At 63.2% G+C, this 56831-nt stretch carries 52 protein-coding genes (1 of these 52 only partly in view); 22 read left to right on the top strand and 30 right to left on the bottom strand.

All coding sequences use genetic code 11. The features are described from left to right. Nucleotides 1-148 precede the first annotated feature (148 nt). On the top strand, nt 149-970 hold the full coding sequence (locus H928_RS29265) for a heparan-alpha-glucosaminide N-acetyltransferase (RefSeq protein WP_021028387.1): 822 nt from the start codon (nt 149-151) through the stop codon (nt 968-970). 17 nt (nt 971-987) lie between these two features. Here H928_RS29265 and H928_RS0121805 read toward each other — a convergent pair whose 3' ends face one another. Further along, nucleotides 988-2109 carry a site-specific integrase gene (locus H928_RS0121805; RefSeq protein WP_084635918.1) on the bottom strand — a complete coding sequence of 374 codons (1122 nt, stop codon included), beginning with the start codon at nt 2107-2109 and terminating at the stop codon, nt 988-990. A 103-nt stretch (nt 2110-2212) separates the two neighbouring features. Here H928_RS0121805 and H928_RS29270 point away from each other — a divergent pair, with 103 nt between their 5' ends. Beyond that, nucleotides 2213-3298, top strand: coding sequence for a DNA-binding protein (locus H928_RS29270; RefSeq protein ID WP_021028389.1), 1086 nt, complete (start codon nt 2213-2215; stop codon nt 3296-3298). A gap of 84 nt (nt 3299-3382) precedes the next feature. Here the strand turns inward: H928_RS29270 and H928_RS29275 are convergent, their stop codons facing one another. Beyond that, entirely contained in the window at nt 3383-3829 is a 447-nt protein-coding gene (locus tag H928_RS29275; RefSeq protein WP_021028390.1) for a ribonuclease HI family protein, read from the bottom strand. Nucleotides 3830-4050: 221 nt separating this feature from the next. On the opposite strand from H928_RS29275, the gene H928_RS0121820 reads away from it, so the two are divergent. From H928_RS0121820 to phnX, 5 genes are all read left to right on the top strand, one after another. Beyond that, entirely contained in the window at nt 4051-5085 is a 1035-nt protein-coding gene (locus tag H928_RS0121820; protein ID WP_021028391.1) for a putative 2-aminoethylphosphonate ABC transporter substrate-binding protein, read from the top strand. A 101-nt stretch (nt 5086-5186) separates the two neighbouring features. Further along, a complete protein-coding gene (locus H928_RS0121825) occupies nt 5187-6317 on the top strand; it encodes a putative 2-aminoethylphosphonate ABC transporter ATP-binding protein (protein ID WP_027011243.1) in 1131 nt (376 codons plus the stop codon). Nucleotides 6318-6398: 81 nt separating this feature from the next. Beyond that, entirely contained in the window at nt 6399-8120 is a 1722-nt protein-coding gene (locus H928_RS0121830; RefSeq protein ID WP_021028393.1) for a putative 2-aminoethylphosphonate ABC transporter permease subunit, read from the top strand. A gap of 44 nt (nt 8121-8164) precedes the next feature. Then, nucleotides 8165-9298: a TIGR03364 family FAD-dependent oxidoreductase gene (locus tag H928_RS0121835; protein ID WP_021028394.1), complete on the top strand. Its 1134-nt coding sequence runs from the start codon at nt 8165-8167 to the stop codon at nt 9296-9298. A gap of 92 nt (nt 9299-9390) precedes the next feature. Further along, nucleotides 9391-10227, top strand: coding sequence for a phosphonoacetaldehyde hydrolase (gene phnX / locus H928_RS0121840; protein ID WP_021028395.1), 837 nt, complete (start codon nt 9391-9393; stop codon nt 10225-10227). Nucleotides 10228-10326: 99 nt separating this feature from the next. On the opposite strand, the gene ggt is transcribed toward phnX, so the two are convergent. The 7 genes from ggt to H928_RS0121870 all read right to left on the bottom strand — a co-directional run bounded on the left by ggt (nt 10327) and on the right by H928_RS0121870 (nt 17301). Then, the gene (gene ggt / locus H928_RS0121845) at nt 10327-12327 is read right to left on the bottom strand and encodes a gamma-glutamyltransferase (protein ID WP_021028396.1); all 2001 of its coding nucleotides are present in this window, start codon (nt 12325-12327) and stop codon (nt 10327-10329) included. A gap of 275 nt (nt 12328-12602) precedes the next feature. Next, nucleotides 12603-12863, bottom strand: a complete 261-nt coding sequence (locus tag H928_RS0121850; RefSeq protein ID WP_043341505.1) for a hypothetical protein — start codon at nt 12861-12863, stop codon at nt 12603-12605. Nucleotides 12864-12942: 79 nt separating this feature from the next. Next, on the bottom strand, nt 12943-13467 hold the full coding sequence (locus tag H928_RS30360; protein WP_052330181.1) for a hypothetical protein: 525 nt from the start codon (nt 13465-13467) through the stop codon (nt 12943-12945). 133 nt (nt 13468-13600) lie between these two features. Further along, nucleotides 13601-14077, bottom strand: a complete 477-nt coding sequence (locus H928_RS31820) for a hypothetical protein (protein WP_148293264.1) — start codon at nt 14075-14077, stop codon at nt 13601-13603. Nucleotides 14078-14088: 11 nt separating this feature from the next. After that, a complete protein-coding gene (locus tag H928_RS31155) occupies nt 14089-14901 on the bottom strand; it encodes a M35 family metallo-endopeptidase (RefSeq protein WP_084635920.1) in 813 nt (270 codons plus the stop codon). Between the two features lie 146 nt (nt 14902-15047). Continuing rightward, nucleotides 15048-15851, bottom strand: coding sequence for a 2,5-didehydrogluconate reductase DkgB (gene dkgB / locus H928_RS0121865; RefSeq protein ID WP_027011244.1), 804 nt, complete (start codon nt 15849-15851; stop codon nt 15048-15050). 268 nt (nt 15852-16119) lie between these two features. Beyond that, nucleotides 16120-17301, bottom strand: coding sequence for an MFS transporter (locus H928_RS0121870; RefSeq protein ID WP_021028401.1), 1182 nt, complete (start codon nt 17299-17301; stop codon nt 16120-16122). Nucleotides 17302-17376: 75 nt separating this feature from the next. On the opposite strand from H928_RS0121870, the gene H928_RS0121875 reads away from it, so the two are divergent. Then, entirely contained in the window at nt 17377-18279 is a 903-nt protein-coding gene (locus H928_RS0121875; protein ID WP_021028402.1) for a LysR family transcriptional regulator, read from the top strand. A 57-nt stretch (nt 18280-18336) separates the two neighbouring features. Here the strand turns inward: H928_RS0121875 and H928_RS29285 are convergent, their stop codons facing one another. After that, entirely contained in the window at nt 18337-20292 is a 1956-nt protein-coding gene (locus H928_RS29285) for an AI-2E family transporter (RefSeq protein WP_021028403.1), read from the bottom strand. 163 nt (nt 20293-20455) lie between these two features. Continuing rightward, nucleotides 20456-22846: a Tex family protein gene (locus tag H928_RS0121885; protein ID WP_021028404.1), complete on the bottom strand. Its 2391-nt coding sequence runs from the start codon at nt 22844-22846 to the stop codon at nt 20456-20458. Nucleotides 22847-23062: 216 nt separating this feature from the next. Here H928_RS0121885 and H928_RS0121890 point away from each other — a divergent pair, with 216 nt between their 5' ends. Further along, the gene (locus H928_RS0121890) at nt 23063-24229 is read left to right on the top strand and encodes a DUF72 domain-containing protein (protein WP_027011245.1); all 1167 of its coding nucleotides are present in this window, start codon (nt 23063-23065) and stop codon (nt 24227-24229) included. A gap of 151 nt (nt 24230-24380) precedes the next feature. Next, nucleotides 24381-24872, top strand: a complete 492-nt coding sequence (locus tag H928_RS0121895) for a hypothetical protein (RefSeq protein WP_021028406.1) — start codon at nt 24381-24383, stop codon at nt 24870-24872. Nucleotides 24873-24925: 53 nt separating this feature from the next. Here the strand turns inward: H928_RS0121895 and H928_RS0121900 are convergent, their stop codons facing one another. Then, nucleotides 24926-25936, bottom strand: coding sequence for a bile acid:sodium symporter family protein (locus tag H928_RS0121900; protein WP_021028407.1), 1011 nt, complete (start codon nt 25934-25936; stop codon nt 24926-24928). Nucleotides 25937-26024: 88 nt separating this feature from the next. On the opposite strand from H928_RS0121900, the gene H928_RS0121905 reads away from it, so the two are divergent. From H928_RS0121905 to H928_RS0121920, 4 genes are all read left to right on the top strand, one after another. Continuing rightward, a complete protein-coding gene (locus H928_RS0121905) occupies nt 26025-26945 on the top strand; it encodes a LysR family transcriptional regulator (RefSeq protein ID WP_021028408.1) in 921 nt (306 codons plus the stop codon). A 380-nt stretch (nt 26946-27325) separates the two neighbouring features. Further along, a complete protein-coding gene (locus tag H928_RS0121910; protein WP_021028409.1) occupies nt 27326-27862 on the top strand; it encodes a superoxide dismutase family protein in 537 nt (178 codons plus the stop codon). Between the two features lie 77 nt (nt 27863-27939). Further along, nucleotides 27940-28611, top strand: a complete 672-nt coding sequence (gene pdxH, locus H928_RS0121915; RefSeq protein WP_192817000.1) for a pyridoxamine 5'-phosphate oxidase — start codon at nt 27940-27942, stop codon at nt 28609-28611. Between the two features lie 5 nt (nt 28612-28616). After that, complete coding sequence (locus H928_RS0121920; RefSeq protein WP_021028411.1) at nt 28617-29156, top strand: GNAT family N-acetyltransferase; 540 nt, start codon at nt 28617-28619, stop codon at nt 29154-29156. Here the strand turns inward: H928_RS0121920 and H928_RS0121925 are convergent. From H928_RS0121925 to H928_RS0121950, 6 genes are all read right to left on the bottom strand, one after another. Then, nucleotides 29153-30103, bottom strand: coding sequence for an AEC family transporter (locus tag H928_RS0121925; protein ID WP_373604935.1), 951 nt, complete (start codon nt 30101-30103; stop codon nt 29153-29155). The genes H928_RS0121920 and H928_RS0121925 overlap by 4 nt on opposite strands. A 149-nt stretch (nt 30104-30252) precedes the next feature. Continuing rightward, nucleotides 30253-30723: a GNAT family N-acetyltransferase gene (locus H928_RS0121930; RefSeq protein WP_027011250.1), complete on the bottom strand. Its 471-nt coding sequence runs from the start codon at nt 30721-30723 to the stop codon at nt 30253-30255. Between the two features lie 30 nt (nt 30724-30753). Next, nucleotides 30754-31890 (bottom strand): NAD(P)/FAD-dependent oxidoreductase, encoded by a 1137-nt coding sequence (locus tag H928_RS0121935; RefSeq protein WP_052330192.1) that lies wholly within the window; start codon nt 31888-31890, stop codon nt 30754-30756. An 87-nt stretch (nt 31891-31977) separates the two neighbouring features. Further along, entirely contained in the window at nt 31978-33519 is a 1542-nt protein-coding gene (locus tag H928_RS0121940) for an efflux transporter outer membrane subunit (RefSeq protein WP_373604936.1), read from the bottom strand. Further along, a complete protein-coding gene (locus tag H928_RS0121945) occupies nt 33516-36686 on the bottom strand; it encodes an efflux RND transporter permease subunit (protein WP_021028416.1) in 3171 nt (1056 codons plus the stop codon). Before H928_RS0121945 ends, H928_RS0121940 begins: the two co-directional genes overlap by 4 nt. A 26-nt stretch (nt 36687-36712) precedes the next feature. After that, nucleotides 36713-38008, bottom strand: coding sequence for an efflux RND transporter periplasmic adaptor subunit (locus H928_RS0121950; RefSeq protein ID WP_084635924.1), 1296 nt, complete (start codon nt 38006-38008; stop codon nt 36713-36715). Nucleotides 38009-38247: 239 nt separating this feature from the next. Here H928_RS0121950 and H928_RS0121955 point away from each other — a divergent pair, with 239 nt between their 5' ends. The 3 genes from H928_RS0121955 (at nt 38248) to H928_RS0121965 (ending at nt 41021) form a co-directional block, all read left to right on the top strand. Beyond that, nucleotides 38248-38652 (top strand): sirohydrochlorin chelatase, encoded by a 405-nt coding sequence (locus H928_RS0121955; RefSeq protein WP_027011252.1) that lies wholly within the window; start codon nt 38248-38250, stop codon nt 38650-38652. A gap of 170 nt (nt 38653-38822) precedes the next feature. Next, on the top strand, nt 38823-39764 hold the full coding sequence (locus tag H928_RS0121960) for a CysB family HTH-type transcriptional regulator (RefSeq protein ID WP_021028419.1): 942 nt from the start codon (nt 38823-38825) through the stop codon (nt 39762-39764). Between the two features lie 93 nt (nt 39765-39857). Continuing rightward, the gene (locus tag H928_RS0121965) at nt 39858-41021 is read left to right on the top strand and encodes a pyridoxal phosphate-dependent aminotransferase (protein WP_021028420.1); all 1164 of its coding nucleotides are present in this window, start codon (nt 39858-39860) and stop codon (nt 41019-41021) included. Nucleotides 41022-41178: 157 nt separating this feature from the next. On the opposite strand, the gene H928_RS0121970 is transcribed toward H928_RS0121965, so the two are convergent. The 9 genes from H928_RS0121970 to H928_RS0122010 form a co-directional block, all read right to left on the bottom strand. Continuing rightward, nucleotides 41179-42453, bottom strand: coding sequence for a type II toxin-antitoxin system HipA family toxin (locus H928_RS0121970; protein ID WP_021028421.1), 1275 nt, complete (start codon nt 42451-42453; stop codon nt 41179-41181). Beyond that, nucleotides 42450-42935: a helix-turn-helix domain-containing protein gene (locus H928_RS0121975; protein ID WP_021028422.1), complete on the bottom strand. Its 486-nt coding sequence runs from the start codon at nt 42933-42935 to the stop codon at nt 42450-42452. The genes H928_RS0121970 and H928_RS0121975 overlap by 4 nt, the downstream gene beginning before the upstream one ends. 190 nt (nt 42936-43125) lie before the next feature. Beyond that, nucleotides 43126-44613, bottom strand: coding sequence for a ribonuclease G (gene rng / locus H928_RS0121980; protein WP_021028423.1), 1488 nt, complete (start codon nt 44611-44613; stop codon nt 43126-43128). A gap of 21 nt (nt 44614-44634) precedes the next feature. Next, nucleotides 44635-45249: a nucleoside triphosphate pyrophosphatase gene (locus H928_RS0121985; protein WP_021028424.1), complete on the bottom strand. Its 615-nt coding sequence runs from the start codon at nt 45247-45249 to the stop codon at nt 44635-44637. A 153-nt stretch (nt 45250-45402) separates the two neighbouring features. Beyond that, nucleotides 45403-45870 carry a 23S rRNA (pseudouridine(1915)-N(3))-methyltransferase RlmH gene (rlmH, locus tag H928_RS0121990; RefSeq protein WP_021028425.1) on the bottom strand — a complete coding sequence of 156 codons (468 nt, stop codon included), beginning with the start codon at nt 45868-45870 and terminating at the stop codon, nt 45403-45405. A gap of 74 nt (nt 45871-45944) precedes the next feature. After that, on the bottom strand, nt 45945-46661 hold the full coding sequence (gene rsfS, locus H928_RS0121995; RefSeq protein ID WP_021028426.1) for a ribosome silencing factor: 717 nt from the start codon (nt 46659-46661) through the stop codon (nt 45945-45947). A gap of 258 nt (nt 46662-46919) precedes the next feature. After that, nucleotides 46920-47879: an oxygen-dependent coproporphyrinogen oxidase gene (gene hemF / locus H928_RS0122000; RefSeq protein WP_021028427.1), complete on the bottom strand. Its 960-nt coding sequence runs from the start codon at nt 47877-47879 to the stop codon at nt 46920-46922. A gap of 30 nt (nt 47880-47909) precedes the next feature. Then, on the bottom strand, nt 47910-49187 hold the full coding sequence (gene purD, locus H928_RS0122005) for a phosphoribosylamine--glycine ligase (protein ID WP_027011255.1): 1278 nt from the start codon (nt 49185-49187) through the stop codon (nt 47910-47912). Then, entirely contained in the window at nt 49184-49903 is a 720-nt protein-coding gene (locus H928_RS0122010; protein WP_021028429.1) for a YebC/PmpR family DNA-binding transcriptional regulator, read from the bottom strand. Before H928_RS0122010 ends, purD begins: the two co-directional genes overlap by 4 nt. A gap of 78 nt (nt 49904-49981) precedes the next feature. Here H928_RS0122010 and H928_RS0122015 point away from each other — a divergent pair, with 78 nt between their 5' ends. After that, on the top strand, nt 49982-51502 hold the full coding sequence (locus tag H928_RS0122015; protein ID WP_021028430.1) for a helicase HerA-like C-terminal domain-containing protein: 1521 nt from the start codon (nt 49982-49984) through the stop codon (nt 51500-51502). Nucleotides 51503-51570: 68 nt separating this feature from the next. On the opposite strand, the gene H928_RS0122020 is transcribed toward H928_RS0122015, so the two are convergent. Then, entirely contained in the window at nt 51571-52347 is a 777-nt protein-coding gene (locus H928_RS0122020; protein ID WP_021028431.1) for an amino acid ABC transporter permease, read from the bottom strand. A 65-nt stretch (nt 52348-52412) separates the two neighbouring features. Next, on the bottom strand, nt 52413-53177 hold the full coding sequence (locus H928_RS0122025) for a basic amino acid ABC transporter substrate-binding protein (RefSeq protein ID WP_021028432.1): 765 nt from the start codon (nt 53175-53177) through the stop codon (nt 52413-52415). A gap of 272 nt (nt 53178-53449) precedes the next feature. On the opposite strand from H928_RS0122025, the gene H928_RS0122030 reads away from it, so the two are divergent. The 3 genes from H928_RS0122030 (at nt 53450) to H928_RS29290 (ending at nt 55768) form a co-directional block, all read left to right on the top strand. Continuing rightward, nucleotides 53450-54427 (top strand): threo-3-hydroxy-L-aspartate ammonia-lyase, encoded by a 978-nt coding sequence (locus H928_RS0122030; RefSeq protein WP_021028433.1) that lies wholly within the window; start codon nt 53450-53452, stop codon nt 54425-54427. A gap of 122 nt (nt 54428-54549) precedes the next feature. Further along, nucleotides 54550-55182, top strand: coding sequence for a uracil phosphoribosyltransferase (gene upp, locus H928_RS0122035; protein WP_021028434.1), 633 nt, complete (start codon nt 54550-54552; stop codon nt 55180-55182). 154 nt (nt 55183-55336) lie between these two features. Beyond that, entirely contained in the window at nt 55337-55768 is a 432-nt protein-coding gene (locus tag H928_RS29290) for a hypothetical protein (RefSeq protein ID WP_021028435.1), read from the top strand. Between the two features lie 14 nt (nt 55769-55782). Here the strand turns inward: H928_RS29290 and H928_RS0122045 are convergent, their stop codons facing one another. Next, on the bottom strand, nt 55783-56295 hold the full coding sequence (locus H928_RS0122045) for a TIGR02281 family clan AA aspartic protease (protein WP_239645045.1): 513 nt from the start codon (nt 56293-56295) through the stop codon (nt 55783-55785). 332 nt (nt 56296-56627) lie between these two features. Between H928_RS0122045 and H928_RS0122050 the strand changes: the two genes are divergently transcribed. Then, nucleotides 56628-56831, top strand: partial view of a tripartite tricarboxylate transporter substrate binding protein gene (locus tag H928_RS0122050; protein ID WP_052330184.1) — the beginning only. Its footprint extends 789 nt past the window's final position; the window shows 204 of its 993 coding nt (coding positions 1-204); it begins with the start codon at nt 56628-56630; the stop codon falls past the right edge of the window.

A 56831-nucleotide genomic window follows, 5' to 3' on the forward strand; every position in this document is an offset into this window, starting at 1 on the left:
TATTTAAAAGCCTGTTGCATGCAAATGCGACAGGCTTTTTCATATTGGAATCTTTGAAAACGGTGGCTGGGTTTGCTGCTTGCCAACAACGCCAGGCAGCAGCTGCGGTGCAGATGTGGCACGATAGCGCAGCCTCCGTGTTTGATCTATGCCCACCCAGTTCCACCCTGTCACCTACGCCGATTCAAAGCCCCGCGCGCCGCGCGATCGCTGGGACCACCTGGATGTGCTGCGAGGCCTGGCAATGGTCTGGATGACGGTCTTCCACCTCTGCTTTGATCTGAGCCATCTGCAGCTGTGGCGCCAGGATTTCTACCACAACCCCGTCTGGACCTGGCAGCGCAGCGCCATTGTCAGCCTGTTCCTGCTGTGCGCAGGCCTGGCCCAAGCCGCAGCCCAGAGCAAGCAGACCAGCGCCACCCGGTTTTACCGGCGCTGGGCGCAGGTGGCAGGTTGTGCACTGCTGGTCAGCGCCGGCTCCTACCTGGTGTTTCCCAACAGCTTTATCTACTTTGGCGTGCTCCATGGCATGGCGGTGATGCTGTTGCTGCTGCGCCTGCTGCAGGGCTGCAGCAACCGCCTGCTGTTGTGCCTGGCGATAGTTTGCATGCTCGCGCCAGGCCTCTACCACTATGCGGCCAGCAGCTTGCCTACCGCGCTCGTCGAGTGGCTCAACACCAAGCCGCTTAGCCCCTTGGGCTTGGTGACGCGCAAACCCGCCACCGAGGATTTTGTTCCGATCCTGCCCTGGCTGGGTGTGATGCTGTTGGGCTTGGGTATTGGCCGCCAGCAGATGGCCAAGCCCGGTGCCTGGCTGCCGGGCTACCTGGCGCGGCCTGCCCAAAGCTGGGCCAGCCGCAGCCTCGCCTGGCTGGGGCGCCACAGCCTGCCTTACTACATGCTGCACCAGCTGGTGCTGCTGGGCGGTTTGATGCTGCTGGTGCTGTTGCTGCCTACCGCACTGGATTGAGCCAAAGCGCTACAGGTTCAGTCTGCCTGCGGGTCATCAAGCAGACGCGCTGCCTTATTCGCCAGCGGTGCCTCGGCGCGAAAATAACCCAGCACCGTCGCCGCACTTTGGTGGCCAGTCATCGCCATCGTGTCGGCCAGCGCCATGTTCTGGCGGCCGGCCTCGGTCACAAAGCCCGAGCGCAGCGAGTGCGCAGAAAAATCCCCCTCAACGCCCGCGAGCGCGCAGCGCTCCTTGACGATGTTGTTGACCGACAGCGCGCTCAGTGCCGCGTCGCCCACCTGGCCGTTTTTGAACACGCGTCTAAATATCGCGCCCTCGCGGATGCCCGAGGCCTCCAGCCACTGGGCCAGTGCTGCGCCGGCCACGCCAACGACAGGCTTGAAGTTCTCTGGCCGGGCGGAACCGCTCTGGTTGGTTTTGGACAGGCGCAGGTCATAGAGATACTGGCCCGGGCCCATGGCCTGCAGCCATTCCATGCGCGCGTCCGCCACCTCTGATCTCCGGCGCCCACCACTGGCCCAGGCAAACAGCAGCAAGGCGCGGTCACGCCGGCCCCTCAAGCTGTCATCGCAGGTGGCCAGCAGCTGCTCCAGCAAGGGGCGGGTGAGGGCGGCCTTTTTCTGCTCCAGCATGCCCCGGCGCGCATAGGCCTTGCGCAGGTGCTGCAGTGCCTCGCGTACCTCGGCGCTGTGGCAGGGGTTGGGCAGCGCCTGGTGGCTGTGCGCCTTGGAGAGCACCGCGATCCGGTGCACCAGGGTGGAATGCGCCAACGCCCCCCGTTTTCCCTTGAAGCCTTGTTGCACCAGCTGCGCGTCCAGCGCCGGCGGCAGGCCGGACTGCGAGCCTTGCGCGCCCAGGTGCTCACTGTGGTCAGCCACAAACTGCAGCACCACATTGGCCGGCAAGGGCAGGGTAATGGCCTGGCCATAACGCAACCAGTACCAGGCTGCCCAGTAGCGCAACGCGCTTTGGTAGCTGTTGGTGGTGTTTTCGGATGCAGCTTCCAGCCGCAAGGCATGTAAAGCGTCTTGCGCCGATGCGGACAGCAGCTCCGGCTGCAGTGGCGCGGCGCCATGCGGTGCAGCGGGCAGCAAATCCGTATCTACCGGCATAGGAAGTGGAATGTAAGACTTCATATTGATTAAATATTACATGTTATGTATGATATATTACATGAAACAAGCATATTACTTGCGATAACAATCTCTTATCGATAGTAATCGGAAAAGGGTTCAAAAAATGGAAATTTCGCGTGCCACGCGCAGCGTGCAAAAAGAAGATGTCTGGCAGGCGGCCGATGCGCTGCTGCTGGAGGGCAAACGGCCAACGATTGAGCGGGTGCGCCAGAAGATTGGCCGGGGCTCGCCCAATACGGTAAGCCCCATGCTGGAGGCCTGGTTTGCCACCTTAGGGCCGCGCCTGGGAGCGGGAGGAGGGGGCAGCGCCCTCAATGGCGAGCCTGATAGCGCTGCTGGCAACGGCTTGCCGCCCGTGCTGGTGCAGACGCTGCAGCAAGTCTGGGAGCAGGTGAAAGCGCAGGCCGCGCAAGCGGCAGATGCGCTGTTGCAGCCCGTGCGCGAGGATTTGCAGGCGCAGCAGCAAGCGCTGGATGAGGCCCAGCAAGCCCTGGCGCAAGAGCGCAGCCTGATGGCCCAGCAACGCGCCGCCACCGAGCAGGCGCTCGCCGTGGCCCATGCCCAGATCAAGATGCAAAGCGGGCGCCTGGCTGACTTGGAGCAGGCCGGCCGGCAAAAGGACCAGTTTGCGGCCACCCAGCAGCAGCGCCTGCAGGCGCTGGAGCAGGAGTTGTTTGCCAACCGCAAAGCCCGCGATGAGGCCGACCTGGCCCATGCCGAGCAGCTGCGCGAGCTGCAGCACAGCGCCCAGCTGCAGCAGCACAGGGCATTGCAGGACCTGGACCGCGCACGCCAGGACACCAAGCAGGCGATGGCAGCCCAGCGCGCCGAGCAAGAAAAGCTGGCCAAGCTCGAAGCCCAATGGCAGCAGGACCGCCAGACCCTGCAGGGCCAGCGTGAGCAGCAAGCCGCTCAGCTGCAGCAGGCGCAGGCCGAGGCGCAGCAGCTCCAGCATCAGCTGCAGAGCGCGCAGGCAGCCCATGCGCAGGCGATGGCGCTCCAAAGCCACCAGCAGGAGACTGCGCTGGCCCAGTTGCGGCTGGAGCTGGCCCAAGCGGGCAGGGCTGGGGATGCCGTCGCCGCAGCAGACGGCTTGGCAGGCAACGGCCGCCGCCCCATGCGCAGCGTGGCGCCAGCGGCCCGGCCTCTGCGCAGGCTGCCGGGCTCGCGCCTGCGCGGCAAAAACTAGGCCGTCTGCACTGCGGGTCTCGCCTCAGGCGAGCGTCAACCAGATAAATCCAGCCAAGGCCAGATAAAACACCACCAGGCCCGATCAGGCCATGCTGCTCATCGCTGCCGCATCTACCGCATCGTCTGCCAGCGCCACTTCACCGCGCGCCAAGGCATCGGCCACGGTGTTCTTGTGGCGCGGCACCCAGCGCACCTCCAGCTGTGCAAAGCCGGCACGCAGAGAACGGGCCTGTTCATACAGTGCAGCCAGGCGGGCAATCGGCTTGGCGGCGGGCTCTGCCATTTGCGCGGCCAGAATGCTGCTGTCGGTGTGCAGCAGCACCTCGCGTGCGCCCATGCCTTGCAGCCATTGAAGGGCATGGATGGCGGCCAGTGCTTCGGCCTCGTTGTTGCAGCCGGTATGGCCCAGTGCCTGGCTAAAGCGGTGGCTCGCCCCATCGGGCGCATAGGCAATGCCGCCAATGCGCATGCGCCCCGGGTTGGGCAGGGCGCTGCCGTCGATATAGGCGATCCAGGTGGCTGATGTCATGCGAGCAGCATAAAGTGGCGCCCAATCCAGCGCAGGGCCACTGGGAATGGCGGCCTTCAGGCGCAGGATGGCAGGCCACTGTAGCGCCTGCGATACAGCCCAAATGCCTCGTCAATATGACGAGCTTCTGTGTCATCCAAGATTCGCCAATCCGCCATGCCATTGTCACAAAGGCTTCCGATACTCCATCGATCCTATTAACCCAGGCGAGAGAGTACGCAATGAAGAACTGGAAAAAGCTGGTGGCTGCAGCTGCCGCCATGGCAGCAACGGGCCTGGTGTATGCCCAAAAGACGGAACTGACGGTCTACACGGCGCTCGAGATGGACCAGCTCAAGGCTTATGAGACAGCCTTCAACAAGAACCACCCCAACATCGCGCTGAAGTGGGTGCGTGACTCCACCGGCGTCATCACCGCCAAGCTGCTGGCCGAAAAAGCCAACCCCAAGGCCGATGTGATCATGGGCGTGGCGGCATCGAGCCTGGCGATTTTCGACAAGAACGACATGCTCCAGGGCTATGCGCCCAAGGGCCTCGACGCCATCACGGCCAAGTACCGCGACAGCAAGAACCCACCCAGCTGGGTCGGTATGGATGTGTTTGGCGCCACCATCTGCTTCAACACCGTCGAAGCCAAGAAGCGGAACATCCCCATGCCCACCAGCTGGCAAGACCTGACCAAGCCCGAGTTCAAGGGCCAGGTGGTGATGCCCAATCCCGCATCCAGCGGCACCGGCTACTTTGACGTAGCCGCCTGGCTGCAGCTGTTTGGCGACGACAACGGCAACGGCGGCGGCTGGAAGTACATGGATGCACTGCACGAGAACATTGCGCAGTACACCCACTCGGGCTCCAAGCCCTGCAACATGGCCGCCCAGGGCGAGTATGTCGCCGGTATCTCGTTTGAATACCGTGCGCACGCCAACAAGGCCAAGGGTGCACCGATCGAGTTGGTGTTCCCCAAGGAAGGCCTGGGCTGGGATCTGGAAGGCATCAGCATCTACAAGGGCACCAAGCACGCCGATGCCGCCCAAAAGCTGGTGGACTGGGCCGTGAGCAAGGAGGCGATGGAGCTGTACGGCAAGAACTTTGCCGTTACCGCCATGCCGGGCGTGGCGCCCAAGCTGGCCAATATTCCTGCCGACTATGAGTCGCGCCTGATTCCGCTGGACTTCTCCAAGATGGCCGACAGCCGCGATCGCGTGCTGGCCGAATGGACCAAGCGTTACGACGCCAAGAGCGAGGCCAAGAAGTGAGTGACAGGGAGACAGCGCGTTTGCCAGTAGCGCAGGGCCAGGCGGCGCAGACCACGCCCGTGCGCGATACCTCGTATGCATTCGAGTCCGCCGAGCAGGGCTTGCGCCGTGGCAACGAAGAGGGTGGCCCGCCCTTTTTGGAGATTCGCCATCTGCACAAGTCCTACGGCAGCTTTACCGCCTTGCAGTCGATCAACCTGCAGATTCGCCGTGGCGAGCTGGTATGTTTTCTGGGCCCCTCGGGCTGCGGCAAGACCACCTTGTTGCGTGCGATTGCCGGGCTCGAAGCCCAGACCAGCGGCGAGATCTGGCAGGACGGCAAGAACATCTCCCAACTGCCCGCTTCCCAGCGGGACTACGGGATCGTCTTCCAGTCCTATGCGCTGTTTCCCAATCTGACGGTCGCTGACAACGTGGCCTATGGCCTCGTCAGCCAGCGCCAACCCAAGGCGCTGGTGGCCCAGAAGGTGCAAAGCCTGCTGGACACCGTGGGCCTGTCGGTGAGCGGGGGCAAGTACCCGGCCCAGCTGTCGGGTGGCCAACAGCAGCGCGTGGCCCTGGCCCGTGCGCTGGCCATGTCGCCCGGCCTGCTGCTGCTCGATGAGCCGCTGTCCGCCCTGGATGCCACCGTGCGCGTGCACCTGCGCAACGAGATCCGGGCGCTGCAGCAGCGCCTGTATGTCACCACCATCATGGTCACGCATGACCAGGAAGAAGCGATGGCCATGGCCGATCGCGTCGTGGTGATGAACCATGGCGTGGTCGAGCAGGTGGGCACGCCCCGCGACATCTACCAACGCCCGGCCACCCCGTTTGTGGCGGAGTTCATCGGCAAGGCCAACAAGCTGCAGGCCCTGGCCGCCGGCAATGGCGGCATCACCTTGGCAGGCCACAAGCTGTACTGCCCGCAGGCGCCGCGCATGAGCCCCGGCGAAAGCCTGCATGTCTACCTTCGGCCAGAAGACTGCAGCGTGCATGACTGCACGGCCATGCCGCCCATCGGCAGCGCGCCTGCACCCAATGGCGCGCCGGTGCTCACCGGTGTCGTCGAGCAGCTGGAGTTTCTCGGAGCGTTGTGCATCGTCCATGTCGATGTGCAGCGCCTGCCCGAGCGCCATGTGCAGCTGCAGCTGAGCCCGGCGCAGTGCCTGCAGCTCGATGTCCAGGTGGGGCGCTGGTTGCAGTTTTCCATCCATGCGCAGCAGTTGAAGATTTTTGCCCAGGCCGCCTGAGCCCGGCCGTTGCCCTGGCAAGCGCCGGGGCAGGGGCCGCTCGCGGCCATGTCCCCGGTCACGGGGCCTTACCGACACACTATGACCTCATCCGTTTCAGCGCCCGCAGCGCTCCCCCGCCATACCGGCCTGCATGCAGCGCCCAGTGACCGCATCGCGCAACTGGCGCTGGTCGCCATCACCGCGCTGCTGCTGCTTGGCCTGTTGGCACCGCTGGCCGCCTTGCTGGGCCAGGCCTTTGCGCCCACCTCGGGCGACGAGGGCTCAGCCTTCATGCGCTTTGTGCGCTATTTCCAGTCGCCCGCGCTGCTGGGTAGCCTCTGGAACAGCCTCTGGGTATCGCTGGTCGTCACCGCCCTGGTCATCCCACTGGCCTTTGGCTTTGCCTATGCCATCACGCGTTCGGGCATCCGCGCCAAGGGCCTGCTGCGCAGCATCAGCCTGCTGCCCTTGCTGGCCCCCTCGCTGCTGTCCGCCATCTCGCTGATCTACTGGTTTGGCAACCAGGGCGTGCTCAAGTCCGTGCTCAATGCGCTGGGGTTTGACACCATCTACGGCGCGCCCGGCATTGTGCTGGCCCAGTGCTTTGCCACCTTCCCGCATGCGCTGATGATCCTGATCACCGCACTGGCCCTGGGCGACCAGCGCCTCTACGAGGCCGCCACCGCGCTGGGGGCCAGCCGCACGCGCCAGTTCCTGACTGTGACCTTGCCGGCGGCGCGCTACGGCGTGGTCTCGGCCGCACTGGTGGTGTTTACCTTGGTGATCACCGATTTCGGTATCCCCAAGGTGATCGGCGGCAATTTCAACATGCTCGCCACCGATGTGTTCAAGCTGGTGATCGGCCAGCAGGATTTCCAGCGTGGCGCCGTCGTCGCTTTGCTGCTGCTGCTGCCCGCCGTCATCACCTATGCGATTGACCGCCAGGTGCAGAAAAAGCAGACCGCGGTGCTGACCGCGCGCGCCGTGGTGCTGCAGCCCAGCCGCCATGCCGCCACCGACCGCTTTTGCAGCCTGCTGTGCTGGACGCTGGCCGCGCTGATGCTGGCCATGTTCGGCATGGCCATCTTTGCATCGCTGGTGCAGTTCTGGCCCTACCAACTGGACCTGACCCTGAGCCACTACACCAGCGGCCTGGTCGATGCCGGTGTCGATACCGCCGTCTTCAACAGCCTGACCATGGCCGCGAGCGCTGCGGTGGCCGGGCCCATCGTGGTCTTCATGGGCGCCTATCTGCTGGAAAAAACCAAGGGCATGCCCGCGCTGCGCCCGGTGCTGCGCATGCTGGCCATGCTGCCCATGGCCGTGCCCGGCCTGGTGCTGGGCCTGGGCTATATCTTCTTTTTCAACGCCCCTGGCAACCCGCTGAACTTTTTGTACCAGACCATGCCCTTGATGGTGCTGTGCACGGTGATGCACTACTACACCACCGGCCACATGACCCTGGTGACGGCGCTCAAGTCAATTGATGGCGAGTTTGAATCGGTCAGCGCCTCGCTCAAGGTGCCGTTCTACCGCACCTTGTGCAAGGTGACCCTGCCGATGTGCCTGCCGGCCTTGCTGGAGGTCTCGCGCTACTTCTTTGTGGCCGCGATGACCACGATCTCGGCCGTGGTCTTCCTCTACTCGCCAGAAACCCGCCTGGGCGCGGTTGCGATCCTGAACCTGGATGAGGCCGGCGACATGGCCGCTGCCGCTGCGATGGCGGTGATGATTGCCGCGATCAGCTGCGTGGTGACCGTGCTCTACCAGGCGCTGGGCTGGTGGTTGAACAAGCGCACGCAGGCTTGGCGCAAGCGCTGATCGTGTTGATGGACAAGATGATTTGAGAACCAGGAAAGACAGGAATGACGGTGGGAAGCACAAGTTTTGATGTGATTGTGGTGGGTGCAGGCATTGTGGGCCTCGCCCATGCCTATGAGGCGGCACGCCGGGGCCTTACGGTCTGCGTGGTCGACCGGGATGCCGCCTGCGTGAGCGCGTCGATCCGCAATTTTGGCTTTGTGACGGTGACCGGCCAGGGGGCAGGGGACACCTGGCGCCGCGCCCGCCATGCGCGCGACGTCTGGGCCGAGCTTGCGCCCAAGGCCGGTATAACGGTGCAGCACCAGGGCCTGAACCTGGTGGCGACACGCGACAAGGCGCTGGATGTGTTGCAGGCCTTTATGCGCACCGAGATGGCCCAGAGTGTGAATTGCGCACTATGGAGCCCCGAAGAGGCCGCCCGCCACGCGCCCGAGCTGCGGCTGGACCAGGCCAAGGCCGTGTTGCACAGCCCCATTGACCTGCGGGTGGAATCGCGCGACGCGATCGCCCAGCTGACGCGCTGGCTGGCCGAGCAGATGCAAGTCACCTTCCGCTTTGGCGAAGCGGTGTTGGAGGTGGCCACGCCCAAGGTCGTGACGGCCAAGGGGCAACTGCATGCCGAGCGTGTGGTGGTCTGCACCAATGCTGATATCCATGGCCTTTACAGCGCGCTGTTTGCCAAACACCAGGTGCAGCTGTGCCAGTTGCAGATGCTGCGCGTACAGCCCGCTGGCAATCTGCGCCTGAACGCATCGGTGATGGGCGACCTGAGCCTGGTGCGCTACCACGGATATAGCAAGCTGCCCGAGGCGCGCGCCTTGCTCGAGCAACTGCAGCAGGAAGAGGGCGAAAGCCTTGCCCATGGCATCCACCTGATCGCCGTGCAAAGCGCTGACGGCAGCCTGGTGGTCGGCGATTCGCACCACTATGGCGCCTCCGTCCAGCCCTTTGCGCAGGACGAGCTTGATGCGCTGATGCTGCGCCATATGCGCGAAGCATTGAACATTGGCGACTACCGCGTCACCGAGCGCTGGGTAGGCATCTACCCCTCGGCCCCACACACGGACTGCTTTATCGAGGCGCCGGACGCCGCCACCCGCGTGGCCATCGTCACCAGCGGCACGGGCGCGAGCACCGGCTTTGGCGTGGCGCACGACACCTTTGCCCATTGGTAAGGGTTGCCGGGCACGCGGAACGACACATCTCTTATATAGACAGCCCCAACACGGACCCTGGCCAGTGGCCGGGCCAAGGGGCAGAGGACACCATGACGAATTTTCACAACCCCCAACGCGTACAAGCCGTTGTTTTTGACTGGGCCGGCACGATTGTCGACTTTGGCTCACGCGCGCCAATGGGCGCCTTTGTGCAGCTGTTCAAGGATTTCGGCATCGAGATCAGCATCGCCCAGGCCCGGGGCCCAATGGGTTCGGCCAAATGGGACCATATTGCGGCGCTGTGCCAACTGCCCGAGGTGGCAGCGCAGTGGGAGCGCCGCTATGGCAAGCCGGTGGCCAACAGCGATATCGACCATCTCTACGAAGTGTTCACGCCGATGAACGCCCGCGTGGTCGGTGATTTTGCCGACTTTATCCCTGGCGCGCTCGAAGTCGTCAACCGCCTGCGGCTCGATGGCATCAAGATCGGCAGCACCACCGGCTACAACCGCCCAATCATGGATGTGCTCGAGCCCATCGCCGCCCGCGCCGGCTACGCGCCAGACAACATCGTCTGCGCCGGTGACCTGGCTGCTGGCCGCCCCAGCCCCTTGATGATGTACCGCTGCTTTGCCGATCTAGGGATCTGGCCAGCCTCGACCGTGGTCAAGGTGGATGACACCGGCGTCGGCATTGCCGAAGGGCTGAATGCCGGTTGCTGGACGGTTGGTGTGGCAGTCAGCGGCAATGCCAATGGCCTGTCCTTGCCCGAATGGCAGGCGCTCGGCTCGGACGCGCAAGCAGAGATACGCAGCACCGCCAGCGAACAGCTGCGCAGCGCCGGCGCCCATTTTGTGATCGACAGCGTGGCCGACCTGCTGCCGGTGATCGAGCAGATCAACCAGCACCTGCAGCGCCAGGAGCTGCCCGCCCAAGCTACTGCTTGAATCGATTGCGCAAAAAGCGCGAGCAGGGCGCCGAGCAATAAAAAAGCCGCTGCAGGCATCAACCCGCAGCGGCTCTTTGACGTTGCTGAAACCCGAGGCTTACTTGGCCTTGTAGGTATCGCCCAGCACCACACCTTCACGGCGTGGATCGGCTCCACCGCTCAGGCGGGCTTCGCCTGCTGCATTGGCGGTACGGATAACCGTGCCCACACCGCTGGATTGCGCATTGACCGACACGGTGTGGCCCATGGCGCGCAGTGCCAGCACCAACGGATCGTTGTCACCACTGTTGGTGGCATTGATGTTGGGGTGCTCACCGCCCAGGTTGGTGGTGCGGCTGTTGGAGGCGCCAAAGTTCACCAGGTTGGTGGCTTGCTGCGCATCCAGGCCCCAGTCCAGCGCGCCGACCAGGGTCTTGGTCACGAACTGGATGATGGTGGCGCCGCCAGGCGAGCCGGTGGCCATCTTGAAAGCGCCAGGTTGCCCGTCCGCCGTGGCGTCAAACACCAGCGTGGGCGCCATCGAGCTGCGTGGGCGCTTGCCGGCTTCCACCTTGTTGGCGATTGGCAAGCCATCGGCCGAGACCGGTGCTGCCGAGAAGTCGGTCAGCTGGTTGTTCAGCACAAAGCCCTGGGTCATGTGGTAGGAGCCCATGCCCGCTTCCACCGTCGTGGTCATGCTGACCACGTTGCCCTTGCCATCGACGATGGTCATGTGCGTGGTGCCCGCTTCAGCCACCTTGCCCACACCCAGACGGGTGTTGCCAAACTGGCCGGCGGTCGCGGTGCCCATGCTTTGGGTGGTAGAGATCAGCGCGGCGCGCGACTTCAGGTAGCTCTTGTCCAGCAAGGTGCTGTAGAGCGGGCCGGGCAGGGGGGTGAAATCGGTGTCGGCCACATACATGTCGCGGTCGGCGTAGGCCATGCGCTCGGCTTCGCTCACCAGGTGCACGCCCATGGCAGTCGGCTTGCCGCCTTCCAGATCCAGCGCGGTGGGCTTGTGGGGGGCCAGGTCAAAATTCTCCAGCACACCCATGGCCTGCGCCACGGCAATACCGCCGGACGAGGGTGGTGGCATGCCGCAGATCACGTACTTGGCGCGGTAGGTGGTGCAGACGGCATCGCGCTTCTTGGCCTGGTAGCCAGCCAGGTCAGCCATCGTGGTCACGCCAGGGGTGATAGGCGCGCCTGTGGTCACGTTCTGGGTCACGGCGATCTTGTCGACAATGCCTTGTGCGACCGATCCGGTATAGAACGCATCCGCACCGCCGGTCGCCATCTTGGTCAACGTAGCTGCGTAAGCGGGGTTCTTGAAGGTCTCACCCAGGCCCTTGGTCGAGCCGTCGGCGTTGAAATACAGGGCCAGCGCATCGGCATCGGCCTGCAGCGCGGTCTTGGCACCGGCCAGCGCATCGGACATGCGGCCGCTGATCTTGAAGCCATTGGTGGCCAGGTCGATACCCGGCTGGATCAGGTCCTTCCAGGGCTTGGCGCCGTGGTCCTTGTGGGCCAGGTCCAGCATGCGCACGGCGCCAGGCGTGCCGATGGAGCGGCCGCTGGCACGGGCGCTGGGCAGCGGCGTGGTCTGCGTGCCGCTGTCGATGTAGCGCAGGTAATCTGGGGTCGCGGCCGCAGGGGCGGTTTCGCGGCCGTCATAGGCCGTCACTTTTTTGGTCGCAGCATCGTAGTACAGCATGAAGGCGCCGCCGCCAATACCGCTGGACTGGGGCTCCACCAGACCCAGCACCATCTGCACGGCCACCGCTGCATCCACCGCCGAGCCACCAGACTTCAGCACCTCACAGCCGGCCTTGGAGGCCAGAGGATTGGCCGTCACCACCATGTACTTATGGCCCTCGACCACTTTCTTGCCAGTGCGGTAGCCCGAAGCCAGCTCAGGGAACGAAGGATCGCCCGGCAGACCGGAGCCCACCACTACCGATCCGCCCGACGTACCAGCTTCGCAAGCCGTGCTCACCAGATCGTCTTGGTCGTTATGGCTGGAGCCGCCGCAGGCGGTCATCGCCAGCGCGACGATCGCCGCCAATGCCGCCATGCTGTAGCGCGCAGGTACGGCGCCCAGCGATTTTTCGTTTTTCATATAACTTTTCCTTGGATCAATTGACAGGAAATTGTCTTAGCAAAACGAATCATCGAGACGCTGTATAAGCCGTGGTTAACCCTCGGTTTGGCAACAAATTGACCGCCTTGCCCAGGCGGGGCGGGTGAGAGGTTCCTGGTTCGGTGCTGGTCTGTTGGCTAGGCAGAAATGTGACTTAACATAATATACATCGTATCAATTATCTAGGTATTGATGAGAAGGCATCGTGGCAGCAACACCAGCACCATTGCCTGGACACGCGCAAACTCTGTGTCTCAGCGCTCTGGCCGTATGTCAGCCCCCGACTTGTCATCCTTCACCAGCACCCAGCGGTAGCCAGCCGGCGCCACCGGCGGCTGCGCTGTTTGCATCAACCTGCGGCGGTCGCCCAGGTTTGAGGCATTGATGCCGTTCTTGATCGCTGCCTTCAACAGCTCATAACCGACCCATAACGAGATAACGGTAGCGATCAACGACCAGAAAAGCATCCAAGCGAGCTGTCGGTCTATCTCCATCTGCAGTCTTGCCCAATCCATGGCCGTTCCTCCTGCCGCGCAGTGTAGCTGCGTGCGGGTCTGAAACCCTTCAGCGCATGCAAGCGCTGTAACAGGAACCTCAGCACCCCGCCCGAAACTGCTGGTCCCGCGCACTTTGCCGTTCCTCTCGGATCCATTCCATCTTGCGCGCGGTACCGCCAACTCTGGCGGCGGAATCCAGATATTCCACCCTTTGCTTGAATTCCTCGCAACGCGCTTCGTTGGATCGTCCGCTACCAGGCGAAGCCGAACGGTAGTGATGACGGGCCTGGCTGGCTCGCCGAGCATCGTCCGCCCATTTTCGTTGGGCGATGGTCATTTGGGTCTTCCAGTCCACATTGCTCGGCACTCTGACGCTCTCGACCAAGTCCCATCGCTCTTGCGAACATGGCCGGTCGATCCACCACAGCTCGGTTTTGTCGGGTCGTTTACAGAGGTAGATCAGCCGGGTCAGCGGTCCATCCGGGTTGCTAACTGCGGGCGTGACATCAATGGTTTTGGCATTTTTGCAGGGCTCGGAGCTATAGCTATTGCCGCAGCGGTAGACCTCTTGGGCACCGGCTAAGCCTGCGAGCAGCAGGCCCAGCACGATCAAAAATCGCATACATCTCCTTACGCATTCTTGACGCGCATCCTAGCGAGTCGCCCTGCTCCCCGCATGGAAAAAGGCCTGCGACTGATCAGGCCTTCGAGCCATCGTGCTGTCCACTGACCAATAGCCCCGCTTCGCATCTGATTCATGGGCGCCCTGCTTCGACTTGCCCAGACTCTTTTTCCACCGACTGCTCGGCCCGATAGTCGTGACAGCATGTGCCGGTCTTAATACAAGCCGGCTGTACGCTGAGATCGACCGAATTCAGGTATTTTTCGTCCGAAAATCCGTCTTCTCTCGGTTCCACTTCGAAAGTGATTTGAGCGTTTCCTGTATTTAGGAGAGTAAGTACTAGTTCGATGTTGTGTAGACGTGCTAATGCTAGCTCCCGATGGGCCTTCATTGCTGGCGCAACCACGATCATCGATTCAATACCCAAACCGTCACGCCACGTGATAAACCACTCGGCCAAAGCACGGGCATTTTTAGCTCCTATACCGGAGCTAGATTCGTCTAACTGCAGAGTGACCATCCGGTCGCCGAGACTGCATGCGCTTGCATAGGTCGATACCCAAAGCAATAGACCTATGGCTAATTTGGATATCTTGGAACAATTATTCATTTAAATGTCTGTTATTTAATTTTGATTCCAAGAATATAAGCTGCGAGCGAGTCAGCATTAATCTTAGCCTGGTTCGTCTTATCTGAAATAGATTTCGCATTTCGAATCCCATAATAACTATCATTTGATGCAGCCACGTCACGAAAATGGGTTATTTCGTGCAGCAAAATTGATAGCTGAGAATCTCTCGGGAGAAACTCTTGAGTACCATAGATCCTATTGAAAGGATCTTTCTTAAAGAACTCAGATGCTAAGAGAATTCTGTGGCCCATGGTATCTATCGGGCAGACAGCAGCATCGGCGCTTGGATCTATATGACCAGAACATCCTACTAGTCTAGTATGGGCCGTGTCGTAGGGAAGGAAATCCTCTACCCTCAAGCCACGAAGCACTCGGAGGACAGAGCTTACAATCGGAAGCAGATAGTCTCGGATGTCGCCTTCAGCGCTACCAAACCAGTACTGGGTCAATGCTTTTGCCTCAGAATCCCAGCGACTCAAACTTGAGTGGCGTATTTCTGTGAAAGCGATGGCCTCTTTTATCAGACCCATGATGTGCTCCGCAAAGCGCTCGTCTTCAAGACTATCACTTCCAAGCGCTGTAAATCGAGGTGCTGCATCTTGAGGGAGTTCGTGGGTACCCGGCTTCTTATATGCAATATTTGCTACACTATAGTTTTCATGAATAAGCAAATGATCATGCCAACCCAGCTGAGGTGCTTGGTGCCAAACTGGTGACTGATCCAAATTTATACTTCCCCCTCTTGAAAATTTTCGCATTGGTGCGATGCCGTTGAGAGGCCCCGGAATTTTAAAAAATGGCATGACATACCCCTTTAGATCATTCAGTCCAAAGAATATACACTATGAGAATTAAATCAATCATAGTTTTAAGGAATTGACCATGGAGGATTTAGATGAAAAAAGGCCTGCGTTTAGGCAGGCCTTTGAGTAGTAGCGCTATTACGGCCTCAATCCCAGATCGGAGCCAGTCCCTCAGGATTGACTTCGCGGCCATTGCGCTCGAGCTGGGCGATGCGGGCCATGTCTTCGGCATCGAGCACCAGTTGCTGGGCCAGCAGGTTGCTGGCCAGGTTCCCGCGCTTGGTCGAAGACGGGATGACGGCGTAACCCAGTTGCAGCGCCCAGGCCAGGGCGACCTGGGCGACGGTGGCCTGGTGCTTGTTGGCGATCTCGGCCAGCAGCTGGTCCTTCAGCACCTTGCCGTAGGCCAGGGTCATGTACGAGGTCACGGCAATGCCTTGCTCCTGGAGGAAAGCGGTCAACTTGTGGCTTTGCAGGTAGGGGCTGAGCTCGATCTGGTTGGTGGCGATCTCCCCTGCTCCCACGGCGGCAATGGCCTGGCGGGTCAGGTCGATATTGAAGTTGGAAATACCGATCTGGCGGGTGAGGCCCAGGGCCTTGGCTTCGGCCAGCGCGGTCATGAACTCTTGCAATTCCACACCATTGCCGGGGGCGGGCCAGTGGATCAGGGTCAGGTCCACATAGTCGCTGCGCAGCTTTTTAAGGCTGTCCTTGAGGCTAGGGATCAGCTTGGCCTGGCTGTAGTTGTCGGTCCAGATCTTGGTGGTGACAAACAGCGCTTCGCGCGCAATTCCGCTGTCGGCCATAGCCTGGCCCACTTCGGCTTCGTTGCCGTAGATCTGCGCGGTATCGACCGCCCGGTAACCCAGCTCCAGCGCATTGCGCACGGAATCGACGACTACCTGCCCTTGCAGACGGAAAGTACCAACGCCAAATCGAGGAATAGACATAAAAAAACTCCTTGGGAAAAATACAGACAGAGAGGTACGGCAGACCTGCAGCGCTTGGATCAGCAACCAGGTCTTGATCGCATTGGCAGCCAGTTTGCGCTTTTCATCCTTGCAGATAAAGCCCTGGATCAACAATATTCTTTTGAAGAAATATCAACTATCAAGCCCTCCCCCTGCTCCTTGCGCGGCTTCACCAGGCCATGAATGCAAAAAGCTCCTCGCGCAGCCTGTGGTCTGCACGAGGAGCCGTAGGCCCACATAGCAATGTTTAGATATGGCCCGCCGCCGCTGCAGCACCAGTCTGCCCACGGCGCATGCGGCCCTGGATCAACACCAGGCCCAGCCCGCCGGCAGCCAGCGCCGCGCCTGCCCAGGCCACCGCTGCATAACCCAGACCCTGGCCGATCACAGCACCACCCAAGGCGGCGCCCACGGCATTGCCCAGGTTGAAGGCGCCGACATTGACGGACGAGGCCAGGCCCGGCGCCTCGGCGGCGGCCTGCATCACCCGCATCTGCACCGGAGGCACCATGCCAAAGGCGGCTGCACCCCACACCACCAGGCCAATGCCTGCGCCCAGATGGCTGCCGAGCGCCCAGGGCAGCACCAGCATGATGAGGGCCAGGGCGAGCAGAATCAGGCGCGTGGCGCCATCGAGCGACCAGTCGGCCAGGCGCCCGCCCAGGCTGTTGCCGATGGTGAAACCCACACCAATCAGCACCAGCGCAAAGGCGATGAAGCCGGGGCTGGCATGGGTGATCTCGGTCAGCACCGGGGCCACATAGGTGTAGAGCGTGAACATCGAGCCGGCACCCAGCACCGTGGTGCCCATGGCCAGCAGCACCTCGGGGCGGGTCAGCACCTTGAGCTCGCGGCGCACATCAGGGCGTGTGCCGGCCTCGCCCTTGGGCAGCACCATCCACAGTGCGGCAATGGTGATCAGGCCCAGCGCAGCGGTGCCGGCAAAGGCCAGCCGCCAGCCCACTTGCTGGCCGATCCAGGTGGCAGCGGGCACACCGCCAATATTGGCCACCGTCAGGCCCATGAACATGGCCGCAATGGCGCTGGCCTGCTTGTCCTTGGGCACCACGCTGGCCGCCACTACGGCACCAATGCCAAAGAAAGCACCATGGTTGAGGCTGGTCACCAGGCGCGACAGCAGCAAGGTCGTGTAGCCGGGGGCCAATGCCGAGAGCAGATTACCCACGGTGAAAATCAGCATCAGGGTGACCAGCGCAGCGCGCCGGCCAAAGCGGCTGAACAGCAAGGTCATCACCGGCGCGCCCAGCATCACGCCCACGGCATAGGCCGACACCAGCATGCCCGCAGTCGGGATACTGACATCAACGCCCTGGGCGATGACGGGCAAAAGCCCCATCGGGGCAAACTCGGTCGTGCCAATGGCGAACGCACCAATGGCCAAGGCGAACAAAACAGCGGAAGACTTCATAGCCTCTAGTGTGCCCTGCTAATATTTGCAGATTAAGTACGATCGCCACCAAAATCTTTTGACGCCAGGGCAACAATGAAGACCACGCTCGATGAATTGCAGGCCTTTGTGGCCGTGGTCGATACCGGCTCGATCACCGCAGCGTCCGAGTTGCTGGACCAAACGGTGTCCGCCACCAGCCGCACCCTGGGCCGGTTGGAAGAAAAGCTGCAAACCACCCTGCTGCGCCGCACGACACGCCGCTTGGAGCTGACCGAAGAAGGCAGCGCCTTCTTGCAGCGGGCACGCGCGATTCTGGTGTCGGTGGATGAGGCCGAAAGGCTGATGGCCGCCCGGCGTGTACGGCCCGCCGGGCGCCTGCGCGTGGATGCGGCCACGCCCTTTATGCTGCATGTGCTGGTGCCCCTGGTCGACAGCTTTCGCGCCACGTACCCCGAGGTAGAGCTGGAGCTGCATTCGCACGAAGGGATTGTGGATTTGATCGAAAAGCGCAGCGATGTGGCCTTTCGCATTGGGGCGCTCAAGGATTCGAGCATGCATGCGCGGCCCGTCGGCATCAGCCGCATCCGGGTGCTGGCCAGCCCCGGCTACCTGGCGCGCCATGGCACCCCGAGCAGCCCCCAGCAGTTGGCCCAGCATGTATTGCTGGGCTTCACCCAGCCCGATTCGCTCAATGAATGGCCGCTGCGTGATGCCAGCGGCGAGCTGCTGCGCATCCAGCCCGCTATCGCATCTTCGAGCGGCGAGACGCTGCGCCATATGGCCCTGGCGGGTTCTGGCATCGTCTGCCTGTCCGACTTCATGACCCGGGCGGACCGCGACAGCGGCCAGCTGGTCCCCTTGTTCGGCGACCAGCTGCTCGATGTGCGCCAGTCCATCCATGCGGTGTACTACCGCAACACGGCGCTGGCCTCGCGCATCACCTGCTTTGTCGACCATGTGATTGGCGCGCTGGGCACGCAGCCCTTTAGCGACTGAGCTGCGCGACCCCAGTTTTGCAGCGCTGCCCTGCTCTCCCCGGCTGGGGCGCGCCCATCAGTGAGCCTCCTCATTCGATGGGCCTTGGCCCACCCACAGCGCCGTCAGCCCGCTGATCTGGTAGACGGCGTTATCGGCCTGCATGCTGTCCAGCGTTGCAGGCCGCAAAGGGCCGCGGCCCGGGGCACCCAACAGCATCACGGTGATGTGCAACTGCGGGCAGCGCAAGCGTAGGCTCTCGCACATCTGGCTGAGCTTGCCCAGCGGATTGGAGTGAAAGCTGCAGATGCACAGGTGGCGCACCCCGTCATAGAGGGACAGATCGCCCTGGCGCAGAACCGTCTCGATCGACACTGCGCGCGTGCTGCTGTCCACGCCGTGCAGACGCAGCGCATGGGCGGCCATGGTGGCGGCATGCCGGTCAATATCCCACTGCATGCCTACGCAGACCACGGTCTGTGCCGGTGGCTGGCCCTCGGTTACCGGCGCAAGCGCGGTGGGCCGGTAGTGGCGCTGCAGGCCACTGAGCAGCATGGCCACCGCCTCAGAGAGGCGCTGGCGTTGCGGCGGGCTGGCGGCATGGCGGTACTGCTGCGCGGCAATCAGCAGCGCGGGCACGGCCACCTGGTCATAGAACTGGGTGACGGCCAAGGCCTGTTCATGCTGGCTGGGCTTGGGAGACAGCGCCTGGTCGATGTTTTCCGAAGCCACATCAATGGCCTGGTCCACATCGCCGCGCCACAGGCGCTGCAGCAGTTTCTCGGGCGGGTCAAACACGGCCTGGCTACCCAGCAAGATCTCCAAAAAGCCCATCCCCGGGATATAGCGGCCCAGCACCAGCAGGCAGACCGTCAGCGGCGTCGACAAGATCAGGCCGACAGGCCCCCACAGCGCGGTCCAGAAGGTCGCTGCCAAAATGATGGACAAGGTCGACAGGCCCGTGCTGGCCCCATACAGCCAGGGCTCGATGATGTTGTTGCTGAGCAGCTCCAAAAGCAGGATCAAGGCCAAGGTCCACAGCAGCAGGCTCCAGCCCGGATCGACCGCAAAGGCCAGCGTGAGCGGGAACACCGCCGACGCCATCGGGCCGATATAGGGCACAAAGCGCAGCACCGCTGCCAAGATGCCCCAGAGAATCGCGCCAGGCACGCCGATCCACCACAGCCCCAAAGCCATCGGCACGCCATAGCTCAGATTCACAAAAAGCTGCATGCGCAGATACTGGCCAATGCGGGTGGCGGCATCGTCGAGCGCGTCCGACGCCATATGGGTGTTGGGGCCCATCAGGCGCAGCAGCCGGTCCTGCAGGCCGCTGCGGTCCAGCAAGATCAAGACGACAAACAGGAACACGATGCCGGTGGTGGCCAGCGGCTCAGCCACCTTGCTCAGCAGCTCCAGCGCCTTTTGAATGGGTTTGACGGCGGGTTCCTGCACCTCCACTTTCTGCACCCGGCGCGTGCGCGCATCGCCCTGCCCGATCTCTGTCTCCACGGTGTTGAGCACCTTGACGGCGCCGTCCCAAACACCCGGGCCATTGAAATAGGGTTTGACATGGCGCAGCTTCTGGCGAATGGTGTTTTGGTAGGTGGGCAGCTCGGCGCTGAGGCTGGTGACCTGGCCGCCCACATAGATGGCGCCCGCGCCCAGCGCGCCCAAGGCCAGCACCATCACCAGCGCCACCGACAGCACCCGGGGCATGCCCCAGCGCTTGAGCCGGCTGACCGCCGGGTCCAGCAAAAAGCCCAGCAATGCCGCCAAGGCCACCGGCAGCAGCACATCCCGGCCCACATACAGGCCCAGAATCACCACCGCCGCGATGACCATGCCCACCATCAGACGCAACCCGGGCACGATTGCCAACAGCGGCGCCAGGGTGTCCTGGGTGGACAGCCCGGCGCGGCGGCGCCCCGCGGCGCCCCTGCCGCTGCGTTCTGTCTCGCCCAGCGGGCGCTTGGGCCCAGGAACAGGCTGGGCTACAGGCTCATCGTCGGGCGCGGGGTGGTCGGGTGGCATGGGGGCAAGGGCTCAGAGGGGTGGGACTACGCAGCTGCTATTACATCCAATTTCCGGGCGGGCGGATGTCATCTTTGGCCGATTTTTGGAGCGCTGGCCGCGCTCAATAAAAAACCGCAAGGCCGAATGGCACTTGCGGTCCGCGCAGGCCATCAGCCCGTGCTTATTTTTTGAGGCCCTGCAGCTTGGCAAAGGCCGAGGCCATTGCGTTTTGCTGCGCAGGTTGGTTGGCGCGCGCGGGCTGGGTGTAGCCGCCCCGGCCGCCACCGCCCTGGCCCCGGCCAGCCGCTTCAAAGCGGTTGTCACGCGGGCCGTCGCGGCGCGGGGGCGCGGCGTCCAGCTTCATCGTCAGGCTGATGCGCTTGCGCTCCACATCCACTTCCAGCACCTTGACCTTGACGATCTGGCCGGTCTTGACGGCTTCGCGGGCATCTTCGATGAACTTGTAGCTCATCTGGCTGACATGGACCAGGCCATCCTGGTGCACGCCCAGGTCGACAAAGGCGCCAAACTGGGCGACGTTGCTCACGGTGCCTTCCAAGGTCATGCCTTCGCGCAGGTCCTTGATGTCTTCCACGCCTTCGTTGAAGCGGGCCACGACAAAGTCGGGGCGCGGGTCACGGCCGGGCTTTTCCAGCTCGCCCAGAATGTCGGAGATCGTGAGCGCGCCAAACTTTTCGCTGACAAAGCGCTCGGCCTTGAGGCTCTTGAGCACCTCGCCCCGGCCCATCAGCTGGTCCACCGGCTTGCCGGTCGTCGCAATGATCTGCTCGACCACCGCATAGGTTTCCGGGTGCACGCCGGTCATGTCCAGCGGGTTGTCACCACCCCGGATGCGCAAAAAGCCTGCTGCCTGCTCAAAGGTCTTGGCGCCCAGGCCGGCCACATCCATCAGCTGCTTGCGGTTCTTGAACGAGCCATTGGCATCGCGCCAACGCACCACCGACTTGGCCACCGTGCCCGACAGGCCGGAGACACGGCTGAGCAGTGGCGCAGAGGCCGTATTCAGGTCCACGCCCACCGAGTTCACGCAGTCTTCCACCACGGCGTCGAGCTGGCGGGCCAGCTCGCTTTGGTTCACATCATGCTGGTACTGGCCCACGCCAATGCTCTTGGGGTCGATCTTGACCAGCTCGGCCAGCGGATCCTGCAGGCGGCGGGCAATCGATGCCGCTCCGCGCAGGCTGACATCGACATCGGGCATCTCAAGCGCCGCAAATTCGCTGGCCGAGTAGACCGAGGCACCCGCCTCGCTCACCACCACCTTCTCGATCTTCTTGTCTGCTTTTTCAGCAATGCGGATCAGGTCGGCGGCCAGCTTGTCGGTCTCGCGGCTGGCGGTACCGTTGCCGATTGCGATCAGGTTGATCTGGTGCTTTTCCACCAGGCGTGCCAGCACGGCCAGCGAGCCCTCCCAGTCGCGGCGCGGCTCATGGGGGTAGACGGTGGTGGTGTCCACCAGCTTGCCGGTATGGTCCACCACGGCCACTTTCACGCCAGTGCGGATGCCCGGGTCCAGTCCCAGCACGGCGCGCTGGCCGGCAGGCGCTGCCAGCAGCAGGTCGCGCAGGTTGTCGCCAAACACCTTGATCGCCACTTTTTCGGCGTCTTCGCGCAGGCGGGAGAACAGGTCGCGCTCGGTGGACAGGCTGAGCTTAACGCGCCAGGTCCAGGCCACGCACTTGCGGATCAGGTCATCGCTGGCGCGCTTGGCATGGCTCCAGCCCAGGTGCAGCGCAATCTTGCCCTCGGCGAGGCTCGGCTGGCCCGGCTCGGGCGCCACGCCAGGCTGCAGCTCGGGCTGCACCAGCTTGGCTTCCAGCACTTCGAGCGCGCGGCCGCGGAACACGGCCAGCGCACGGTGCGATGGCACGCGGCCAATCGGCTCGTCATAGTCAAAGTAATCGCGGAACTTGGCGACCTCGGGGTCGTTTTCGTTTTTGGCGTCCACCTTCTTGGAGCGCAGCAGGCCTTCGGCCCAGAGCCATTCACGCAGCTTTTGCACCAGCGCCGGGTCTTCGGCCCAGCGCTCGGAGAGGATGTCGCGCACGCCATCAAGCACGGCCAGCGGGGTGGAGAAATCCGGACCGGGCTTGCCATCGTCGAGCACCGTGGCGGGCTTGCAAAAGGCCTGGGCTTCTTGCTGCGGATCGAGGCTCGGGTCGGCAAACAGCTTGTCGGCCAGCGGCTCAATGCCAAACTCCTTGGCGATCTGGCCCTTGGTGCGGCGCTTTTGCTTGAAGGGCAGGTAAATGTCTTCGAGCTCCTGCTTGGTCGGCGCGCGGGCAATGGCCAGGCGCAGCGCATCGGTCAGCTTGCCCTGCTCGTCGATGGCCTTGAGCACTGTCTCGCGCCGGTCCTGCAGCTCCCGCAGATACGTCAGGCGCTCTGCCAAATCCCGCAGCTGGGTGTCATCGAGACCACCGGTGGCTTCCTTGCGGTAGCGGGCAATAAAGGGCACCGTCGCCCCGCTGTCCAGCAATTCCACGGCCGATGTCACCTGCGATTCGGCAACCTTCAGCTCAGCTGCAATCTGCGCAATGATTTTTTGCATGCTCTACGCTCGCTCCAATGCTTCTCTGGCAAAAGAGCCAGTGTGCCATAGCTGCTGGCAGCCACTGGGGATTTGAACAGTTGCCGGATTTGAAAAATGTAATTTTTATAGCGATCGGTAGTGCCTCTACACGGGGGATGCGTGTCGCAGGCGGCCTTCGGCGCCAATCGTCAAACAATGCGAATCGCAGCGCGAGCGGTGGCATACTGGGCCGCGATGTCCCCAGAGCCCGATTCGAATTTGGATTTGTTTGGCGCCGAGCCCGCGCCGGCTGCTGCTGCGCCCAGCCCGGCTGCACCGCCCGCTGACGCGCAAGACAGCGAAGCCTCCCCTCCTCCACCCGCCACGCCACCCGCTCCTGCCGCCAAAGCGCGCAGCCGTGCGCAGGCCGTAGGCGCGGCCTACCCCTTGCTGGGGGAGGACCTGGCCCCAGCCATGCCCGCGCTGCTGCGCATGGGCGGCTCTTCCTGGTCCTACCCCGGCTGGCAGGGCCTGGTCTGGGACAAGGGCTATAGCGAGCGCATCCTCGCCCAACGCGGCCTGAACGCCTATGCCGAGCACCCGCTGCTGCGCACCGTCAGCATTGACCGCAGCTTTTACCGTCCGCTGGCAGCATCCGAGTACGCGGTCTATGCCGCCCAGGTGCCAGAAGATTTTCGCTTTGTCGTCAAGGCGCCTGCACTCGTCTGCGATGCCCAGGTGCGCAGTGAAGAAGGCCGCGGCAAAGAGCCCAACCCGGCCTTTTTGAATGTGGAGCTGGCCCTCAGCAGCTATGTACGGCCCACCTGCGAAGGACTGCTGGACAAGCTGGGCGTGCTGCTGTTCCAGCTCAGCCCCCTGCCGCTGGGCCGGCTGCTGAACCTGCAGCCCACCCTGGCAGCGCTTGCGCAACTGGCGCTGGCCGTGCAGACCGAGCTGGCCGGATTGCCCGCAGAGCGCCGGCCGATTGTGGCTTTTGAAGTGCGCGATGCCGATTGGCTGCGCCCCGACATCGCCCCGCAACTGGCCCAGATTCTGCGCCAGGCCGGTGCCACCTACTGCCTGGGCCTGCATGCGAAGATGCCGCGCATGCCCGAGCAACTGCCACTGCTGCGTGCCCTGTGGCCCGGCCCGCTGGTCTGCCGCTGGAATGTGAACCCCGTCTTTGGCCCCTATGGCTATGCCGATGCCGAAAAGCAATTGGCACCGTTTGACCGCATCCAGCAGCCCGACCCAGCTACCTTGGCCTTGCTGGCGAGCACCTTGGCTGGCGTCTGCGGCAAGGGGCAGCCCGCCTATGTCACCGTCAGCAACGAGGCCGAGGGCTGCGGCCCGCTCAGCATTGTGCGGCTGGCAGAGGCGATTGCCGCACTGAAAAAATCTGAAAACCCCAGCCCGGCCTGATTGCAATCGCTTGCGATGTTTTGCGCAAATTTGCCGCTGCCGCCCCGGTATCTGCGCCGAAGCAGTCTGGTGCAGGCCTATGATAGTTGCCCTGCGGGTGCGCAGCGCAGTGCCATTCCGGGCGACCGCCGCACCCACTCCCCCATTAGCGATGGAACCCATGCGTTACCGCACTTTGTGCCAATTTGCCAGCCTGGCAGCCGTTTGTGCCGGCCTGGCCTCTTCTCTCAGCGCCCAGGCGGCGGAGACCCGTGCCAACCGTTTCACCGTGAGCGACAGCGTCACCAGCGTGCAGCTGTGTGGCAACCGCAACCAGGGCAGCAACAAGGCGGAGCAGCCCTACCGCGTGGTGCAGGGCGAGCAAAACGGCCAGGCCTATTTGTTTGTGCAGTGGATGAACCAGCCCGAAGAAACGCCCCATTGGCGCGGGGTGGCCGCCCATACCCAGGGCTTTGCCGAGATCAATGACGACAACGCCGATCTGGGCTTGCAGGAGCTGCGCTGCAAGGCCCATGGCAAAGGCATTGTGATTACGGCCCAGGTCACCGGCGGCAAGCCCGCGGCCAAGCGCCGCACCATGCAGCTCGAAGTGGGCCCGGCGCTGGAGAAATACAGCATCCGCTTCAGCCCGGCGCTCAAGTGATGCGGGCCGGGGCTTGATGCGCCCGGCCCGTTTTTGATGCCTGTCGCTGCGGCTTACTTGCCTGCAGCCGCTGTGCCAAGGGCCTTGTCGCCCTCGAGCTGCTGCGCGCGCTTGGCGTACTTGGCGGCCAACACCCCGCAGACCATCAGCTGCATCTGGTGGAACAGCATCAGCGGCAGCACCATCATGCCCACCGTGCTGCTGGCAAACAGCACCTTGGCCATGGGCACGCCACTCACCAGGCTCTTCTTGCTGCCGCAGAACACGGCGGTGATTTCGTCCTCCTTGCTAAAGCCCAGGCGGCGCGACAGGAACGTGGTGAGGAACAGCGCCAGTGCCAGGATGATGGCGCTGATCACCAAGAGGCCCACCAAGGTGCTGAGCGATACCTGGCGCCAGATGCCCTGCACAACGGCGGCACTGAAGGCGGTGTAGACCACCAGCAGGATGGAGCCCTGGTCCACCACCTTGGTGAGCTTGCCGTGCTTTTTGATGAACGGGCCCACCCAGCGCTGCAGCAGATGGCCGACCGCAAAGGGCAGCATCAGCTGCAGCAGGATCTTGACCACCGCATCGACAAAGGAGCCGCTGGCACCATGGGCGGTGACGAACACGCTCACCAGCAGCGGCGTGATGAACACCCCCAGCAAGGTCGAGGCCGATGCGCTGCAAATGGCCGCCGGGATATTGCCCCGCGCCATCGACACAAAGGCGATCGAGGACTGCACGGTGGACGGCAGCACGCACAGGAACATCACGCCCACATACAGCTCGGGCGAGACCAGGGGTGTGAGCAGCGGCTTGAGCGCCCAGCCCAGGAACGGAAACACGACAAAGGTGCTGCCCACGATAAAGAGGTGCAGCCGCCAGTGCATGATGCCCGCGAGAATCGCCTGGCGCGAGAGCTTGGCGCCATGCAGAAAGAACAGCAAGGCCACGGCCGCGGTCGTCAAGGTCTCAAAGGCACTCGCCACCTGGCCGGTGGCAGGTAAAAAACTGGCCAGCAGCACAGTGGCCACCAGCATCAGGGTGAAGTTGTCGGGACGGAATTTCATGAGCGCCATTGGACGCCGTTCTCAAGCGAAAGTAAAATTAATTTATAAGATTGATTAATGATTTAAAGTCATATATCTCCCAATCATCCGTCCAGCCATGCATGTCAGCCTCCGCCAGCTCCAGGTGTTCCTCTGCGTTGCCCAGTGCCGCAGCTTCAGCCAGACCGGCCAGACCCTGGGCCTGACCCAGTCGGCCGTGAGCCGCGCGATGGTCGAGCTGGAGGGCCAGCTCCATGTGCGGCTGCTGGACCGCACCACGCGCGAAGTGCTGCTGACCGATGCCGGCCAGCTGCTGGCCCAAAAAGCCGCACCCTTGCTGCAAGAGCTGGCCGATACCTTGGCCGAAGTGGCCGATGTCGGTCATGCGGCGCGCGGCCAGGTGCGCATGGCCAGCAGCCCCACCTTGTCTGCCGCGCTGATGCCCGCCTGCATTGCCGCCTGCAACCGCGAGCTGCCGCAGGTCCAGCTGCAGCTGGTCGACCGCCTGCAGCAAGAGGTGCTGGCCCAGGTGCGCAGCGGTGATGTGCATTTTGGGCTGGTCGTGGAGCCGCCCGAGCTGGGTGACCTGGACTGCATCAATCTGCAGCTGGATCCCTTTGTCGCCGTGCTGCCGCCCGGCCATGCGCTGGTGCAGCAGGCGCAGGACGCCACCAGCCTGCGCTGGGACCAGCTGCGCGGCGAAGCGCTGGTGCTGCTCGACCATGCATCGGGCAGCCGCCGATTGATGGACGCCGCGCTGCTGGCCAGCGGTTGCGGCCCCGAGCACAGCCCCGTCGTGCAAGAGGTCGGCCATGTGACCACCGCCTTTCGCATGGTCGAAGCCGGCATTGGCATCAGCATCATGCCGGGCCTGGCCATTCCGGCCCATGGCTTGAGCAGCCTGCAGGTGCGCGATCTGCGGCCCCAGGTGCAAAGGGCCATCATGCTGGTGCGGCGCCGCCAGCGCAGCCTGCCCGCTGCTGCGCAAGCGGTCTGGGATTTGGTCGCCAAGCGTCTGACCACGCTGCCCCCGCAGTAAGAACCTGTTCAAAGTCTCTACGCAGCCGCGTTGGAGTGCAATCGGGATGAGTGCGAAGGGATGGAACGCAGCTTGCACCGGGGTGCAAGCAAGGGCCAGCGCGCAGAAATCGCCCGATTTCACTCCAACCGACAGGGACAGTGGCTTTGCGAGCGGGCTGCGTCGTTGCAAATCCTCGCAATAGCTGGGCTATTGCTGCGGTGTTGCGCCTCGCATCCCATCTCGCAAAGACACTGTCGCGGCGCGAGGAGACTTTGAACAGGTTCTAAGCATGCCGCCTCGATTGCTGGCAATCAGACTACAAAACAGGCCCCGCATGCATGCTAAAAACGGTGGCTTGTGACAACAACCCCTTATTCCAAGGCACCAGGAGAGTTCGCATGATTCAACGCATCCCATCTATCGCCAAACTCGCAGCCGCTGCTGCCGTTGCCGCCGTTTTAAGCGCCTGCGCCACCACCGACCGCGCCACCCCGATTGCCGAGGCAACCATCAACCCGACCGAAGGCAACAACATCAGCGGCTATTTCCGCGTCTACGAGGTCAACCGCGACACCGTGCGCGTGATGGCCCAGGTCAAGGGCCTGGCACCGGGCAGCGAGCATGGCTTCCATGTGCATGAGAACGGCAACTGCTCCTCGCCCGATGCGATGAGCGCTGGCGGCCACTACAACCCGAACGGCCACCAGCATGGCAAGGCCGGCCCACAAGCGCATGTCGGCGATCTGCCCAGCCTGATGGCCGATGCCGCGGGCACCGCCTTCCTGGTCTGGGAGACCAAGGACCTGTCGATCGGCACCGGCAAGCCCAGCGACATCAAGGGCCGCGCCGTGGTGGTGCACAAGGACAAGGACGACTACACCACCCAACCCACCGGCAACTCCGGCGCGCGTCTGGGCTGCGGCGTGATCCAGTAAGCCCCCCTGCGCTCCCCCCCCAGCCTGTGGCGCCCAGCGGCCCACAGGCTTTTTTGTCGCTGCGCCGCGCCAAAGCGATGCACAATCGGGCCATGAGCGAACTCTCCCACTCCATTGCCGATTTGCGCAAAAGCTATGAACGCGCCGAACTGAACGATGCAGCCTCCTGCGCCGCACCCATCGACCAGTTTGACCGCTGGATGAACGAAGCCGTTGCCGCCCAGCTGCCCGAGCCCAATGCGATGACGGTGGCCACCGTGGGGGCCGATGCCCGGCCCAGCACCCGCATCGTGCTGATCAAGGGCTATGACGCGCGCGGCATCGTCTGGTACACCAATTACGACAGCCGCAAAGGCCGCGAGATTGCCGGCAACCCGTTTGCCGCGTTGATGTTCCACTGGGTCGAGCTCGAGCGCGTGGTGCGCATCGAGGGGCGCGTGGAGAAGGTCTCGGACGAGGAGAGCGATGCCTACTTCAACAGCCGCCCGCTCGACTCGCGCATTGGTGCCTGGGCGAGCCCGCAGAGCCAGGTGATCGACAGCCGCACGGTACTGGTGACCAATGCCGCCAAGTATGGTGCGCAGTTCCTGCTGAAGCCCCCCCGCCCGCCGCACTGGGGTGGCTTTCGCCTGGTTCCCGACACCTGGGAGTTCTGGCAGGGCCGCAAGAGCCGGCTGCATGACCGCCTGCGCTACCGCCAGGCAGCGCCCAACAGCGCCGACTGGATCCGCGAACGCCTGGCGCCCTGATACTGATGGCTGCCGCTGCCTATGAGATCCGTTGGCTGAACCGGTCCGATGCCAGTGCGTTCCAGACCCTGCGCCTGGCAGGCCTGCGCGCATCGCCCAGCGCCTTTGGCTCCAGCTACGAAGAAGAAAAAGACCGCGCCTTGGCGCTGATTGAGGCGCGCCTCGCGCCCAGCGCTGACCAGGGTGTGCTGGGGGCCTTTGCCGGCGGCCAGCTGGTGGGCATGCTGGGCATTCGCCGCCAAGATGGCCTCAAGACCCGGCACCGCATGGCCCTGTGGGGCGTGTATGTAGAGCCAGCCTTTCGCGGCCAGGGCATTGCGCAGGCCTTGTTGGCGCAAGCCGTTGCCTTTGCCCGCCAGGTGCCCGGTGCGGTGCAGATCCACCTAAGCGTCAACGCCGCCAATGCCAGCGCGATTCGCCTTTACGAACAAGCGGGCTTCCAAGCCTATGGCACCGAGCCCGCGGCCTTGCTGGTCGATGGCGCGCTGCACGATGAGTTGCTGATGCAGCACCGCTTGCATCCCGCCGCCCAGCCCGCACCCTAAACTGTCTGCAGCAGCTGGGCCAGTCCCAGCAAGATCAGCGGTATCGTCACCAGGGCCAGGCTGGTCGATACCGCGATGCTGGCGGTGACCTCCTCGCGCCCCACTTCATAGCGCTGCGTGAACAAAAACACATTGGCCCCCACCGGCAGCGATGCGGCCGTGGCCAGCACCACCAGCGGCAGGCCGCGCAGCCCCCACAGCCAGCCAATGGCCAGCAGCAGCACCGGGTGCAGCAGCAGTTTGACAGCTGCGATGCGGCTGGCAGGCAGCCAGTAGCGGCCCACTGCGCTGTAGAACAAGGTGATGCCCACGAGCATCAGCGCGATCGGGCCCAGCGCCTGGGCCAGCATCTGCAGCGAGGTATCGATCACCTCGGGCATCTTGAGACCCGTCTGCGCGAACAGCAGACCGCAGAGGATGGGCAAGGGAATCGGGTGGATGATGCCGTTTTTCAGCGCCCGGCCCACGGTAATGGCCATTGCGCGGTAGCTGCGCGCGCCGCCTTGCGCCGCCTGCTGCTGGTGCATGACGGCCAGCTCGAACACGATGGTGGCCGAGGTCATCAGGATCAGCGCATGGACCGAGACGATGGTGAACAAGGTCACCAGGCCTTCTTGCCCAAACACCATGCCCACCAGCGGCACGCCGATCATGATGTTGTTGCTGAAACAGTGGGCCAGCGCCCGCGCCGCGCCCAAGGTGGTGAAGCCCTGCAGCAGCAAGGTGCTGACAAACAGCAGGCCCGCGGCGCTGAAATAGACCGCAATGGTCTGCAGGTTGAGCTCTTGCACACGCACCGTGCTCATCGTGCGAAACAGCAAGGCCGGCGTGAGAATCAGAAAAACGATATTGGACAGATCGCGCACCGATGCCGCCTTGACCCAGCCCATGCGCCCTGCGCCATACCCCAGTGCAATGAACAGCACCACGGGAATCAAAGACACCATCACCGCCATCGCTGCATCGCCCTTTGTTGATCACACCCGGCGGCGATTATCGCCGCTGCACCGCGCCTGCATCGTCGCCCAGGGGCGCCTTGCTCAAACCGCCGCGAATCCAAAGGACGCATGCAGGGTGCCGGCAGCGCAATGCCGCGCTACAGCACACGCGCCAGAAAAGCCGTGCCCGGCACCGGGTTGATGCTCACCGGCGGCGCATCGACAAAGCCCAGATCCCGGTACAGCGCTTGGGCCGCGACGAACTCCGGCAGCACATCGAGCGCCATGCGCCGATAACCGGCGGCGCGGGCCTCCTGCAGCATCTGCTCGACCAGGCGCCGGCCCAGCTTGACGCCGCGCACCGCTGGCCGCACATAGACGCGCTTGAGCTCGCAGCATTGGCCATCGACATCGCGCAACGCCGCGCAGCCCACCACCGCATCGCCTTGCCAGGCCAGCAGCAAGCGCCCCTGGGGCGCTGCATATTTGCCGGGCAGTGCCGCCAGCTCGGGCGCATAGTTCTGAAAACCCAGGTCGGCCTGGGGGCTGGCAATGTACTCGCGAAAGATCGCCAGCACCGCCTGTAGATCTTCAGGAAAACGGGCGTGGCGAATGGCTAGATCAGGCATCAGTCGGGGTTCGTATCAACCAGGCAGGTCTCAGTCCGGGTGCGACACACCCAGGCGTTCATGCAGGCGTTTGCTGGTGGTCGTGTACTCCAGCAGCAGTTTTTCGCCACGCAGATATTCTATGGCGGCCATCGCCGCCATCGTCGCTTCGTAAAAGCCGCTCAGAATCAGCTTGCGCTTGCCTGGGTAGCTGACGATATCCCCTGCGGCATAGATACCGACGGCGCTGGTCTGGAAGGTATCGGTAGCCACTTGCAGCTGCTTTTTCTCCAGTGCCAGGTTCCAGTCCAGCAAGGGCCCGAGCTTGGGCGAGAGGCCCTGGAACACCCAGAGCTGGTCACAGGCCAGGCGCTGGTCGGCGCCATCGGCATCGACATAGTCGATAGCCTGCAGATGTTCCCCCGCATCGATAGCCTGGGGCATGCCAATGACGACCTCCACCCTGCCACTGGCACGCAGCTGCGCCAGGCGCTGCAGCAGCGCATCAGGCGCATTGAACTGGTCGCGCCGGTGCATCAGCACCAGCTGCGCGGCTTGCAAGCTGGCATGGTCTGCGGCGGCCAGCACGGCCTCGACAGCCGGCTCATCGCCGCCATGGATCACAATGCGCGGCGCGGGGTGGCGCGCCAGTACCGGCTCCAGCCAGGCATCATCGAAAGCGGGATGGTAGAAGACCTGGCTGCCCAACCAGGCCTCCAGCCCGGGCAGGCGCAGCTGCTTGGGCACAAAGGCCCCAACACCAGCGGTGACTACGACGCTGCGGGCCAGCAGCCAGCGGGTCTGCAGCCCATCGATGGCCTGCAGCTGCACACGCCAACGGCCATCGCCATGGGGCAGCAGCTGTGCGACCTGGGTGTGGCCATGAAAAACGGGGTGGAAGGGCTGGATCTGTTGCTGCAGTTGCGCGGCCAGCTCGCGGCCGGTGCACAGCGCAATGCCGGGGATGTCGTAGATGGGCTTGTCGGCATAGAGCGCAATGCACTGCCCGCCCATCTGCGGCAGGCTGTCGCACAGCTGGGCCTGCACGCCCTGCAAACCCAGCTGGAAGGCGGCAAACATGCCCACGGGCCCGGCGCCGACAATCAGCGCATCCACCGCCTGCGCCTGGGATTCGTCAAACTCGGAAAAGGTAATGCTGTCAGCAGGCGTTGGCAAGGTATCAGTCATGCCGCCATGGTAGTGCAGCGCGCATTGCCCTCGCAGCATTGCGCGTTTGCGATTGAGTTTGCAATGGTCCTAGCGCCTGCGGTCTCACTACAGCTTGTCGATACCTCCGCCCAGCGCCTTGTACAGGCTGATGCGGTTGACCTGCTCGGCCTGCATCAAGGTGATCTGGGTTTGCTGGGCCGCGTAGAGGCTGCGCTGCGCATCGAGCACGGTCAGAAAATCGTCGGCCCCGGCCTTGAAGCGCGCCTGCGACAGCTGCAGCACGCGGCTGGCCGCCTGCACCAAGGCCACTTGCGAGTTCAGGCGCCGCTGCATCGTGGCGCGGTCGGCCAGCGCATCGCTCACCTCGCGGAATGCGACCTGGATGGCCTTGTCGTACTGGGCCAGTGCCGCATCGCGGTTGGCCTGTGCGATATCGAGGTTGGCCTGGTTGCGGCCGCCATCAAAAATCGGCAAACGGATCTGCGGCACAAAGCTCCAGGCGCGGTTGCCCCCATCGAACAGGCCCGAGAGCGCATCACTGGCAGTGCCGGCATTGGCCGTCAGGCTGATGGTGGGGAAGAAGGCGGCACGCGCCGCACCAATGCTGGCGTACTGGGCCTGCAGGCTGTGCTCGGCAGCGGCCACATCGGGCCGGGCCAGCAGCACCTGCGACGACAGGCCGGTCGGCACCACGGTCATCGCGGTGGCGACTCCAGGCGCCTTGACCTGCGGCGTTGCGCCGTCGAGCAACTGGCCCGAGCCCGCGCTCTTAACCTCATTGCTGCTGAGCGATGCGCTGGGCGCCGGGGGCAGCATATCGCCCGACACTGGCCCGCCCACCAGCAGCTGCAGCGCGTTGCGATCGCGCGCCACCTGCGACTCGTAGGCAGCGACATCGTTGCGGGCGGTCTCGACCGCCGTCTGGTTCTGGGCCAGCACCAGGCCATTGGTGGCGCCTAGCTGGTGCATGCGCTGCACCAGGCCATAGCCCTGCTCGCGTGTGGCCAGCGTATCGCGCGCCAGTTGCAGGCGCTGCTGGTCGCTGGCCAGGGCCACCCAGGCATTGGCGATATCGGTGATCAGGCCCAGCTGCACGCTGCGGCGGTTTTCTTCGACCAGCAGGTACTGCTGCAAGGCCGCCTCGCTCAGGTTGCGCACCCGGCCCCAAAAATCGAGCTCATAGCTGGCCAGGCCCAGCTGCACGCTGACCTGGTTGGCGACGGAGGATGGCGCCGTCGACGAGCGCAGATCATCTGCCGTGCGGGTGCGGCTGCCCTGGGCATTGGCGTTCAGGCTGGGTAGTTGGTCGGCGCGCTGCACGCCGTATTGCGCACGCGCCTTTTCGATATTGGCGATGGCCACGCGCAGGTCGCGGTTGTTCTGCAGACCCTGCTCGATCAACTGGCGCAGGCCCGCGCTCTCCACCCACTGCTGCCAGGGCAGCAGCTGCAGACTGTCGGCGGCAACGGGTTCAACGACAAAGTCGGCAGGCAAGGTCTGCGCCACGCCGTCGAGCGTGGCGGGCACTGCGGCTGGAGGGCGCTGGTATTGCGGCGCCAGGTTGCAGGCGGACAACAGGCCCGCTGCCAACAGCGACAGCGGCAAACGATAAGCACGGGTCATGGAGAAAGTATCAAAACGGCTCATGGCGCGGTCTCCTGCGCGGGGCTAGGCTGCGCAGGCGCCTCGTCATGGCGGCTGTGGGAGCGGAACCAGCTGCGGATCAGCAGAAAGAAGACCGGCACCATGAAAATGCCGAGCACGGTCGAGGCCACCATACCGCCCAGCACCGCCGTGCCGATGGCATTGCGCCCGCCCGCTCCTGCGCCGGTGCCAATGGCCAGCGGAATCACACCAAAACCAAAGGCCAGCGAGGTCATCAGGATGGGGCGCAAGCGCAGGCGCACCGCCTCCACCGTGGCATCGAACAGCTTCTTGCCCTGCTCTTGCAGCTGCACCGCAAATTCCACAATCAAGATGGCATTCTTGGCCGCTAAGCCGACCGTCGTCAGCAAGCCCACCTGGAAGTAGACGTCATTGGTCAGGCCCCGGGTATAGGTGGCAGCCAGCGCGCCAATCACACCCAGCGGCACGGCCAGCATCACCGACAGCGGCACAGTCCAGCTCTCGTACAGCGCAGCCAGGCAGAGGAACACAAACAGGATCGATATGGCGTACAGCATGGGCGCTTGCGCACCGGACTGGCGCTCCTGCAGCGAGGCGCCGGTCCACTCATAGCCCAGGCCGGATGGCAGCTTGGCCAGGATGGCCTCGACCTCCTGCATCGCCGCACCCGAGCTGATGCCGGGTGCCGCGCGGCCTTCAAACTCATAGGCCGGGCTGCCGTTGTAGCGCAGCAGCTGGGGCGAGCCATAGGCCCAGTGGCTGTCCGAGAACGCGCCAAAGGGCACCATCTCGCCGTTCTTGTTGCGCACGGTCCATTTGGCGATGTCCTGCGGCAGCATGCGGTGTGGCGCGTCACCCATGATGTAGACGCGCTTGACCCGGCCGTTGTTCAAGAAATCGTTCACATAGGTGCCGCCCATCGCGCTGGACAGCACGCTGTTGATGTCGGCATAGGACAAGCCCAGCGCTGCGGCCTTGCGGTCGTCCACATCGACGCGCAGCTCGGCCGCATCGTCCAGATTGGTGGTGCGTACCGCAGTCAGATTCGGGTTGGCACGCATCGCGGCGAGCACCTGGTTGCTGGCGGCCAGCAGGCCATCATGGCCGATGCTGTTCATGTCCTTGACCATGAAGTTGAAGCCCGAGCTGGCACCCAGGCCACGCACGGCCGGCGGCAAAATCACCAAGACGCGTGCATCGCGGATGCGCGACAGGTCCTTGGTCGCCTTGTTGGCAATAGCCGCCGACGACTGCGACGCCAGCTTGCGTTCATCCCAGGGCTTGAGGCGGATAAAGCCGCGCGCCGAGCTCTGGTCGCCATTGAGGCCCGAGACCTGGTTGAAGCTGATGATGTCGGGTTGCTGGAGCAGGTACTCGCGCACCTCGTCGAGCACATCCTGCAGGCGCGCATCTGCCGCGCCCGAGGGCAGGTTGACGTTCACGTACAGAAAGCCCTGGTCCTCATCGGGCAGGAAGGACGTGGGCAGCTTGTGCATCAACAGCCACACGCCCAGCAGCACCGCGATAAAGATCAGCATCATGCGCTTGGCGCGGCGCAGGCTGCGGGCGACGATGCCCTGGTAGCGGCTGGCAGTGCGGTCAAAATTGCGGTTGAACCAGCGGAAGAACCGATCGCTGATACCAAACAGGCCCTTGCGGATGGCCCGCTCATGGCCGCCGGCATGCTCGGGCGCCTTCAGGATGGTGGCGCACAGCGCGGGGGTCAAGGTCAGCGCGACAAACACCGACAGCGCCATGGCCGCGACGATGGTGATCGAGAACTGGCGGTAGATGACGCCGGTGGAGCCACCAAAAAAGGCCATGGGCACAAACACCGCCGACAAGGTTACGCCAATGCCGACCAGCGCCGGGGTGATTTCACGCATCGAGACCTTGGTTGCCTCCTTGGCGGACATGCCTGTCTCGTGCATCACCCGCTCGACGTTTTCCACCACCACAATGGCATCGTCCACCAACAAGCCGATGGCCAGCACCATCGCAAACATCGTCAAGGTATTGATGGAGTAACCGGCAATCGACAGCACACCAAAGGTGCCCAGCAGCACCACCGGCACGGCAATGGCCGGGATCAAGGTCGCGCGCAGGTTCTGCAGAAACACGAACATCACGATCACCACCAGCACCATGGCCTCGCCCAGCGCGGCAACCACCTCGTGGATGGAGGCGCGCACAAAGGGGGTGGAGTCCGAGCTGACGAAATAGTCGATCTGGTTGGGGAAATAGGGCTTCATCTCGGCCAGCTTGGCCGCAACGGCATCGGACACCGCCATCGCATTGGCGCCATCGGCCAAGATGATGCCCATGCCCGCGCCGCGCATGCCATTGAGCTTGGCCTGCACGTTCAGGTTCTCCGCGCCCAGCTCCACCCGGGCGACATCCTTGATGGTGACCACCGAGCCATCGGTCGCAGCCTTGAGCACGATGTCCTCGAACTGGTCCACGGTCTTGAGCTTGGTGCGCGCGGTGATCGTGGCATTGAGCTGCTGGTTGTTCACCGCCGGCAGCGCGCCCAGTTGGCCAGCCGAGACCTGGGCGTTTTGCGCATTGAGCGCATTGGCCAGATCCGACGGCATCAGGCCGAATTTCTCCATTTTGGCCGGGTCCATCCAGATGCGCATCGCGTAGGACGTACCAAACACATTGATGTCGCCCACGCCTTCGAGGCGCCCGATCACATCGACCAGGCTGGCATTGATGTAGTCACCAATGTCGACCTCGGTCATCGTCGGGTCTTGCGAGTAGAAGCTGTAGGTGACCAGAAAATCCTGGCCGCCCTTGTTGATGAACACGCCCCGGCTCTTGACCGATTCGGGCAGGCGGTTGAGCGCCCCCTGGATCTTGTTTTGCACCTGCACCTGGGCCACGTCCACATTGGTGCCGGGCGCAAAGGTCAAGGTGATGCGTGCCTGGCCAGAGGCATTGCTGGTCGCGCTCATGTAGAGCATGTTGTCAATGCCCTTGAGCTGCTGCTCGATGATCTGGGTGACGGAGTTCTCCACCGTCTCTGCCGATGCGCCGGTGTACTGGGTGCCGATGGTGACGCGCGGTGGCGCAATCTCGGGGTATTGCTCCAACGGCAGCTTGGAGATGGACAGGGCCCCGCCCAGCATGATGATGATGGCGATCACCCACGCAAAAATGGGGCGCTGGATAAAAAACTGTGCCATGGATGCAGCCTCGGGTTCTGGGTGACTTACTGGGCTGCTGCCGGCGCTGCGGCCTGGCCGGGCACGCGTCCCGGGCTGCGCACACGCTCGGCCTGCGCCTTCAGGTCCACCTCGGCCACCCGCACCTTGTCACCGTCCTTCACACGCTGAAAGCCATCGACCACCACGCGCTCACCAGACTTGAGTCCACTGCCCACCAGCCACTGGCTGCCCACCGCACGGTCGAGCTGCAAGGTGCGCTTTTGCACCTTGTCCTCGGCGGTAACCACCAAGACGGTCGGTTTGCCAGTCAGATCGCGCACCACCGATTGCTGGGGCACGAGCAGCGCATCGGGTGCGACGGCCGTGGGCAGCAAGGCCTGCACATACATATTGGGCATCAGCACGCCATCGGGGTTGGGCACCTGGGCGCGCAAGGTGACCGTGCCCGTGGTGGCGCTGACAATCACGCCCGAGAACTTGAGCTTGGCCTCATGGCTGTATTCGGTGCCGTCGTCGAGGCGGATGCGCACCGGAATCTGGTCACCTTCGAGGCGCTGAAAGCGCCCCGCCTTCAGGTCGCGCTGCAGCTGCAGCATCTCGGTGCTCGATTGGGTGAAGTCCACATACATCGGATCGAGCTGCACCACGGTGGTGAGCGCCGTCGCCTGGTTGGCGGTGACCAGCGCACCGGGCGTGACCGCCGAGGTGCTGACCTTGCCACTGATGGGAGAGGTGATGCGGGTGTACTGCAGATTGATGCGCGCATTGTCCAGCGCAGCCTGGGCGACGGCCACATCGGAGGCGGTCTGTGCGACCAGCGCCTGGCTGTCATCAAACACCTGGCGGCTGATGGCATCGATCTTGACCAGCTCGCTGTTGCGCGCGGCGTTGCTGCGCGCCGTCTGCGCCGTGGCCTTGGCCTTGGCCAAAGCAGCCTCGGCACTGTTGACGGCCGCCCGCGCGGGCCGGTCGTCCAGCTGGTAGAGCGCCTGGCCGGCCTTGACCGAGGCACCTTCGGTAAACAGGCGCTTTTCGACAATGCCATTGGCCTGGGGGCGAATCTCGGCAATCATGAAGGCGTTGGTGCGGCCCGGCAGCTCGGCAGTCAGCTGCTGCGATGCGGATTGCACGGTGATGATGCCCACCTCCGGGGCCTGTGGCGCAGCAGCCGTGGGCGCGGGTTTGTCCGAGCAGGCGGCGAGCAGCCCCAGGGCCGCGACCACCGCTCCAACCCGGGCGAGCTGGCTGAACGTACAGGGAGGGGAAAGCTTTCCGACAGTTGCCAAAGATTGAAACGTTGCCAGAGACTGGCGCGAAAAATTGGAAACATCCGGCATCATCGGTTTTGGCTTCAGGTAGAGCAAACTACTATTTTTACAGCTAAATATGTAGGCAGTGTAAAGCGTTGCACAGGATGGGCTGCTTTTTCGCACCCAGGCGCGCAAGCTGTACATTTTGCTACATGCGGTATCAGCGCGGGCGCCGAATCGCGCCCATTTATGGGAAAGCGATAATGTTCAAAGGTTCCAAGCTTTACAGCCGCAAACACCTCTCCACCTTCGACCACCACCATCGCCCCATGCCATCGCCCTCCTCTGCCACTGGTCTCATCCTGCTGTCTCACGGCTCCAAAGACCCCGTCTGGCGCCGCAATGCCGAGCATTTGCTCGCCCAGGTACAGCATGCACGGCCTGACGCTGCCGTCGCTTGCGCCTACCTGGACTGGTGCGAGCCGCCGCTGGGCCCGGCCGTGGCCCAGCTGCTGCAGTCGCACCCGCGGCTGACCCATATCACCATCTGGCCCCTGCTCTTTGGCGTGGGCAAGCATGCCAGCGAAGACATTCCCGCGCTGGTCGAGGAACTCGCCCCGCGCTACCCCCAGGTGCAGCTGCGCATCGCCCCGGCAATGGGCGAGGATGCAAGGGTGATCCAGCTCTTGGCAGACATGGCTGGCGGCTATCTGCAAGGCAAGCTGCAGGGCTGACTGCGCAAGTGGCATAGCCGGAATCTCTTAGCCCAGGCGCCGCGCCTATGGCCGCGCTCGGCAAATGCTGTTTCGCAAAATGCCGCCCCGCCACTTGGGTTTCTGTCTAAGGGCTGCTTTTTATATTCCAATCAAGCATAATGATGTAAATTCATATTCCGCATCATTGTATGAACCTGCATCAGTTCCGCTTTGTGCAAGAGGCCGCGCGCCGCAACCTCAACCTGACCGAGGCGGCCAAGGCATTGCACACCTCGCAACCCGGCGTCTCCAAGGCCATCATCGAGCTGGAAGAGGAGCTGGGCATCGACATCTTTGCGCGCCACGGCAAGCGCCTCAAACGCATCACCGAGCCCGGCCAGCAGGTGCTGCGCAGCATCGAGATCATCATGCGCGAGGTCGGCAACCTCAAGCGCATTGGCGACCAGTACAGCGCGCAGGACAGCGGCACGCTCTCCATCGCCACCACCCATACCCAGGCGCGCTATGTGCTGCCCACCCCGGTGGCACGCCTGCGCGAGCACTACCCCAAGGTGACGGTCAGCCTGCACCAGGCCACGCCCGCCGAAGTGGCCCGCATGGTGATCGATGAGCAGGCCGACCTGGGCATGGCCACCGAATCGCTGGCCGACTACCCCGAGCTGGTGACCCTGCCCTGCTACGAATGGCAGCATGTGCTGGTCATGCCGCACCAGCACCCGCTGGCGCAAAAAGAACGCATCAATCTGGAGGACATCGCCGGCGAGCCCTTGATCACCTACCACCCGTCCTTCACCGGCCGGGGCAAGATCGATTCGGCGATGGCAGCCCGCCAGCTCACGCCCAAGATCGTGCTCGAAGCCATTGACTCCGACGTCATCAAGACCTATGTGCGCCTGGGTCTGGGCATTGGCATTGTGGCCGAGATGGCCATGCGCGACGACCCGATCAAGGACCTGGCCGTGCGGCCCATGGGCCACCTCTTTGGCGAGAGCGTGGCGCGCGTGGCCTTCAAGCGCGGCGCTTATATGCGCAATTTTGTCTACAAATTTGCCGAGCTGATCAGCGACCGTTTGAACCGTGATCTGATCGGCCGAGCGATGGTCGGCCACGTGGCTGACTACGAACTCTGATCCGCAACCCTTTCCACACCGCTTATTGATCGACGGATGCATAGACCACCGCCCCGCTTGCCGGCAGGGGTCTTGTGTCCCGCCCTGTCCACCATGTCCGCTTCTGCCCTGACCCCATCGTTCCCCAGCCGCCTGCCCAACGTGGGCACCACCATTTTCACCGTCATGTCGGCGCTCGCCACCGAGCACAAGGCCGTCAATCTGGGCCAGGGCTTCCCGGACTTTGGCTGTGATCCGGCTCTGATCGATAGCGTCAGCCGCGCCATGCAGGCCGGCCACAACCAGTACCCGCCAATGACCGGTGTGCCAGCCTTGCGCGAGGTGGTGGCCCAGAAAATCGAAGCGCTCTATGGCAAGCGCTATGACGCCAACAGCGAAATCACCGTCACCGCCGGTGCCACCCAAGCGATCCTGACCGTCATCCTCAGCTGCGTGAGCCCCGGCGATGAAGTCATCGTGCTGGACCCCTGCTATGACAGCTATGTGCCCAATATCGAGCTGGCCGGCGGCGTGCCTGTGCGCGTGCCGCTGACGCCCAAGACCTTCCGCCCCGACTTTGGCAAGATCGCAGCGGCCATCACCCCCAAGACGCGCCTGCTGCTGATCAACACCCCGCACAACCCCAGCGGCACCACCTGGACCGCGCAGGAGATGCAGCAGCTGCAAGACCTGCTGGCCCCCACAAATATCCTGCTCTTGGCTGATGAGGTCTACGAGCACATGGTGTTCGACGGCGAGCGCCACGAAAGCGCATCGCGCTACCCGGGCCTGGCCGCACGCGCCTATGTGGTCAGCAGCTTTGGCAAGACCTTCCATGTGACCGGCTGGAAGGTGGCCACCGTGGCCGCCCCGGCGCCCTTGACTGCCGAATTCCGCAAGGTGCACCAGTTCAATGTGTTCACCGTCAACACCCCCATGCAGGTGGGCTTGGCCGAGTACCTGAAGGACCCTGCGCCCTACCTGAACCTGCCGGCCTTCTACCAAAAGAAGCGCGACCTGTTCCGCGCAGGCCTCGAAGGCTCGCGCCTCAAGCTCCTGCCCAGCTCCGGCACCTATTTCCAGTGCGTGGATATCTCGGCCGTGACCGATGCCAGCGAGGCCGAGTTCTGCCAGCAACTGGTCAAGGACCTGGGCGTTGCAGCCATTCCGCTGTCTGCCTTTTATGGCAACGGCTTTGACCAGCAGGTGGTGCGCTTTTGCTATGCAAAAAAGGATGAAACCCTGCTGGCGGCGCTGGAGCGTCTGCGCAAGCTTTAACCGCCCTCTAATGCAGGGTTGATCTGGTTTGGATTGGGGCAGCTGGAGTTGCAGCACCCCAGCCATTCCAGACGATCAGCGCGATCAATGTTGAGCCGCATGTTGGCTGGACTTGGTCTGCAGACGCGGAGCGCGCTGACAGATGGCTATGTCGGCCTCAATCTTCCTCGGCAAGCGCAAAGGCGCCCGCCATTCGGCCCTGTTCACTGGCTGACAGACCGACATGCGTGGCGACCACCCGCCACTGACTGACGATGCCTCGAAATGCGTCAATGGTCTTGTCTGCGTCTTTCAGGCTCACACGGAAATAAGCTGCAACTTCCCGCGCCAGTTCAAGATCCAGCGCATTGTCTGCATCGGTGATGTTGAGCTTCAGGCCATCGGCATAGGCGACCGGGTTCATGTCGTAAGCCTGTGACAGTTTCCAGCCCCTGCCAGGCACGAGGATAAAGCCGTGGTTGCGGAGATGGTCGTCCGTGTTGGAGACCAGCAGGTTGAAGACGATCCGCGACCAGAGCTCTTTCAGATCCTGATTGGGCTGCGCGCCCTGGCGCATAATGACTTCCGCGAGTTCCAGATAGCTCACACCCGTGGACGCATCATCGCCGTCGTTGCGGCCGGTCATCGTCATTGCCGACGCAAAATGCAGCCGCCTCCCGCCGTCCGTCCGGTCAAAGCGGCTCACCATGAAGCAGTGGTAATCGCTGGCAAATTTACGCGCCTGCGCCGTAGCAACCTGAAGGCCGCAGCCATGCGCGAGCGCATTCACCACCATTTCCCAGCCACCAACGTCATAGCTGTCTCTGATACTGGGGAACTTGGCGATGTACAGGCGCCCCGCATCGTCCACAACGCTGGCCTTGGGCCGGGCACCGCCTAGCGAGCCACCCGGTGCGATCAACATGCGCAGCCAGTCCTGCCCCTGCGCCGCCATATTGTCTGGGTCTTGCTCCAAGCCACGGCTGGCCTGCTCCAGCGCGCGAATTTCCGTGAAAGGCGGCGCTGCCATGTCGATACGGTCGTCAAGGAAGCTGCCCTCGTCCTCCAGCCGGTAGCGCAAGGCCCCCACGCGGTACTGGTCATGCACACCCAACAGGTAATCGGATTCGTAGAGGCGGGCCTCGGCCGGCCACAGCCCTGCCCGCTTCTCACGCTCGAACCGCCGATCCATCAGCTTGCGTCCCCAACGATCCGGGCTTGAATCATCAAAGATGCCAAACTTGTCTCTGGGCGCAGGGGGATACTGCGGCCCGCTGAACGCCTGAAGGTTCGGATCCAGGTGCACACCGGCAAGAAGCGGCTCTGTCAGCGCCTTGGTGTCGTATTCGAATTCAAACAACTCCGTCGCGCGCGTTCGGCGACTGTGCAGAAAACCCAAGCGCCAAGGCCCCGGCAACCCCTCCCAGTCCGCATAGACCGCTATCTTGCTCATGGTTCTGTGCTCTTTTTCAGCAGGGCGCTCAGCGCTGCTGTGCTTTTGGTCTCTCCCAAAGCATCCGCTGCAGAGCCACTGAGGGGCAAGGGTAAAACGGTGGTCGGCATGTCTTTCCTGGCCGGTGCCGTCTGCGATTTGCGTGATGACCGACGTTTCACCGGCTCGCTAACGACGTGCTGCGCAGTCTCGCTTTTGACCAAGCGTGCATCCTGGAGTTGGCGGCCCAGCTGGTCCTCCGTGGCAAGCATGGCCAAATCATTGGCAAGTCCAAGGACCTGCATTACCGACAAATAGGCCCCCATCGTCACGCCTGATCCACCGGCTTCCAAGGAGCGCAAGGTCATGGGGGTCATGCCAGCACGCTCAGCCACCTGCTTGGCTGTCAGCTTCCTGCGCAAGCGCGCAAGCTTGAGCCGCTCTCCAAACTCGACAAGGAGCTTGGTGGTAGCGGGCAAAAGAGGAGCAGTCTTCTTCGCCATGGCGCTAATATTTCATCATTTTTCAATCACCGATGAAATAATATTAGCACTATTCAAGGCCATCTACCAGCGCGAACGCTGGACCAATGCCGCTTCACCTAGGAAAAGAGAAAATATTTTTATATTTATAGATAAAAAAGTGAAGAATAATTTCACTTTTTATCAAACAGTGTCCGAGAGACGCGGTAGATCAAAGCAGCACGATGTCGTACTGGTCCGAACCATCCCGCCCTTCGGCCTGCAGCGAGATCGGTTTGCCGATGAAATCGGACAGGCCGGCCAGGTGCTGGCTCTCTTCGTCCAGCAGCATCTCGATCACTGGAGGGGCGGCGAGCACGCGGAACTCCTTGGGGTTGAACTGGCGTGCCTCGCGCAGAATCTCGCGCAGGATGTCGTAGCAGACCGTGCGCACGGTCTTGACTTCCCCGACGCCATTGCAGACCGGGCACGAGGTGCATAGCATGTGCGCGAGCGATTCGCGCGTGCGCTTGCGTGTCATCTCCACCAGGCCCAGCTGGGAGAATTCGCCACACATGGTTTTGACGCGATCGCGCTGCAGCTGCTTGCGCAGCTCGTGCAGCACCTGCGCCTGGTGGTCCTCGTGCACCATGTCGATGAAGTCCACGATGATGATGCCGCCCAGGTTGCGCAGCCGCAGCTGGCGGGCAATGGCATGGGCCGCTTCCAGGTTGGTCTTGAAGATGGTGTCGTCAAAATTGCGCGCACCCACATAGCCGCCGGTGTTCACATCGACGGTGGTCAGGGCCTCGGTCTGGTCCACGATCAGGTAGCCGCCCGACTTGAGGTCCACACGCCGGCCCAGCGCGCGGGCGATCTCCTCGTCGACCGAGTAAAGGTCGAAGATCGGGCGTTCGCCCTTGTAGAGCTGCAGCTTGGGGAGCGCTGCCGGCATGAACTCCTGGCCAAACTGCTGCAGCAGCACAAACTGCTCGCGCGAATCGATGCGGATCGACTGGGTGTTTTCCGTGACCATGTCGCGCAGCACGCGCTGCATCAGGCTCAGGTCCTGGTGCAGCAAGCTCTTGGCGGCCTGTTTGGCAGCGCTGTCCTTGATGCGCTTCCAGACCTTGCGCAGGTAGCTGATGTCCTCGGCCAGTTCCTCATCGCTGGAGTCCTCGCCATTGGTGCGCAGGATAAAACCGCCGCCACCGCCCGTTTGCGCCGTGCCCACCAATGCCTGCAGGCGCGCACGCAGCGCATCACGTTCGTTCTGGGGAATCTTTTGCGAGACGCCGATATGGTCGTCCTGGGGCAGGAACACCAGCAAGCGCCCGGCCACGCTGATCTGGGTGGACAGCCGCGCGCCCTTGGTGCCGATCGGGTCCTTGATGACCTGCACCATGATCGACTGGCCTTCAAAGATCTGCTTTTCAATCGGTACCTGGGGCTCACCCTTGCGCGCAAACATCGGCGCCAGGCCACCCTCCTGGCGTTGCCAGACATCCGCCACATGCAGGAATGCGGCGCGCTCCAGACCAATGTCGATAAAGGCCGACTGCATACCGGGCAGCACGCGCGATATCTTGCCCAGGTAGACATTGCCCACGAGGCCTCGCTCCAGGGTGCGCTCGTGGTGCAGCTCCTGCACGGCGCCACCCTCGATGATGGCCACCCGCGTCTCCTGCGGCGCCCAATTGATCAAAATATCATTTTGCATAGAAGTCATTCTTAAAGGGCCTTAGATGGCAAACCCTGCAGCCCGCAGCACATTCGCTGTCTCGAACACGGGCAGCCCCATGATGCCGGAATAACTGCCGCTGATCTTGGCAATATATGCGGCCGCCCGCCCCTGCACGCCATAGGCGCCCGCCTTGCCCATGGGCTCACCACTGGCAACATAGGCTTCGATCTGCGCGGCATCGATAGGCGCAAACTGCACGCTGGAGACGGACAAGGCCGTCAAACGCTTTCGCCCGCTTTGCAGGGCCACAGCGGTCAATACCCGGTGCGTCTTGCCGCTGAGTGCCTGCAGCATCTCGCTCGCTTGCTGCGGCGTCTCGGGTTTGCCCAGAATATGCCGGCCCAGCGACACCGTGGTGTCAGAGCACAGAATCGGTGCTGGGTCCAAGCCGCGCCGCTGCAGGCGGGCCAGTGCGGCATCGAGCTTCAGCCCGGTCACGCGCTGCACATAGTCGGTAGCCGATTCACGCGGCAGCACCAGCTCCAGCGCTTCGGGGTCCTGGGGCTCGGGATCGCCGTCCTGGGCCACCAGCAAGCGGTGGGCGATACCGATCTGCTCGAGCAGTTGACTGCGACGCGGGGACTGTGACGCCAGGTAGACGAAGGGATGCATGGTGGGAAGCGAGGCCAAGATTTGAAAAAAGCGCCTGCGCCCATCAATCCAGCGCAAGCAGCTATTATTTTTGCAGCATAACGCATCCGGCAGCCCGCTGGCAAGCGGGGATATTGCCCTGCTCTCGCCCACCCGAGCGCAGGCGCTCTGGGCCTATTCGCGGTGGTAAGGGTGGCCGGCATTGACCGACCAGGCGCGGTAGAGCTGCTCGATCAGCAGCACCCGCACCATCGCATGGGGCAAGGTCATGTCCGAGAGGCGAATGCGCTCGTGCGCAGCAGCCTTGAACTCGGGGTCCAGCCCGTCGGGGCCACCGATGATCAGCCCCACATCGTCACCTTCGAGCTGCCAGCCCTTGACCCGCTTGGCCAGTGCCTTGGTGGTCAGGTTGGTGCCGCGCTCATCGAGCACCACAATGCGTGTGCCGCGCGGGATGGCCGCCTCGATGCGCTTGCGCTCGGCGGCGTACAGGGTCTCCACCGTCTTGGAGCCGCGCGGCTCGGTCTTGACCGCCTTGAGCTCCACCTTCAGCTCGGGCGGGAAGCGCTTGGCATAGTCGTCATAAGCGGTCTGCGCCCAATCGGGTACATGCTGGCCCACCGCAACAATGAAAATCTTCATCTGAAATCTCCAATGAAAAAGAGCTGTCCTGCTCGGCAGTACAGCTCTTTGCAACCCGCAGGTTGAGGGGGGTGTTACTTGGCCTTGCTGGTCGCGCGCTTGGCCGCTGGCTTCTTGGCTGCAGGCTTGGCGACGGCCGACTTGGCTGCGGGCTTGCTGGCCTTGGGCTTGTTGACCACGACGGTCTTGACGGTGGCAGCAGCGCTGGTCTTCTTGGCCGCAGGCTTTTTGGCCACGGTGCCCGAGATCTTCTTGACCGCTGGCTTCTTCGCAGCGGTCTTCTTCACCGGTGCATCGGCAGCGCTGGCAGCAGCAGGCTTGCGTGCAGCGGGCTTCTTCTTGCTGTCAGCAGCGGTGTCGGCAGCGGCTTCTGGTTTGGCCTTGGCCGGCTTGGCGGCCTTGGGCTTGGCAGCGCCCAGCTTGACGCGCACGGGCGTATCGCCCCACATCTCTTCGAGGCGGTAGTACTGGCGGATCATCGGCTGCATGATGTGGGCCACAACCGGGCCGCAGTCGACAATGATCCATTCGCCGTTGTCTTCGCCTTCGGTGCGTGGCTTGGGAAAGCCCGCTTCCTTGACGGCGTCCTTGACGCTGGCAGCCAAGGCCTTGGTCTGGCGGTTCGAGGTACCGGCAGCGACGATCACGCGCTCAAACAGCGGCGAGAGGTGCTCGGTATTGAAAACCTGGATATCTTGTGCTTTCACATCTTCCAGCCCATCAACGATGGCACGCTGCAGCAATTGCACAGATTTCTTGGCAGTGGATTCGGATTTTTTGGCGGTGGTCATCAGTCGGTGATGGATGAAAGTGTTTGTACTATAGCGCGTGTTGCAGTTATTGTTGATCGCGTCAACACGCCGTGGCAAAAGGGCAAGGCCTTCAAGAGATACTGCCGCACAGCCTGCGATGGGGCATGAATACGGTCAGCGGAAAGTCAATTATACGCAAGCTGCGCCAAATGGCGCCCAGATAGGGCCTTGCGGTGCAGACGGCAAGCCCCGCCAAGCCCCAGCACAAGGGCGCCGGCAGACCGAGGGGCCCGGTGTTTAGAGCCAATCACGCGGCTGCAAAAAGTCCGCCAGCAAACGCGCTTCGGGCGAGCCCTCAGGGTCCTGGCGCTGGTAGCTCCAGCTCGCCAAGGGCGGCATCGACAGCAGGATCGACTCCGTGCGCCCACCCGACTGCAAACCAAAGTGGGTGCCCCGGTCCCAGACCAGGTTGAACTCCACATAGCGCCCGCGCCGGTAGAGCTGAAAGTCCCGCTCGCGCTCGCCATAGACCTCGTCCTTGCGGCGCTGCACGATGGGCAGATAAGCCTGCAAAAAGGCATCGCCCACCGACTGCAGCATTGCAAAGCTGCCTTCAAAGCCCAGCTCGGAGAAATCATCAAAGAAGATGCCGCCGATGCCGCGCGCCTCATTGCGGTGCTTGAGGAAAAAATAGCTGTCGCACCACTGCTTGAAGCGCGGGTACAAGTCAGCACCAAAAGGCGCCACCGCATCGTGGCAAACCTGGTGAAAATGCTGCGCGTCCTGCGCAAACGGGTAGAACGGCGTCAGGTCCATACCGCCACCAAACCAACAGGTGGCGGGCTGGCCGGGGTGGCCTGCTGCAATCATGCGCACATTCATATGCACCGTGGGCACATAGGGGTTGCGCGGATGGAAGACCAGGGACACGCCCATGGCCGTGAAAGGGGCACCTGCCAGCTCGGGCCGGTGTTGGGTCGCCGAGGGTGGCAACTGCGGGCCCCGCACTTGCGAGAAGCCCACGCCTGCGCGCTCAAACACCGCGCCGCCTTCGAGGATCTTGGTCAGACCCTGGCCTTGCAGCTTCTCACCGGGCGCCTTGTGCCAGGCATCGGCCAGAAAGCGCACGGCGCTGCCCGCCTCCTGCTCCAGCGCTTCAACGGCATCGGTGATCGAGGCCTGCAGCGACTGGAGGTAGGCGGCCACCGCCTGGGCCTGGGCCCCGGCGTTCAGTTGGTCAACGGACGAGGACAGCATGGGCGGGGCTCACTGTGGGCTTGCGGGCGGTCACTTGACCGCGCGGTAGCCGATGTCGTGGCGGGATTGCGCACCATCGAAATGCACTTGCGCTGCAGCGGCATACACGCGCTGCTGCGCCTGCTTGACGTTGTCGGCCAAGGCGGTCACACACAGCACGCGGCCACCGCTGGTGACGGGCTTGCCATCCTGCACTGTGGTGCCGGCGTGGAAGACCATCACTTCTTCTTCGTCCTCGGGCAGACCGGTGATCACATCGCCCTTGCGGGGAGCGTCCGGGTAGCCATGGGCGGCCATCACCACGCCCAGCGCGGTGCGGCGGTCCCACTGCAGCTCGATCTGGTCGAGCTTGCCGTCGGTGGCAGCCTGCATCACATCGACCAGATCGCTCTTGAGGCGCATCATGATCGGCTGGGTTTCCGGGTCACCCATGCGGCAGTTGAACTCCAAGGTCTTGGGGTGTCCCGCCTTGTCGATCATCAGGCCCGCGTACAAGAAGCCGGTGTAGGGAATGCCGTCTTTTTCCATGCCACGGATGGTGGGCAGAATGATCTCGCGCATCGCGCGGGCATGCACATCGGCCGTCACCACCGGGGCGGGCGAGTAGGCACCCATGCCGCCGGTGTTGGGGCCCTGGTCGCCGTCCTTCAAGCGCTTGTGGTCCTGGCTGGTCGCCATGGCCGCCACGCTCTTGCCATCGCACAGCACGATGAAGCTGGCCTCTTCGCCGTCGAGGAACTCCTCGATCACCACGCGGGCGCCGCCGTCGTTATGGGCAACGCCGTACTTGTTGTCCACCAGCATGAAGTCCACGGCATCGTGCGCTTCCTGGGTGGTGGTGGCCACCACCACGCCCTTGCCAGCGGCCAGGCCATCGGCCTTGACGACGATGGGCGCGCCCAGCTTGTCGATGTAGGCATGGGCCGCCACCGGGTCGCTGAAGGTCTCGTACTGCGCCGTCGGGATGCCATGGCGTGCCATGAAATCCTTGGAGAAAGCCTTGGAGCTTTCCAGCTGCGCGGCGGCCTTGGTCGGGCCAAAGATCTTCATGCCATGCGCGCGGAACTCGTCGACCACGCCGGCGGCCAAAGGCGCCTCGGGGCCCACGACGGACAGCTGCACACCGTTGTCCTGCGCCCATTCGCGCAGCTGAACCACATCGGTAATCGGCAGGTTTTCCAGACGCTTGTCGCGTGCGGTGCCTGCGTTACCCGGGGCTACATAGACCTTGGAGACCTTGGGCGATTGCGCCAACTTCCAGGCCATTGCGTGTTCACGGCCGCCGCCACCAATCACAAGTACCTTCATAGCGCCGCGTTATGGTAAACATCTTGAACATCATCCAGATCTTCCAGTGCGTCCAGCAACTTTTGCATCTTGGCCGCACCTTCCTCATCCAGATCTACGGTATTTTCGGGGCGCATCGTCACCTCGGCCACTTCGGGCTTGAAGCCCGCTGCCTCCAGCGCATTGCGCACCGCTTCAAATTCTGACGGGGGCGTCAGCACTTCGACGGCACCCTCCTCGTCGGTGATCACATCCTCGGCGCCCGCTTCGAGCGCCACTTCCATGATCTTGTCCTCGTCAGCGCCAGGGGCAAACACCAGCTGCCCCAGGTTGCGGAACTGGAAGGACACCGAGCCTTCGGTACCCATGTTGCCGCCGTGCTTGCTGAACGCATGGCGCACATCGGCCACCGTGCGCACGCGGTTGTCCGTCATGGTGTCAACAATGATGGCCGCGCCACCGATGCCATAGCCTTCGTAGCGGATTTCCTCGTAGGTCACGCCTTCGAGGTTGCCGGTGGCCTTGTCGATGTTGCGTTTGATGTTGTCGGCCGGCATGTTGGCCGCCTTGGCCTTGTCGATCGCCAGACGCAGACGCGGGTTGGCGCTCAAATCCGCACCACCCTGCCGCGCAGCGACCATAATTTCACGAATGATGCGGGTCCATACCTTGCCGCGTTTTTCGTCCTGACGACCCTTGCGGTGTTGAATATTGGCCCATTTGCTGTGTCCTGCCACAGAATTTCCTTTGCTATTGTTTTATCTAGCTAGACTGCGATTTTACTTTTGACTTTGATGCTGGAGAGGAAACCTACGATGGCTGAACCCCTACTGGTTGCCAAAAATGGCACAACGGAGTGTTTTTTACTTCCTGGCCTCGCCAACCGCCACGGGCTGATCACCGGCGCGACCGGCACGGGCAAGACTGTAACCCTTCAGACATTGGCCGAGGGATTCTCGGGCATTGGCGTGCCGGTGTTCATGGCCGATATCAAGGGCGATTTGACCGGCATCAGCCAGGTGGGCCAGATTGGCGGCAAGCTGGCCGCCACCTTGCAAGACCGTGGTATTGACCTGCCCACGCCCAAGGCTTGCCCCACCACCTTGTGGGATGTGTTTGGCGAGCAAGGCCACCCGGTGCGCGCCACCATCTCGGACATGGGCCCGCTGCTGCTGGGCCGCATGCTGGACCTGAACGACACGCAGATGGGCGTGCTCAACCTGGTCTTCAAGATCGCCGATGACAACGGCATGCTGCTGCTGGACTTGAAGGACCTGCGCGCCATGCTGTCCTACGTGGGCGAGAACGCCAAGCAGTTCACCACCGACTACGGCAACATCAGCTCGGCCAGCGTGGGCGCCATCCAGCGCGGCCTGCTGCAGATCGAGCAGCAAGGCGGCGGCAGCTTCTTTGGCGAGCCCATGCTCAACATCGACGACATGATGCAGACCGTGGGCACGCAAGGGGTGATCAACATCCTGGCCGCTGACAAGCTGATGAATTCGCCGCGCCTGTATTCCACCTTTTTGCTGTGGATGCTGTCCGATCTGTACGAGAAGCTCCCGGAAATTGGTGACCCCGACAAGCCCAAGCTGGTCTTCTTCTTTGACGAGGCCCACCTCTTGTTCAATGACGCGCCCAAGGTGCTGCAAGAGCGCATCGAGCTGGTCGTGCGCCTGGTGCGCTCCAAGGGCGTGGGCGTGTATTTCGTCACGCAAAACCCGCTGGACATTCCCGACAGCGTGCTCGCCCAGCTGGGCAACCGCGTGCAGCATGCGCTGCGCGCCTTCACGCCGCGCGACCAGAAGGCCGTCAAGGCCACGGCCACCACCATGCGCGCCAACCCGGGCCTGAACATCGAAGCGGCCATCACCGAGCTGGCAGTCGGTGAGGCGCTCGTCAGCTTTCTCGACGAAAAAGGCCGCCCCAGCGTGACCGAGCGCGTCTATGTGCTGCCGCCCGGCAGCCAGATCGGCCCCATCAGCACCGAGCAGCGCCAGGCCTTGTTGAAGAATTCGCTGGTCGCTGGCGTCTATGACACGCCGGTGGACCGCGAGTCCGCCTACGAGATCCTGAAGGCGCGCGCCGGCCAGGCCACCGATGCACAAGGCGGCAAGGCCGGTGCGGGCGCTGCAGGTGGCGCTGCAGCCCCTGAGGATGGCGGCCTGATGGGCAGCATCAACGACATTCTTTTTGGCACCACCGGCCCGCGTGGCGGCAAGAAGGACGGCATCGTGCAGTCCATGGCCAAGTCCACCGCCCGCTCCTTTGGCACCAAGCTGGGCAACCAGATTCTGCGCGGCGTGCTGGGCAGCATCATGGGCGGCAAGAAGTAGCTTGAGAGGCACCGCAAAGAAAAAGCCGGCAGTTCAATTGCCGGCTTTTTCGCTTATGCACTGCGCAGTCAAGTGCGATCGGTGCGTGCCAGATGGTTTTCCAGCGCTCGCAGGCCCAGGGTCAGCATGAAGGTCATCAACCAATAGGCGAGCGCCACGGCCAGGTAGGGCTCCCAGTAGCGGCCATAGGCGCCGGCCACGGTGCGCGCGGCATAGGCCATCTCGGCCAGACCAATGGCCGAGACCAGCGAGGTGTCCTTGAGCAGCGAGATCATGTTGTTGCCCAGCGGCGGCAGCATGCGGCGGAAGGCCTGCGGAATCACCACATAGCGCATCATCTGGCCATGCGTCATGCCCAGGGACATGCCCGCCTGCTTCTGGCCGATCGCGATCGACTGGATGCCGGCGCGGAACACTTCGGAGATATAGGCCGCCGAGTTCAGTGTCAAGGCCACGACCCCCGACATCAGCGCGCCATGGTCCTGCTTGAGCGTGCGCGCCAGGTCACCGCTGATGAACAGCCCATTGACCGGGTGCACAAACAAGGGCATCACGGCAAAATGCATCAGCAAGATCTGCACAAAGAGCGGCGTGCCCCGGAAAAAGCTGACATAGGCCGTCGATGGCCAGCGCAGCAGGTATTTGCACACGCCCTTCCAGGGCTGGTGGCGCGTGTCGGCCAGGCGCGCCAGGGCTAGCATCAGGCCCAGTGCGCAACCCATGATCACGCAGGCCACCGTCATGCCGACGGTGACCATGGCGCCCTGCCAGAACATCTGCTTGTATTCCACGAGGATGTCGGGGCGGAACCAGCCGAACCACTCTACGGGGGTGTTGTTGTCCATCAATCCATTCCTTCAAACAAAATGACGGCCACAGGGCCGTCATTGCAACTGCGCCAAGCCTTGCCTTATTGGGGCTTGTAGTCCTGGTTGAACCACTTCTTGTAGATCACGTTGTAGCTGCCATCGGCGCGGATGGCGGCCAGGCCGGCGTTGATCTTGTCTTGCAAGGCCTTGTCGCCCTTGCGCACGACGATGCCGAAATGCTCCTTGGGGAAGCTCGCATCATCGACGGTCTTGAGCGCCGGGTACTGCGAGACGCGGTAGGCGATGACACCGTTGTCGCCAATGGCAGCATCCACGCCACCTGCGGCCAGCTCGGAGATGATCAGCGGCGTGCTCTCGAAGCGGCGGATATTGGCGCTGGTCTTGCCGACTTCGCGGCTCATCACATCGTCACCGGTCGAGCCGCTGACCACCGACACCTTCTTGTCCTTGAGGTCCTTGAGCGAGGCCACCGTGCTGTCCTTGGGCACGGCGATCAGCTGGCGGGCATCAAAGTAAGGCTGGGAGAAATCAAAGCTCTGCTTGCGCTTGTCGTTGATGGTCACGCCGGAGATGACAAAGTCCACATCGCCATTGTTGAGCGATGCAAAAATGCTGCTGAACGGCGTGTTGACGATGCGCAGCTTCATGCCCTGCTGCTTGGCGATGGCATTGACGATATCGATGTCAAAGCCGACGATCTGCTTGTCTTTGTTCTCGAACGCAAAAGGTGCGTAGGTCGCGCTCGAGGCCACCACCAGATCACGGCCCTGCGCTTGCGCCGCGCCCGCTGCCAACACCGACACCGCTGCGGCACCGATGGCCAGCGCAAATTTTTTGTTCCACATACCCCAACCTTTAGCAACATAAGCCGATACAAGCGGCCGATTATACGTAAACGCCTATAGGCAACGGCGGTTACAGCCTGCCCGCCAGCGCTCGGCAAGCGTTGCGCACAAGCTTGTCTGCCAGCCTCGCCAGCCAAGTGTCGGGCGCCGCAGCGACCCGCAGCGCTGCATGCAGCCTGCAGCACCCCCAAGGCGGACCACCAGAGCGACACCAAACCGGCAAAAAGCCACTACCATGAATCCCCTCGACGCCTCTGCCACCCTGATCGACCATGAACGCCACCGCCACCCCGCTCCCCACTTTCGATGATGTGCAGGCCGCTGCCCAGCGCCTGCAAGGCGTTGCCCACCGCACGCCAGTGATGCGCTCGTCCACCCTCGATAAATTGACGGGGGCTGAGTTCTTCTTCAAATGCGAGAACTACCAGCGCATGGGCGCCTTCAAGTTCCGGGGCGGCTACAACGCGCTGGCCCAGTTCTCGCCGCAGCAGGCGCAGCGCGGCGCGCTGGCCTTTTCGTCGGGCAACCATGCGCAGGCGATTGCGCTGTCGGCCCGCATTCTGGGCATGCCTGCAGCCATCGTGATGCCCGAAGATGCCCCGGCGGCCAAGCTCGATGCCACGCGCGGCTACGGCGCCGAGGTCATCACCTATGACCGTTTTACCGAAGACCGCGAGGCGATCAGCCAGCGCATTGCCCAGGAGCGCGGCATGACCCTGGTGCCGCCCTACAACCATGCCGATGTGATTGCCGGCCAAGGCACCAGTGCGATGGAACTGTTCCAGGACGTGCCCCAGCTCGACTACCTGTTTGTCTGCCTGGGCGGCGGCGGACTGCTGTCGGGCTGCCTGCTGTCGGCCAAGGCCATGGCACCCCAGTGCAAGGTCTATGGCGTGGAGCCGGAGGCCGGCAACGATGCCCAGCAATCGCTGCGCAAGGGTGAGATCGTCAAGATCGCCACGCCCCGCACCATTGCCGATGGCGCGCAGACCCAGGCACTGGGCGATCTGACCTATGCCATCATCCGCCGCGATGTGACCGATATCGTCACCGCCAGCGATCCGCAGCTGGTGGACTCCATGCGCTTTTATGCCGAGCGCATGAAGATGGTGGTCGAGCCCACCGGCGCGCTGAGCCTGGCCGGGGCCCGCTTTGGCGGCGTCGATCTGCAGGGCGCCCGCGTGGGCGTGCTGATCAGCGGCGGCAATGTGGACCTGGGCCGCTACGCGCAATTGCTGGGCAGCGCCTGAGCGGCAATGGGCGGCGATTTACAGCGCAAAAGCCTACCATTCGGTAAATATATTCACCAGCAGCGCACGGCCACAGAGCGGCACTGCTACCATTGCGGCCAAAAATGACATTGGCAACTACCATGAGCACCGTTCACCTCATCGACCACCCGCTGGTCCAGCACAAACTCACCCTGATGCGCCGCAAGGAGGCATCGACCAACAGCTTTCGCCGCATGCTCGGCGAGCTGTCCACCCTGATGGCCTATGAGATCACGCGCGACTTCCCGCTGCAGGATCTCGAGATCGAAACCCCGATGGAAAAGATGGTCGGCAAGGTCATCGATGGCAAGAAGCTGGCCCTGGTCTCCATCCTGCGCGCTGGCAATGGCTTTCTCGACGGCATGCTCAACGTGGTGCCCGGCGCCCGTATCGGCCATATCGGCCTCTACCGTGACCCCGAGACCTTGCAACCCGTCGAGTACTACTTCAAGATGCCCGACAACATGGGCGAGCGCGATGTGATCGTCGTGGATCCGATGCTGGCCACCGGTAACTCGGCCGCCGCCGCCGTGCAGCAGCTCAAGGACAAATGCCAGCCCAAGTCGATCAAGTTCATGTGCCTGCTCGCCGCCCCTGAAGGCATCAAGACCATGCAGGCCGCCCACCCCGATGTGGACATCTACACGGCCGCCGTGGACCGCCAGCTTAACGACCACGGCTACATCCTGCCGGGCCTGGGCGACGCGGGCGACCGCATCTTCGGCACCAAGTAAGCCCAGCCAAACCGCATGCCCACCACGCGCTGGGCATGCGAGGTCCGACGCCGCCGCGGCTGGCCCATGGCAGGGCGTAGGACAAATCGCACACCCAATATGCAGCAGCTTTGGTTAAATGGCCTTCGGGGCATCACTGCCGGGAGACCACACCATGAGCTACCATCTGCTGGTTTTTGCGCCCTCCTCCGCGCCCAAGGAAGCGGCGGCCTTTGGTCTCTGGTTCCAGGCCCAGACCGAATGGCCCGAGCACCATGACTACGAGGACCCGGCTGTTGCCACCTTGTCGCTCAAAGCCTGGTGCCTGGAGATGATGCAGCGCTTTCCCCCCCGATCAGGCCCTTACCGGGAAGAGCTGCCACCCGAGGACAAAAGCCTGCTCGCCGACTACAGCATTGGCCGCAATATTGTTTTTGTCGCCGTGCAGCCGGCCCAGGCCAAGGCCGCGCTGACCCTGGCGCGTGCGCTGGCAGCCCAGCACTGCGTGGGCCTGTACGAGGCCAGTGAATCACCGGCCGCCGTGCGCCTGCCCGATGGCAACAATGGCCTACAGGCCGCATTTGACTGCAAGCCGGATATGGGCTGAGCTGGCCTTCAGAGTCAGCGCGCCGACTCGCTGTCGCGGGCCTTGAGTACCATGCTGTTGCCCGAGATGCTCACATCAAAGTAGCGCAAGAAGTTCTGGCCCAGCAGCGCATCGCGTGCGCTCTCGCCGGTGTAGCCCGTGCCCACGCGCAAATCGTTGACGGCCAGCGGGCCGACCTCAATCCGCTCGGCCCGGCTCATCATGCCCTTGCGCACGCCATTGGCGGTCTGAAAGCTGATGGGCACGCCCTCGCCCAGGTTGGCACGTTCGGCGACCGCATCGGTGATGCTGATCAGGCTGGCACCGGTATCGACCATGAACTGCACCGGCACGCCGTTGACCGAGCCCGCCACGCGGAAATGGCCATCGCGGTCGCGCGGAATCTCCAGCACGCCATGGGCCATGACCTTGCCTTCGCTGGGCTTGCGGTAGACCTCGGTCACCAGGTAGATCGCAAACATCACGCCGATCCAGATAGCGAGCAGCATCCAGGTGGTGCGCCGGCTGGCATCGGGTGGGGTGTGCACAGGCCCTGGGCCGCCAGCGGGCAGTGGCGCGCCTGGCCAGGGTGACGGCGGCGCGGCAGCTGCGGGCTGTGCTGAAGACGAAGAATCGGGGCGTCGGGTGCGTAATCGGCTCATGGATCAGGATTTTTTGCCTACGCAAGCAAACTGTGCGACGGCCGGTGACAAAGCATAAATCATACTGGCATGGCCCGGGCCACGCCGCTGCATTGTGCGCGCGGGCTTGTGGCGCTTCATGGGCGCCCGGCCGAGCCGCCTGGCGGACAGCGGGAGCAGCCGGGAGCGGGCTGGACTGGGGTAGGATGGCCGCCAGTTATCACCCTGCCCTGTTTTTCATGACCATCGACCGTCGCCACCTGCTGCAATCCCTGGCGGGCTTTGCCGCAGCCGCTGTCCTGCCTGCAGGTTGGACCAGCGCCCATGCTGCCCCAGCCCATTGGCCCAGCAAACCCCTGCGCTTTATCGTCGGCTACCCGGCGGGCTCCTCGCCCGACATGCAGGCGCGCATGATCGCCCAGCCGCTGGCGCAAATCCTGGGC

Origin of the sequence: Comamonas sp. B-9, assembly GCF_000410635.1 — a bacterium.
Classification (GTDB): domain Bacteria; phylum Pseudomonadota; class Gammaproteobacteria; order Burkholderiales; family Burkholderiaceae_C; genus Comamonas.

Excerpts from the sequence above, each read along its gene's own strand:
- H928_RS0121960 (WP_021028419.1), top strand. The coding sequence starts at position 38,823 with ATGAACCTGCATCAGTTCCGCTTTGTGCAAGAGGCCGCGCGCCGCAAC.
- H928_RS0121910 (WP_021028409.1), top strand. The coding sequence starts at position 27,326 with ATGATTCAACGCATCCCATCTATCGCCAAACTCGCAGCCGCTGCTGCC.
- H928_RS0121835 (WP_021028394.1), top strand. The coding sequence starts at position 8,165 with ATGACGGTGGGAAGCACAAGTTTTGATGTGATTGTGGTGGGTGCAGGC.
- H928_RS0122015 (WP_021028430.1), top strand. The coding sequence starts at position 49,982 with ATGGCTGAACCCCTACTGGTTGCCAAAAATGGCACAACGGAGTGTTTT.
- H928_RS29285 (WP_021028403.1), bottom strand. The coding sequence starts at position 20,292 with ATGCCACCCGACCACCCCGCGCCCGACGATGAGCCTGTAGCCCAGCCT.
- H928_RS0122030 (WP_021028433.1), top strand. The coding sequence starts at position 53,450 with ATGAACGCCACCGCCACCCCGCTCCCCACTTTCGATGATGTGCAGGCC.
- dkgB (WP_027011244.1), bottom strand. The coding sequence starts at position 15,851 with ATGTCTATTCCTCGATTTGGCGTTGGTACTTTCCGTCTGCAAGGGCAG.
- H928_RS0121820 (WP_021028391.1), top strand. The coding sequence starts at position 4,051 with ATGAAGAACTGGAAAAAGCTGGTGGCTGCAGCTGCCGCCATGGCAGCA.
- phnX (WP_021028395.1), top strand. The coding sequence starts at position 9,391 with ATGACGAATTTTCACAACCCCCAACGCGTACAAGCCGTTGTTTTTGAC.
- rlmH (WP_021028425.1), bottom strand. The coding sequence starts at position 45,870 with ATGAAGATTTTCATTGTTGCGGTGGGCCAGCATGTACCCGATTGGGCG.
- H928_RS0121985 (WP_021028424.1), bottom strand. The coding sequence starts at position 45,249 with ATGCATCCCTTCGTCTACCTGGCGTCACAGTCCCCGCGTCGCAGTCAA.
- H928_RS30360 (WP_052330181.1), bottom strand. The coding sequence starts at position 13,467 with ATGCGATTTTTGATCGTGCTGGGCCTGCTGCTCGCAGGCTTAGCCGGT.
- H928_RS0121890 (WP_027011245.1), top strand. The coding sequence starts at position 23,063 with ATGTCCCCAGAGCCCGATTCGAATTTGGATTTGTTTGGCGCCGAGCCC.
- H928_RS0121970 (WP_021028421.1), bottom strand. The coding sequence starts at position 42,453 with ATGAGCAAGATAGCGGTCTATGCGGACTGGGAGGGGTTGCCGGGGCCT.
- H928_RS0121805 (WP_084635918.1), bottom strand. The coding sequence starts at position 2,109 with ATGAAGTCTTACATTCCACTTCCTATGCCGGTAGATACGGATTTGCTG.
- H928_RS0121955 (WP_027011252.1), top strand. The coding sequence starts at position 38,248 with ATGCCATCGCCCTCCTCTGCCACTGGTCTCATCCTGCTGTCTCACGGC.
- pdxH (WP_192817000.1), top strand. The coding sequence starts at position 27,940 with ATGCACAATCGGGCCATGAGCGAACTCTCCCACTCCATTGCCGATTTG.
- H928_RS31155 (WP_084635920.1), bottom strand. The coding sequence starts at position 14,901 with ATGCCATTTTTTAAAATTCCGGGGCCTCTCAACGGCATCGCACCAATG.
- rsfS (WP_021028426.1), bottom strand. The coding sequence starts at position 46,661 with ATGACCACCGCCAAAAAATCCGAATCCACTGCCAAGAAATCTGTGCAA.
- H928_RS0121905 (WP_021028408.1), top strand. The coding sequence starts at position 26,025 with ATGCATGTCAGCCTCCGCCAGCTCCAGGTGTTCCTCTGCGTTGCCCAG.
- H928_RS0121950 (WP_084635924.1), bottom strand. The coding sequence starts at position 38,008 with ATGATGCCGGATGTTTCCAATTTTTCGCGCCAGTCTCTGGCAACGTTT.
- H928_RS0122020 (WP_021028431.1), bottom strand. The coding sequence starts at position 52,347 with ATGGACAACAACACCCCCGTAGAGTGGTTCGGCTGGTTCCGCCCCGAC.
- H928_RS0121945 (WP_021028416.1), bottom strand. The coding sequence starts at position 36,686 with ATGGCACAGTTTTTTATCCAGCGCCCCATTTTTGCGTGGGTGATCGCC.
- H928_RS0121940 (WP_373604936.1), bottom strand. The coding sequence starts at position 33,519 with ATGAGCCGTTTTGATACTTTCTCCATGACCCGTGCTTATCGTTTGCCG.
- H928_RS0121870 (WP_021028401.1), bottom strand. The coding sequence starts at position 17,301 with ATGAAGTCTTCCGCTGTTTTGTTCGCCTTGGCCATTGGTGCGTTCGCC.
- H928_RS0121925 (WP_373604935.1), bottom strand. The coding sequence starts at position 30,103 with ATGGTGTCTTTGATTCCCGTGGTGCTGTTCATTGCACTGGGGTATGGC.
- H928_RS29265 (WP_021028387.1), top strand. The coding sequence starts at position 149 with ATGCCCACCCAGTTCCACCCTGTCACCTACGCCGATTCAAAGCCCCGC.
- H928_RS31820 (WP_148293264.1), bottom strand. The coding sequence starts at position 14,077 with ATGAATAATTGTTCCAAGATATCCAAATTAGCCATAGGTCTATTGCTT.
- ggt (WP_021028396.1), bottom strand. The coding sequence starts at position 12,327 with ATGAAAAACGAAAAATCGCTGGGCGCCGTACCTGCGCGCTACAGCATG.
- H928_RS0121850 (WP_043341505.1), bottom strand. The coding sequence starts at position 12,863 with ATGGATTGGGCAAGACTGCAGATGGAGATAGACCGACAGCTCGCTTGG.
- H928_RS0121965 (WP_021028420.1), top strand. The coding sequence starts at position 39,858 with ATGTCCGCTTCTGCCCTGACCCCATCGTTCCCCAGCCGCCTGCCCAAC.
- H928_RS0121895 (WP_021028406.1), top strand. The coding sequence starts at position 24,381 with ATGGAACCCATGCGTTACCGCACTTTGTGCCAATTTGCCAGCCTGGCA.
- H928_RS0121900 (WP_021028407.1), bottom strand. The coding sequence starts at position 25,936 with ATGGCGCTCATGAAATTCCGTCCCGACAACTTCACCCTGATGCTGGTG.
- H928_RS0121830 (WP_021028393.1), top strand. The coding sequence starts at position 6,399 with ATGACCTCATCCGTTTCAGCGCCCGCAGCGCTCCCCCGCCATACCGGC.
- purD (WP_027011255.1), bottom strand. The coding sequence starts at position 49,187 with ATGAAGGTACTTGTGATTGGTGGCGGCGGCCGTGAACACGCAATGGCC.
- H928_RS29290 (WP_021028435.1), top strand. The coding sequence starts at position 55,337 with ATGAGCTACCATCTGCTGGTTTTTGCGCCCTCCTCCGCGCCCAAGGAA.
- H928_RS0121920 (WP_021028411.1), top strand. The coding sequence starts at position 28,617 with ATGGCTGCCGCTGCCTATGAGATCCGTTGGCTGAACCGGTCCGATGCC.
- hemF (WP_021028427.1), bottom strand. The coding sequence starts at position 47,879 with ATGCTGTCCTCGTCCGTTGACCAACTGAACGCCGGGGCCCAGGCCCAG.
- H928_RS0121935 (WP_052330192.1), bottom strand. The coding sequence starts at position 31,890 with ATGACTGATACCTTGCCAACGCCTGCTGACAGCATTACCTTTTCCGAG.
- H928_RS29275 (WP_021028390.1), bottom strand. The coding sequence starts at position 3,829 with ATGACATCAGCCACCTGGATCGCCTATATCGACGGCAGCGCCCTGCCC.
- H928_RS0122025 (WP_021028432.1), bottom strand. The coding sequence starts at position 53,177 with ATGTGGAACAAAAAATTTGCGCTGGCCATCGGTGCCGCAGCGGTGTCG.
- H928_RS0121975 (WP_021028422.1), bottom strand. The coding sequence starts at position 42,935 with ATGGCGAAGAAGACTGCTCCTCTTTTGCCCGCTACCACCAAGCTCCTT.
- H928_RS0121930 (WP_027011250.1), bottom strand. The coding sequence starts at position 30,723 with ATGCCTGATCTAGCCATTCGCCACGCCCGTTTTCCTGAAGATCTACAG.
- rng (WP_021028423.1), bottom strand. The coding sequence starts at position 44,613 with ATGCAAAATGATATTTTGATCAATTGGGCGCCGCAGGAGACGCGGGTG.
- H928_RS29270 (WP_021028389.1), top strand. The coding sequence starts at position 2,213 with ATGGAAATTTCGCGTGCCACGCGCAGCGTGCAAAAAGAAGATGTCTGG.
- H928_RS0121885 (WP_021028404.1), bottom strand. The coding sequence starts at position 22,846 with ATGCAAAAAATCATTGCGCAGATTGCAGCTGAGCTGAAGGTTGCCGAA.
- upp (WP_021028434.1), top strand. The coding sequence starts at position 54,550 with ATGAGCACCGTTCACCTCATCGACCACCCGCTGGTCCAGCACAAACTC.
- H928_RS0121875 (WP_021028402.1), top strand. The coding sequence starts at position 17,377 with ATGAAGACCACGCTCGATGAATTGCAGGCCTTTGTGGCCGTGGTCGAT.